The organism is Alteromonas sp. ABH4_454 (genome assembly GCF_056311775.1).
Map to the genome: position 1 here is coordinate 980,416 of NZ_CM149972.1, position 57,671 is coordinate 1,038,086.

Genomic DNA, 57,671 nt, shown 5'->3' on the forward strand with positions numbered 1-57,671 from the left:
CCTGACAAAGGTGGAACACAGCAAGATGCTCAAGCGGTCATTCACGCCTATCAAACTCTTAGCCGCTATTATTCGTTTAAATAGAATGTGTATTGGCGTTTAACTTCGTATTATTCGCATAATGTATACAGGCTTCGGTAATTGACCGACAACATCGGTAACTTCAGCTTCATTGACTTTTCTTGTATGTGATAAATGCGCACAATATGACCTATAAGCGCGTAGATTCGTATCAATGATCGCTTAACTATGCCACGTCTTTTTCGATTGTCCTCACGTCCAAGCTATAGGAGCAGGATGAATCGGCGCATTGGAAGCAAAACTTACGTTTAATTTATCCGTATAGAACGCAAATCGCGTTCTATGTGAAAGTTATTGGGAAATAGAAAATTTATGAGTCGCATTTTTTATGTTACTGCAGCACTAATAACACTATTAGGTGTTACTGGGTGTTCGAATGAAGGCGAGCAAGCACAGCAAGGTGCTCAGCAAGGTATGCCTGCACCATCGGTGTCGGTAGTTACGCTGAAACAGCAACCTGTAGTACATGAAATGGTGTTACCAGGGCGAGTAAGCCCGTCGCGCCAATCGCAAGTGCGACCTCAGGTGGATGGTGTTATCACTGAGCGCTTGTTTGAAGAAGGCGCTCATGTGGAAAAAGGGCAGCAACTGTATCAAATTGATGAGGCACGTTACCTTGCCCAATTAAACAGCGCAAAAGCGGATCTGAAAAGCGTTCAAGCAAATCTAAAGACCTTGGAAGCTAAGGCGCGACGTTACGACGACCTTGTTGCACAAAATGCAGTAAGTAAGCAGGAATACGATGACGTAATTGCGCAAAAAGATCAGGCGCAAGCCGCTATCAGCGTGGCGGAAGCAGCAGTAGATGTAGCAAAGGTAAACATGGGCTATACCAAGGTTTACGCGCCTATAGGCGGACGAATTAGCCGTTCATATGTTACCGAAGGTACATTGGTTACCACGAACCAAGCCCAGCAGTTAGCCACTATTACTCAGTTAGACCCAGTTTATATTGATATGCAGGAGTCTGGTGCGTCTATCATCACGCTGCGCCAGTCTATGCGTAAGCAAGGCTCAATGGATGTTGAGCTGACTGTAGATGAAGTTACTGGCAAGCGTTACGAAAAAACAGGCAGCGTGAAATTTTCAGAAGTGACCGTAGATGAATCTACGGGCTCGGTTACCCTTCGCGCCGAAATGCCAAACCCTGATGGTGTGTTGCTTCCTGGCTTGTTTGTAAAGGGCCATGTCATTACCGGTCGTGAAAATGCGCTTTTGGTTCCTCAGCGCGCGACGACTCGCCAGCCTGACGGTTCGCTCTCGGTTTACGTAGTGAACCAGAACAACGAGGTAGAAGGCCGAACCTTAGAAATCGGTAAGATATATCGTGATCAGTACGTGGTGATAAGCGGCGTAAATGAAGGCGAAAAAGTCATTGTAACTGGTTATCAAAAGGTAAAGCCTGGGGCGAAAGTTAACCCGTCAGAATGGCAACCATCTTCACGCGGCTCACGATAGCAAACAAGGGATTTAAGTAATATGGCTCGTTTTTTCATAGACAGGCCCGTGTTTGCATGGGTGCTGGCAATTATCACAATGATGGCAGGTGTGTTGGCGATAACCTCACTCCCCATTGAACAATACCCTAAAGTTGCGCCACCGTCGGTCACTATCTCGGCAACGTATCCTGGTGCTTCAGCAGAAACCGTTGAAAACTCGGTAACGCAGGTCATTGAGCAAAGCTTAACGGGTATCGATAATCTCCGTTATTTTTCGGCAAGTAGCTCTAACAGCAGCATGTCAATAACCCTGACGTTTGAGCCAGGTGCCGACCCTGATATTGCCCAGGTCCAGACTCAGAATAAGGTGCAGGGCGCGTTACCTTTACTGCCAACGCAGGTTCAGCAGCAAGGGGTTACCGTTACCAAGGCAAATAGTGCATTTGCATTAGCCGTAGGCTTCTATTCTGAAGACGATTCGATAACGCAGTATGACCTGAGTGACATGCTCGTCTCTAACTTTCAAGACCCTATTTCCCGAGTAAACGGTGTAGGTAACGTAAGGGTGTTCGGTGCGCAGCGCTCTATGCGTATTTGGCTAGACCCAGATAAATTGTACAGCTTCAACCTAACGCCAAATGACGTACAGGCCGCAGTTCAGGTACAAAATACCGATGTCTCAGCAGGTCAGTTGGGCGGGTTACCTGCTATCGAAAATCAGCAAATTAACGCCACTATTCAGGCACAAAGTCGCCTTCAAACCGTTGAAGATTTTGAAAATATCGTGCTACGTGTGAACACAGACGGTTCTCAGGTGCGTGTCCGTGATGTGGCCCGAGTAGAGCTGGGTGCGCAAAGTTACGATGTTATTGTTCGCTATGACCGTAAACCCGCGTCTGGTATGGCGATAAGCCTTGCTTCTGGCGCAAACGCGCTAGACACTATCAAAGCAGTGAAAGCTCGCGTTGAAGAGCTACGCTCAAATTTACCTGATACGGTGAAAGTGGTTTACCCCGTAGACAGTTCGCCTTTCATCGAGCTGTCTATAGAGTCAGTAGTACATACACTTATCGAAGCGGTTGTGTTGGTTTTTTTAGTGATGCTGCTGTTTCTTCAAAACTGGCGCGCAACGCTTATTCCCACCATTGCCGTACCTGTTGTACTACTTGGGACTTTCTCGGTGCTACTGGCCTTTGGTTTTAGCATCAACGTATTGACCATGTTTGCCATGGTGCTGGCTATCGGCCTTCTTGTTGATGACGCTATCGTTGTTGTAGAAAACGTTGAGCGTATCATGGAAGAAGAAGGCTTGCCGCCTGCTGAAGCGACAAAGAAGTCTATGTCACAGATTACTGGCGCACTTGTGGGCATTGCCGCTGTGCTATCAACGGTATTTATCCCTATGGCGTTCTTCAGCGGTTCAGCCGGGGCTATTTATCGTCAGTTTTCAGTAACTATTGTTTCAGCGATGGCGTTTTCTGTGTTGGTGGCTATCGTACTCTCGCCTTCTTTATGCGCCACGTTATTGAAGCAGCATTCCGAGGATCACGATAAAAATAAAGGTTTCTTTGGGTGGTTTAACCGCACGTTTAACAAAGGGCGCGACCGCTATCAGAAAACGACCAACCACATGGCGAAGCGTTTTAAGCATTATTTCGTTGTATACGGCTTACTTGTTGGCGGGATGGTGTTTATTTTCAGTCAGCTTCCTGGTGCCTTCCTTCCAGATGAAGACCAAGGTCGAATGATGGTGTTGGTAAGCACGCCACCAGGTGCTACGGCAGGCCGTACCCTTGAATCCATTAAGCAAGTGGAAGACTACATTCTTGAAGAAGAGAGCGAAGCAGTAAACGGTATGTTTGCGGTAGTGGGCTTTAGCTTTGCAGGACAAGCGCAAAATGCCGGTATGGCATTCTTAAACTTCAACGACTGGAGTGTACGTGACGAGAGTAACTCGGCCTTTGCTGTAATGAACCGAGCTTTTGGCGCATTTGGCCAGATTCAAGATGCTTCAGCATTTCCTATTGTGCCACCACCCATTATGGAATTAGGTAACGCAACAGGCTTTGATATGCAGCTGGTGGACCGCGGTGGCAATGGTCATGAAGCCCTTATGAATGCCCGTAATCAGCTGTTAGGTATGGCGGCACAAAACCCGAAATTGGCGGGTGTCCGCCCTAACGGTTTGAGCGATGTTCCCCAATTTAAAATCAATATTGATAGTGAAAAGGCGTCTGCACTTGGCTTAAATCTAAGTGATATTAACAGTGCGCTGCAAATTGCTTGGGGTTCAAGCTATGTGAACGACTTTATCGATAAAGGGCGAATTAAGCGGGTGTACATGCAGGCGGACCTTCCTCATCGTATGACGCCAGAAGACCTTGAGAAATGGTTCGTGCGCAACAGCGACGGAGAAATGGTGGCTTTCAGCACCTTCTCAACAACCGAGTGGGTATATGGCTCGCCCAAGTTAGAGCGCTTTAACGGTATATCGTCGGTAAACATACAAGGTAGTGCAGCACCAGGCATTTCTTCAGGTGAAGCCATGGCTGAAATGCAAAAGCTGGTTGAGCAGTTGCCGGCTGGTTTTGCAATTGAATGGTCAGGCTTATCTTATGAAGAACAGGAGGCAGGGTCTCAAGCACCTATGCTTTATGCGCTTTCAATACTGGTGGTATTCCTTTGCTTAGCCGCACTATACGAAAGCTGGTCGGTACCGTTTGCAGTTATGCTAGTGGTGCCGTTAGGGATATTGGGTTCAGTTACCGCTGCCTTTATCTTTAATTTACCTAATGACGTTTATCTGCAGGTAGCGTTTTTAACGACGGTAGGCTTAGCGGCGAAAAACGCCATTCTTATTGTAGAGTTTGCTAAAGAGCAGTACGAAAACGGTGAAGACCTAATGACGGCTGTATCTAATGCGGCTGCTCAGCGCTTCCGTCCAATATTGATGACGTCTATGGCATTCATCTTAGGGGTTACGCCACTAGCGCTTGCCAGTGGCGCAGGAGCGGCAAGCCAAAATGCAATTGGTATTGCGGTAATGGGCGGTATGTTTGCAGCGACCTTCTTAGCCATATTTTTCGTTCCCATGTTTTACGTTATGGTAGAAAAACTATTCCATAAGGAAGACAAGTAACGAGTAAGTACGCTAGAGTGGGAAAAAATTTTTCATTTTTTACATAGGGATATTGGTAATGACCACGGTTGTTTTTTCTCACGGTAAAGAAAGCGGGCCATGGGGCAGTAAGATAACCACGCTTTCGAATGTAGCAAACGATATGGGCTTTGGTGTTGAGAGTATCGATTATCAAGATCTCGACTGCCCCGAAGCCCGCTTAGAGCGATTGAAAGAAACTATCGCTGAAAAGTGTAATGACGTTGTGTTAGTAGGCTCGAGCATGGGCGGCTATGTATCACTTGCTGCCGCCAGTCAGATCTCTGCCAGAGGCGTATTTTTGATGGCGCCAGCGCTTTATTTACCCAACTATAAAGTTCAACGCTTTCCGTACGACGGCTATGTTAGTCTAGTGCACGGCTGGAATGATGATATCGTGCCAATTGAGAACAGCCTTAAGTATGCCCGCCATCAAAAGGCGCAGCTGTTGCTTCTAAACGATGGGCATCGACTTGCGAACAGTAAGTCCGTTATTTCACCTTTTTTCAGAAATTGGTTGGAAAAATTCCGCTACTAGGGTATTAAGCGTCATGGTAACGGCTGCTTAGCTTCAGTTTTCTAAAGCTAGGCTACCGTGCTTCGTTAAGCATCTATGCTTGGCAGTCTATACTGAGCAATCTAAACAAAAAGCAACGCCTAGCAATTAAAAGCTAAAAACTCTGTTAGAAGCCTACTTATCGATAACCGCCTGGGTAACTATCGATGATGTAGGCTTTTTTGTATCTGCGTATTAGTTTGTAAGGGTAAGACTAATCGCTTATAGCGTTGCATCGGGTTAATACATGAAATTGCCTGTATTTATGGCATGATGGGATATTGCTTAAAACAGGGCAGGTGGAAATGGCATTTAACTTACCTCAAGAGCCGCAATGGTCGTCGTTGATAAAGTCGGGTTGTCGTGTCTTTGTTGGCGGAAACGCAGCAGTACCCCACGCGTTGGTTCAGCACCTTATTGATAACAGCGAAGGGTTCAGTGACATCGAACTGGTGCATATGCTGGCCTTAGGCGATACGAGGTGGGTAAAAGACGAGTATAAAAACCTTTTTAAAGCGAATACGTTTTTTATTGGCGGTGAAGCCATGCGAAAAGCTGTCGATGAAGGTCGCGCCGACTATACCCCCGTATTCCTTTCTGAAATTTCAAGTTTGTTTAGCGATGGCACGCTGGCGCTCGATGCAGCCCTTGTCAATGTAAGCCCTCCTGATGAATTCGGCTACTGCTCACTAGGCCCAGCTGTAGATATTGCTATGTCTGCCATTAGGCAAAGCAAAAAGGTCATTGCTCAAATTAACCCTCAGGTGCCGAGAACCTCTGGGCACTCTTATATTCATATCAGTGAGATAACGGCGTGTATAGAAGCCGAAGAGCCACTAGTAGAAGTGACGCCGCCGCCAATAGACTCAGTCGCAGAACGTATAGGCCAGTACGTATCTATGCTGGTGGATGATGGCGCAACGCTCCAATTTGGTATTGGAAAAATACCCAGCGCCACGCTGAAATACCTGTGTAATCACAAAGATTTAGGTATTCATAGCGAAATGCTTACCGATAGTATTATCGAACTGTTGGAATCTGGTGCGATTACGAACAAAAAGAAAACTTTCCACCCCGGTAAAATTGTTACCAGTTTTGCCATTGGTACACGCAAGCTATACGATTTAATCGACAGCAACCCGCATATTGAATTTTACCCAAGCAGCTATGTCAACAAGCCGACTAATATCGCTAAAAACGACAATATGGTTGCCATAAACAGTGCCCTTGAAGTGGACTTAACCGGGCAGGTGGTAGCCGACTCACTGGGCTATGACTTTTACAGTGGCATAGGCGGGCAGGTTGATTTCGTCACTGGTGCGTCTATTAGTAAAGGCGGTAAAGCCATTATTGCGCTTCCTTCTACCGCAAAAAATGAAACTATTTCACGTATTACGCCGCGTATAAGCGAAGGCGCAGGCGTGGTAACTTCCCGCGGTAATGTGCAGTATGTGGTGACTGAGTACGGTATAGCGTCACTTAAAGGTAAGAGTATTCGAGAGCGTGCGCTAGAGCTTATTCGCGTGGCCCACCCTAAGTTCCGTGCAGCATTGTTAGAAGAAGTGCGTCAGCATTATTGGGTGCCCCATTATCAAGAAAAGTACCCCACAGATATCCCGGAGCTGGGAGCTATTCAGCTTAAAAAGCTTAATATTCAAGGCGAGACGTTCTACATGCGCCCTCTGAATCCGGCAGACGAAAGACGGCTGCAAGAATTCTTTTATTCCCACACAAAAGAAACATTAAGGCTGCGCTACAACTACGACCCGAAACAAATGTCCCGTGAAAAGTCGTGTAACTTGGTGTCGGTAGATCAAAGCTCTGATGCGGCGCTCTGTATTGTGAGGCAAGAGGGCTCGCGCATTACTATCCACGCAGTGGGGCGTTTTTACTACAACCCAAACGACAATACCTGCGAAGCTGCTTTTGTTACTCGAGAAACCCAGCAAGGAAAAGGCATGGCGAGCCGATTGTTAAACGAGCTTATCACGGTAGCAAAAATAAGAGGCATTGCGAAAATGATGGCCTATGTGCGTGGCGATAATAGCCCCATGATCACTATCTTCGAACAAGCTAAATTTAAACGGAAATTTACTGGCGACCCCAGTGATATAGAGTTAGTACTAGACGTGGCATCACTGCATGACAATTAAAATATTTCGAGGCAAACACGGCACCAAACACGATTTAGGCAAGGACCATCCCGAATCGCCAGACCGGTTATTTGCTATTGATGACCAACTGCTTTCGTCAGGATTAGATATGGTGTGTGAGCATGCTGACGCCACTCCCATTGCTGAAGCCTACCTGAAACTAGCGCACGACCCATATTATGTGAAGAGTGTGTTCGAGCATGCAGCTCAATCTATCTTTAACGACCACGAAAAAACGCTGTATTCAGAAAACAAAGACAATGTGGCTTGGTTAGATGAAGACACAGGTTTGATGCGCCACAGCTTAAATGCTGCGCTAGAGTCGGCGGGAGCAGGGTGTAATGCTGTCGATTGGGTAATGGAAGGCAATGACCGCCAAGCCTTCTGTGCCACTAGACCACCCGGGCACCACGCGACATACGATAGTGCTATGGGGTTTTGCATTTTTAATAACATTGTTATAGCTGCTCGCTACGCGCTTCAAAACTATGAGCTAAAACGGGTTGCCATTGTCGACTTTGATGTGCACCACGGAAATGGTACCGAGCAAATTGTCGCCGGCGACCAGCGCATAATGTTGTGCAGTAGTTTTCAGCATCCCTTCTACCCACACAGTGGCTCGCCGGTTTCAGCAAGTAATATTCTCTCGGTACCGCTTGAGGCTGGTGCTACGGGAGGCGTTTTTAGGGAAAAAGTGCAGTATTGGTTCGATGCATTACGTAACTTTCAGCCTGAACTGATTTTTATCTCTGCAGGCTTTGATGCTCATGCTGAAGACCCAATGGCTCATCTACGCCTAGTGGAAGATGACTATTTCTGGGTAAGCCAACAGCTTCGCGCCGTTGCCGATACATGTTGCGAAGGTCGTATCGTAAGTATGCTAGAAGGCGGCTATGACCTAAGTGCCTTGGGACGCAGCGTAGTGTCTCACCTAAAAGGCATGAGTCGTCCTATCGAAGACACTCAATAGGACGACGGGTTATCTAGCCTTAACAATCTTTTAGACTAGGCTAGCCATCTTGCAAGCATATAAAGACCCGCACCTAGCATAGCAAGGTTTTCTGTCAGTGAAATAAAGCCAAGGGGTAGATCTGAATTTCCGCCAACACAGGCACATTTAAGCTCTCGCTTATCGATATAGACTGCCTTGATAACTGAAACGGCACCGATAGCGCCGATAAAAATGGAAACCGGTGAAACCAATAAAGCTGGCAGCCCTGCTAACATGCCAAGCCCTGCAAATGCCTCTGCGAAAGGATAAATATACGCGTATCTAACGTGCTTCATTGCCAATAAATCATAGGTGATAAACTGGTTTGAGAAAGCCACTAAGTCTTGCAGCTTTTGGAGGGCAAGTATGACCATAGCCACTCCAATAAAATTCAATATAAAAGGCTCTAATCCTGCTGGTAGGCCACCCTTTAGCATAAGGGCAAACACCATGAGTGCCGCTAAGGAAAAAATTACGATAATAGGTGTGTAGCGCGATCCAAATTCACTTTCTTGTTTTAAATTGAAGTAATCTCTCAAGTCGTCATAACCGCCAATACGTTTATCGTCTATGAACGTCTGCGGGGTCGTTTTAACACCGTACTTTTCTTTAAAAGCGTCTGTTTCACTTCGATTAGACAAATGGTGATCATCGACCTTATAGCCTTTTCTTTCGAGCAGGTCTTTTGATTTGAGTCCAAAAGGGCAAATATGCTCAGGAGTGACCATGCGATAGAGGGTGGCGTGCTTAGACATAGTGGACTCCTTGTAAAGCTTTCACTAGATAGCTATGAGCGTGCAATATTTGCCCATTTTTTCCGCTATCTAAATTGATATTACGAGATACAAAGAGGGGTACATAATTTATGCCAGTGTTTCAGCAGAAACAACCTGTAGCATCAGTGTTAATAACGGCACCTGCATAGGGATGCAGCGTGGTGTAGCTTACCACCTGTTCGACGAGGTTTTTACCGGTAAAGCATCCATAGCCTGTGGCGTAAGGGCCAAGATAGCGAAGTTGCTTGTGTTTATCTAGCACGATAAGGGCCGGAAGGGCCTCTAGCATAGCTGTTAGCTCAGGTACATCTTCCACGTTTAACCTGACTTGGTGATAGTCATCCCCGAGCTTTGCTAGCAACTGAGACTGGTGTGGTTTTGTTAGCGTGTCGCAATAGCAGCGGGACTGAGTTCCCACATGAATGATAGAACCTGGTTGGATATCCTGTTTTTCTAATATTGCAACGAGGGTGGCGTCAAAGTCTGGCGCAGTCGTGCGGTGCAGCAATTCGCCGTTAGGGTCGAAGTCTGATAGCTGACGCTGGCCATATACCAATAGGGCGCAAAGCAGCCCTATCGCCCATAATATAAGTAGCAGCCAACTCGCCTTTTTATGCATGAGATAAAACGCTTTCGACTGTGCTTTAAGATTTGTGTTTAAAGCTTAAAGCGTTCAATTGCGCTGCGCATACGCTGAGAAATTTGTGACAACACTTCAACTTCACCTGCAAGTGATTCAGCGGTAGCAAGCTCTTCAGAAGTAAGTTCACTCAATCGCGCGGTGCTTTGCGCAATGGAAGCTGACGCGGTTTCTTGTTCCACAGCAGAGGTGGCAATTTCAGTCATACTTTCGCTGGCTTCGCGGATTTGCTGCATGATTTCTGACATGGCCGATGTGGCACTATCACTTGAAACAACAGCTTCATCGACCAGTTGTATACAGGTTTGCATTTGATCAACCGAACTGGCGGTTTGTGCTACTAGCTGTTCAGTAATGCTAGTAATTTGGTCTGCACTTTCTTTTGAGCGAATCGCCAGGGTGCGCACTTCGTCGGCTACCACGGCGAAACCGCGGCCGTGTTCGCCAGCGCGGGCCGATTCTATAGCTGCATTCAGTGCAAGCAAATTAGTTTGTTCAGCTACCGCAGTAATCGAGCGCATGGCATCAGAAATGTGGGAACATTGTTCGTTAAGAGCCGAGTTAGTCTGCGCCGCAGCATTTAGCGTGTTGCGCAACGAGTCTATTGTTTTACTGGATTGAGAAATAGAGTCGCGGGTAGACTGGGAGGCACTTTGCGCTGCTGACGCTTTATCACTAGCAAGGGTAGTTTGCTCTGTTGAAAGCTGCATGGTTTGTGCGATTTCTTCTGACGATGCCGACACCATGGCAAGTTCTTGGTCAGTATTTCTGCTAATTTCAAACATGTTATTAGCCGCTAACTCCATATTTGAAGCCCCTTTTACCACTTCATCAGTCAAGTTAGAAGCAAGCTCGATGAGAGATTTCACTTGATCAATAAGTTCAGCGAAAGGCCTGACTATTTTATTGCCGCGATTTAGCTCAACGGACAAATCAAGCTTGCCATCAGTCTGTTGCATGGTTTCAATGGCCAGGCGTAGCTCGGCGGCGCCTGCACCTTCATGATGGGCTTGCTTAGCCATGTACATCAATACGCCACCTTCAGACAATGCAAAAGCTGCGTGCATAAGCAGGATAGGGAAAGTTACGTGACCTTCCTCAAAAATCATCAGTGGCGCCCCGCCTGCCTGCAGAAAAAAGAACGAAATATGATGAACGGCTACAACCGCCGTTCCTGTTGCCACTACTTTCCAGTCTCGGAAATAAGAAAGAAAGGCAAGAAGTACGAATATTTCAAAGTGTACTTCAATTAACCCAAATGACTGATGTATATGCAATGCAGAAAGCAGACTGTACGCCAATTGCCATAGCATGGCGGCTTATCGCCGAGTAAGGATTTTGAAGGCTGAGTACAAGTGGCAAAGCTGCAATAGGAATACCAAAGATAAACGCAGGTAAAAGTTCACCTGTAAACACACCAATAGCTACAGCAATGAGTAATTGAATAACAATCACAACGCGAAAAATTTTGTGACCTTCAAGGAGCCAAGGGTACTGCATGCCGATCTCCGATGGTTATTTAGATTAAGTGTAGGTTAAAAATAATAGGTGTGCTAATTTCGCTGCAGTCTACGCAGATTGCGGTGTCTACGCTATTTAACTTTGGTATAGATACTTAAATTATTACAAAACTTTAATGCGCCGAAGCCCGTGTAAATTGAGGACTCAGTTATGCCTGCTATCGCTTTTTTATCGACCGATAATCTTGAAGATTTTTTCGTCTATGATGAATTATTAATACCGTTTTTCGAACAACGCGGGTGGACTGTAAAAACGGTCTCTTGGCATAGCGCCTCACCAAATTGGAATAAGTTTGACTATGTTATTGTTCGCAGCACGTGGGATTATCAGCAGCACGCTGAAGAGTTTTTAGCTTGTTTAGAAGGCATTGAGGCGTCGAGTGCGGTGTTATTAAACCCGATATCCTTGATGAAGTGGAATATTGAAAAACACTACCTTAAAGACTTGCAGGGCAAAGGGGTTCCTATTGTTGAAACAATGTGGGGAAGCGAGTTTAATAACAATGTTATAGAGGAGGCGGTTGCGCAATTTGGTTGTGACACTGTGGTGATTAAACCCACGCTGAGTGCTAACGCTGATGATACTTTTAAGCTTTCCGCTGACGACTGGCGTGAGGGGCATGTGAATCAGAAAGTACTTTACGATACATTTCACCAGCGGGATTTTATGATCCAACCGTTCTTAAGTAGTGTTGTTGATGAGGGTGAATACTCGTTATTCTATTTCGGTGGTGAGTTCAGCCATGCCATTAAGAAAGTGCCACAAAAAGGCGACTTTCGCGTGCAAGAAGAGCATGGCGGCAGCTTGCACTCTATAACCGTAGACAGTAAACAATTGGCTATCGCTGAAAAAGCATTGGCAGCTATGCCGTGTGATGCATTGTATGCGCGTGTTGATTTGGTGAAGCAGGGTAATAATTGGGCGATAATGGAGCTTGAGTCTCATTGAACCTTCACTGTACTTCAACCTTGACCCGCAGTCTCCGCTTCGCTTTGTGGAGGCTTTAGTGAGATTTCACGCGTCAGCGCAGTGAACAAAGTAAAAAAAGCGGCGTGCACACTCTGAATCTGCAAGCCGCTATTTAGTTAACTGTCCTTGTCCGAGTTTATTGAAAGGCGCGTGTTTAAAACTAGCGCTTAAGATCAGCGCTTTAAGCTATTTCCTTTCGAAACGCTGCGTTCCATCCGAGATATTTGCCTTTGTGGTCTTTCTCGCTGAGACTGTTTTACCGATCTATGGCTAGATGTTCGTTCTACACGCTTAGGTTTACTACTTTCACGGGCAACTGAACGGTGTTGTGGACTCGTCCTTTCAATCCGTTGACGATTTACGTTTTGCTTCACTGAACCATGTTGCGCACCATTCCTGTTTGCATACTTCCTAGACTGTGGCGATGGCGCTGTTCTAGTTGGCTTGTCACGCTTCAAGGCTTTAAGTGTGTTGTTCCGCGTTGGTTTTTCGTTTTTAGCCACCGATTGATTGCGTTTCAGCGCATGCTCTATCGATTGTTTGCGCTTCACAGAGTTCTGCTTGTTCGACAGACGGGGTTCTCTAAGAGGCGTTACTTGTTTAGGCTCAATCGTCCGCTTTATCGGTTTAGCATTATTGGTACGTGTCACAGAGCTTACTGAGCGCTTATTGTCGTTATGCGCTGGGCGATTGGCCGTTCTAATATGTTTATTGGAAACACGTTTTGCGCGCGTTACACCTGCATGCTCATAGCGCGCAGGAGCACTGTGAACCACGCGATTAGAATAACGTGCCCGGCGATGCACTGTATTGTGCTCCCAACGGCGATAGTCACGACTTACCACGCGTTTACGTGGGCTACCGTGATAATAGCGGCGCACGGGTTCGCGGTGAATGACTACGTGACGGTTATGCCAATGCACGCTGCCAAAGAAGAAGAAGGTAGAAAGGCGAACGCTTGGAGACCAGTATACATTGCTATGGTGATGGTAGCTTACATGGTGTCTCCAGCGAATTGGCGAAATTGGGTGCCACCAGTTACCATATACAACATGTGGGTCGTAATATGGCACATAAACCACCTCTCTCTGGCGCGGCTCTATATAAATAATTTCTCGACTGCTTTCTCGTTCTCTTTCAACTTCAATGTAGTCGTTAGTTACCAAGTTACCTGTGTTATGAGCATGCTGCCTAAGCACCTGAACACGATCTAACACTCGACTTTGATCAATAAGTACATTGTCGCCAAGCTGCTGTAACCACTCAAGATCACTGGCCAAGGTATTAAGTAGCTCGGTGAATGGCGCGAGTGCTTTTACGCTCGGGTCCCAACTTACGCCATCTAACACACCCTCTACTTGTTCAGGCGTTAGATGCTTATTGCTTTGACGCCAGCGGTCGGCTGAAACTACGTCTAAAGGGTAGGTAGAAGCAATTAAAATATGGGTAAGCAGTGTATCGGGGTAAAGGGCAATGGGCGCAAGTGCACTATCTAATTCGGCATCAGAATATTGCTGAGTTGAAGACGAAGCCTGAGCAAGGCTTGTATTCGACTGAGCAAGTACAGGCAGCGCCTGAGCACTGGACAGCGCTATAACTATCGATAAGGCTATGTTTTTCATACATTCTCCTTACATTGCTATGCTGCAGATTTGCTGCTTTTTACGCGCAATGTGGTAAGTCTGTATACATTATGCTCGAACGATAATTAACCGAAGCTGAATAGAAAACGCCCACATTGTTGTAGTGGGCGCTTTTAGAAGATAATGAATGCTAGTTTGTATGGGCTTTGCCAATGTCTCTAGCTATTTGAAAACATGCGGGTCGAAGGCGTGACCGAGCTTCTCTGTCTTCGTTTTAAGGTAGTGTTTGTTGTCTTTAGTAATACCGTGATCTATTGGCTTTCTTGCTACAACGTCTATTCCTAGTGCTTTTAGTGCGGCAAGCTTCTTAGGGTTGTTTGTCATTAGCTCCACGTGTTTAACATTGAGGGTGTCTAACATTAGCTTGCAAATGTCGTAACTTCTAAGGTCTGCGTCGAAACCAAGGTGTTCGTTCGCTTCAACGGTGTCCATGCCGCTATCTTGAAGGTTATAAGCGCGAATCTTGTTTAAAAGACCAATACCTCGGCCTTCTTGGCGCAAGTAAAGCAATACACCGTGACCGTTATCTACAATATTTTGCATGGCTTTTTCTAACTGAAAACCACAGTCGCAGCGGGTACTAAATAAAGAATCACCGGTTAAACATTCTGAATGAATACGAATAGGCACTACGTCATCTTCTTTCCACTCTCCGTAAGAAAGGGCAACGTGCTCCTGACCACTGGCTTCAACAAAGCCGTGTATTTTAAAATCACCCATTCTTGTGGGTAATTTTGCGGTACTGACATATTCGTATTTAGGCTGTTTGCTACTCATGTTACTTCTACACTTTGGACAGTGGGCAATAAGTGGGGACGACTTCTATTTTTGCAAGTCTACCATTTTATTATACGCGAGTTGACGCTTGTGCTATCACTTTTTTCGCAAAGGGTGTATCAGGGGTAGTTATCAGAGGGGCTTAAATTCTCGTAAAGGCGCGGGCTTAGCAACACCGTAGCCCTGGGCGAAATCAACGCCCATTTTGCCTAGCTGTGCCATGGTGCCTTCATCTTCAACAAATTCGCCAACAGTTTGCATACCCATGGCTTTGGCAACATCGTTAATAGAGGCAACCATAGCCGTATCTACACTGTCGTTTAGCATATCTTTAATAAACATACCGTCAATTTTTACCTGGCTCACGGGTAAGCTTTTAAGATAATTATAAGAAGAGAAGCCACTGCCAAAGTCGTCGAGGGCAAAAGAACACCCGAGACGGTTAAAGGTACGCATAAAGGCAAGAGTGACTTCCATTTTAATGATGGCTACTGACTCAATAACCTCAAAACATATTTTGTTGTACGGGATATTAAAGGTTTCGAATGCATTGAGAATAAACAAGGTAAAATCTCTATCTGCCAGTGAGTGGCAGTTAAGGTTGATGCTGCACCGTTTCAATTGTGCAAGGTGCTCAGGGTTTTCAGATAGCCATTTGAAGGTATTTGTTACTACCCATTTATCAACACTGACATTCATCTCGAATCTCTCAGCCGTGGGTAAAAAGTTGGCAGGCTCGACAAGTTGCCCGTCTTTTTCCCTAAGACGCAGCAGAACTTCGTAGTAATGCCCGTCGCTGGTTTTACTTAATGGCCTTAGCGATTGATAAAAAAGCTCGAAGCGACCTTCTTCTAACGCGTTGTTAATAGAGGATACCCAATCAAGTTCGCGCTGGTAGCGCTGCATACTTTCGTCATTTTTGTTGTATCTATGAACCTGATTTCTTCCTTGTTCTTTAGCGAAGTAACATGCGGCATCGGCCATACTTAAATACTGGCCCGGGTCGACATCGGTATCGTCGCATACCACCATACCTATGCTCACGCCTAAGTTGAAAATGCGGTTGTCCCACATAAAGCGATAAGCCTGCACGGCGTTAAGGATTTTTACTGCATTTAAGTAAACGGCGTCGGCATCAATACCTGAATAAATAATGCCAAACTCATCGCCACCAAGGCGGCCCAATTGTGCGTCCGAAAGCAAGGTGTTCTCAATCAAACGGGCAATATCCTTAATAAGTACATCGCCAGCTTTATGGCCACAGGTATCGTTAACTACTTTAAACCTGTCTAGATCTAAAAACAGTAAACATACTGGTGTGTCGTTTGCGTTCACTGCTTTATCTTTAAACATAGATTCAAACTGGCGGCGGTTATAAACGCCAGTTAGCGAGTCATGGGTAGCTAAATATTGCAGGCTTAAGTCTGACTGCTTCTTTTCGGTGATATCCACAATAGAGCCGTAGAGAAAGTCGCCTTCGCCATTTTTTCGGATTTGACAGGATAGGGAGAACCAAAACTCGCTTCCGTCTCGTCGCCGACCTCTAATTTCCTTACCGGTTACATGACCGTTTTGTGATATTTCACCGAGTAAAACCTGTCTGTCTTCCGCACTGGCGTAGAACACTTTTGTGTTCTCTGCTTCGGCAAGCATCTTCTCTTCGTTTTCATAGCCGAATACGTTACACATGGCCGGATTAACGGAAATAAGCTTTCCATCCAATGTTGAGGTGTAGTGCCCTTCCGCTGAGTGCCTAAATAAGTCATAGAAGTGATTTAAGCTTGATATTGTTTCTGCTTGCGTTGAAAGCTGTCGCTGATTTAACACGTCTTCTTTGGCGATGACAGCAAAGCCAAAACACAGAAAGCCGAGAGTGAGAAAGAACAGCATTCCAATAGCAACGTCTACGGTATAAATCAGATTACTAAATAGGTTTTGCGTTACCAGTGCATAAAATGCAAAAAAGGAAAGCCAGGCAAGTGTATAAGTGATACTTACTGCACGACTCCCTTTGTCTTTAAATACGAGTGCTAGTAAAACGTGATAAAGCCCCATGCCCGCGGTTAACAGTAGAAGTGTGATAGACGCTATATAGGTATTCACAATAAAGCAGTAGGCGGTAGCGACGACGGGTACAAGATAACTTAGCGACCGCAGAGCAATGGGGATACGGGTGAAAAGATGGTGTGTAACTTTGGCAATGCACAACAATAACATGCAAAAACATACAGCATAGAAGTGCTCGCTGCCGTTAGTTAAGCTTGGCCAAATTGCCAACCCTCCTGCTGTTATAAACAATAGTGTGATAAGTACAAGCGACGACATGGTAAGCCAAAACCGAGTGGCAATGCGCTGATACAAGTAAGAAAACAAAAAATAGAGCGCAATTAGCGCCATGATACCCGTTATCGCTCCAAGCAAAGTAAGCATATTGGTGTCATGCTGTGCGAGTAAGTCTCTTTCCCACAAGGTGATAGGGAAGTACTTGAGCCCTTCGTCTTTTACCGCAATGAGTAAGCGAGCGTCTTGATAAGGCTGAAGAGTAAATGCAAGCCTAATGTTAGGAAGTGGCTGCTTTAAAGAATAATCACCTTTTCCTGCTTGGTACCGATAGGACTTGATGATTCGCTCGCTACTATCAAGAAGAAATATCTGTAAATCGTCCACATTCAGGCGGTCAACATTGAGTACTAATGGGATAGGGCTATAGCCTGTATGAATTAGTTCGGTGGAATACCATATGCGTTCATCGGTAAAAGAGGCGTTGGCTGAAGTATCCTTAGTGTTGCCATTTAAAACATCAAAATATGTGGCACTAGTGGGGGCGACAGACAAACGCGCATGGAGATTAATAATCTCCCGCTCAAAGGACTCGTTGACAGTAAGCTGACTGTTAGCTGAAACGTTTAGGCTTAGCAACATCCAACTGATGAGCAAAGCTGATACGTACTTAAATAGCCGGGCTATTACCACTCGTTAATTCCTTGAACCACATAGTAAGAGGATGTTTATAAAGGCGAAATATGTGTTATTAAGCCCTCTTATCCTTTGGATGCTTCCCCTAGAATAATACTAGTTTTAACGAAAAGCCAAACTCAACGTACAGTGATAATTTGCGGGTTACGCTTGCAAAAGGTAGTTAAAAATTACCGATGGCGACTGCTGCGTACCAATAGGCTCCAGCCATATCGCTTCGCAAAGCCATTCTATACAAAGCATACACTGCAAATCTGTGTCGCTTGCACTTGCGGTGACAACTGCCTGAAACCGGTCAGCTCCCCAATCTGCTTCTGAAAGTTTGAAATTAAATAATGCACAAAAATGTTCCGCCCACTGTTGAGTTTTAAGTGGGGTAGCGGGTAGCGCAGCGCGAATTTCTACGCTGCCTTCGTTAACAAGGGCGTGTTGTAGAATGTCTTCTTTTGTAAGTTTTTGCATAGAAGTTAACAATTTATTGGCGTTAGTAAACCCGCTTGGTTTAAAAAGTGTATATAGTACAACACAAAAACAATAGCGTTAAACTAAGCGTATTAAGGACGAGGTATGCTAACACTTCACCATTTAAATAACTCTCGCTCACAGCGAATTTTGTGGCTTTTAGAAGAGCTAGGCGTAGAGTACAAAATAGAATTTTATCAACGAGACAGCACTACGAACCTGGCGCCTGACTCGCTGCGGGCTGTGCATCCATTGGGTCGCTCGCCTGTTCTTACTACGCCACACGGTGCAATTGCAGAATCTGGCGCTATTGTGGAATATCTAGTTCGCCATCACGCTACCGACGCATTTGCTGTTCCCCAAGACCCCGAAGCACTTCAACAATATTGGTTCTGGCTTCACTTCGCGGAAGGTTCATTAATGCCGCCATTGGTGGCCAATTTAGTGCTAGAAAAAGCACGGCAGAAAGGTTCTAAACCTTTTTTCATAAAACCTATCACTAATAAGCTAATAGACGGTATTCTCAATGCCTATTATGGTCCTAATTTGGCTCAAAGTTTGCGATACGTAGAGTCTTATTTAGCGAAAAACACTTGGTTTGCAGGTGATAAGCCTAGTGGCGCAGATGTTCAAATGATATTTCCGTTAGAGTCGCTGGTAGCCAGCGGGCGAGCGAAGGACTTTACTGCCATTCAGGGTTACGTGAAGCGTGTTCATGCCAGAGAAGCTTACAAAGCAGCGTTAGAAAAGGGTGGTGAGTACGCTTACGCCTAGTGTGTTCATCCGCAAGGCGCGCCCCTTTACTTTGTGCAAACCCTGCGGCCGACTGGGAAATAAAGACCTAATTGGCCCTGAAGCTTTTAATGGTCGCGATTGATATAGTCGTCAATGAGCTGAATAAAGGCCTCACCGTAGCGTTCCAATTTTGTTTGGCCCACACCGCTTACCTCTAATAACGTGTTGCGTGTAGTAGGCAGTTTACACGCCATATCAACCAAAGTGGCGTCGCTAAATACCACATACGGCGGCACTTCATTTTCTTCGGCCAACACCTTGCGCAAGTGCTTGAGGCGCGTGAACAAGGTTCTGTCGTAGTTAGCAGGCGCTTGCTTTGCCTTTTTCTTATCGGGCTTAAATTCAAGTCGCGGTACGGCTAATTGAACGGCGACTTCGCCTTTTAGTACGGGCCGTGCGGCTTCGGTTAATCTCAGTGCGGCGTGAGCAGTTATATCAACGCGAATAAGCCCTTTATGCACAAGCTGGTTGATAATGTTATGCCAGTAGCTGTCCGATTTATCCTTACCTATGCCATAGGTTGAAAGCTGATGATGGCCGGCCTCTTGGAGGCGCCTTAGCTGCTTGCCTCGCAATACGTCAATTACATACTGACTAGAAGCTTGTTGTGAAAGCCTTAATACGCACGACAGTACTTTTTGCGCTATCACTAAGCCGTCAATCATTTTAGGGGGATCTAGACAGATATCACAGTTGCCACAGGCGCTGTCACTGAACTGCGAAAAGTAGTTCAGAAGCACTTGCCGTCGGCAGGTTTGTGCTTCTGAAAAGGCTTCCATGGCCGCGAACTTTTGCAGCTCTATTTGGTTGCGCTCAGCTATTTCGCCTTGCTCTATCCACTGTTTTACGCGGGCCGCGTCTTTTTCGTCAAACAATAATAGGGCTTCAGACTCTAGGCCATCTCGCCCGGCGCGCCCAGTCTCTTGGTAATAGCTTTCAACACTGCGCGGTACATCATGATGCACCACGTAACGCACGTTTGATTTGTTGATACCCATACCAAAGGCAACAGTGGCCACCACAATATCGATTTTGTCATTAAGGAACTGACGCTGTACTAACTCTCGTTCGTCGTAATCCATACCGGCGTGATACGCCGCGCAGCGAAAGCCTTGCTTGAATAACTTTGCGTGTAGATCATCGACTTTCGCGCGACTGTTACAATAAATAATGCCGCTACCTTCTTGTTGCTTTACGTAAGCGACAACTTGATCGAAAGCCTTGTACTTACTCATTACGCGGTAGCGAATGTTGGGTCTGTCGAAGCTTCCTTTGTAAACGAGCGGGTCGTTTAGGTTTAGCTGCGTTAGTATGTCTGCTTGTGTCGCTGAATCTGCTGTTGCCGTTAGGCCGATGACAGGAATAGTGGGAAAACGAGACTTTATTTGACCCAAGGCGCGATAATCCTGCCTAAAATCGTGACCCCAATGGGAAACGCAGTGCGCTTCATCAATGGCAAATAAAGCGATGTCGGCGTGGGCTAGCGACTGCTGAAAGTAGTACTGCATTAAACGTTCAGGCGAAACGTAAAGCAAATCCAGCTTACCAGCTTGGAGGGCATCGTTAATGCGCGCTTGTTCGTCGGCTTCCAACGTTGAATTAAGATAAGCGGCGTTTACGCCAAGCGCTTTTAGCTGCTCTACCTGATCCTGCATAAGCGATATAAGCGGTGAAACAACAATAGCGGTGCCGCTTCGCACCAGTGCAGGGATTTGATAGCACAGCGATTTCCCGCCACCTGTAGGTAGCAAAACAAGTGCGTCTTTTCCTTCACATACTTGGTGAATAACTTCGCCCTGACCATCGCGAAAAGCATCGTAACCAAATACCTCTTTTAAGACGGTTTCAGGCGTTTTTGCGTGCTGGGTTTTAGGCGTTAATTCTGATGGCGCGATTGCAGTTGTCATGGCGCAGGATTTTACGCGTTTTTAGGCCCGGCTTCACGGGGCAATTTAAAAAACTAGACTAAAATGTAGCGATGACACGGGTAATCACCATTCAAATAAACAGGGCCGTGTGCTTTTTGAACAAATTGTGTGGCGTGAAGGTGCGGAACCGATAAGGGCGTTGTGGTACATAAATGACTCTGATTGGATAATATTGGTTGGATGAATTTCCTTACTCGATATATTCAATAGTAATGTTGTGGGTACTGTCACAGTAAGTGGATAACACAATGCCTATCAATGAAGAGACTAGGGTAAATAAGAAATTAGACCACCAAGCTATGATCGATCATGTCATTGGGCTTTTTCGTGATAACATGCCCTTTAATCAGCTGTTGGGCTTGGAATTTGTCACGCAAGGTGCCGGTCTAGATACACAGATTTCGTTGCACCTCAATTGGCAACCTACGCTTACCGGTAATCCTTTGCAAAAAATTCTACACGGCGGCGTAACAGCGACTATGCTAGACACCATCGGTGGTTTAGTTTCAATTTTAGAGACCATAAAGCAAACCCCAGAAGAGCACCTTGCAGATTTGCAGATTAGATTGCCGACCATGGGCACCGTTGATATGCGTGTTGACTATTTGCGTCCAGGGCGTGGCGAGCGCTTTATCGCGACGGCAGCGATTATACGCAAGGGTAGTAAACTAGTGGTTTGCAGAATGGAGTTACACAACGAAAAAAGCGATCATATCGCCTTCGGTACGGGTACTTATATGCTGGGATAGCCGTGCCTTAATAGGTTTGCATTATCCCGCAATACTTGTTTTTCGTTGTGTGAGGGAAGTGAGCGGTATTACGGGAGGTGTAGCATGGCAGAGCCATTACCAGATTTAATCGAAGAGATTGTTACCGAAAGTATAGGGGATGACCCGGCAACTCTGTTGGCGGCTTTAGCCGGACAAGACGAGGTATACATTGCATCTCTTTTAGAATCACTGCCTGTAGAAAAACGATTGGTGGTGTGGGATGGTATCTCTCGCGACCGCAAGCTCGATGTACTTGTTGAGATGCGTAGCGATCCTCGTGAAATCCTTATCGACAATACGCCTCACAATGAATGGGCGTCTATTTTTGCTGATATTGATGCCGAAGACTTACTTGAACTACTTGATTCACTGCCAAAACGCCTCGTCGATATGGCGTACGAGTCACTTGACTCCAAAGAGCGAAAGTACTTCAGAGAAGCTACGCAATTTCCCGATAATCAAATAGGACACTGGGTAAACCACGAACAGTTAGTATTGCCGTCGAACGCGAAAGTACGCGAGGGCTTGCGCTTACTAAGACGTGATATACCTCAGCACTGCGACAGTATTTTTCTTGTGAATCGATCTGGTCAGTTTTCAGCACTAGTTAAAATTAGCCACCTATTTAACGCACAAGATCACGTGTCGTTATTTGATTTATCTGAAGAAAATGTGACCACTATTCAGGGAGAGGATGACACCATGAATGCGTCGCTCCTAGTACAGCGTTCGGGTCTGGCGTCTTTGCCGGTGGTTGACGAGAACAACAAACTGTTAGGTCGTTTAGATGTGTCCTCGGCGAGCGAGCTAGTCAATGAGTTTTACGAACGCCAGGTGATGGCGTCGGCAGGTATGGATGAGGACGAAGATTTATTCTCGCCTGTAGCAAAAAGTGCGAAAAACCGTGCCCTGTGGCTTGGCATAAACCTGCTAACCGCGTTTATGGCATCTTGGTTTATTGGGCTGTTTGAAGGTACGCTGCAGCAAGTTGTTGCCCTTGCGGTACTTATGCCAGTGGTGGCGAGTATGGGCGGCATTGCTGGTAGCCAAACGCTTACCTTGATTGTACGCGGGCTTGCACTAGGGCAGGTAACCCCAGCCAACTTAAGAGCACTAATGGTGAAAGAGCTGAAGGTAGGCGGGGTGAACGGCGTGATTTGGGCGTTGGTAATCGGCGTGGTTGCTTATTTCTGGTTCACTGACGCTATGCTTGGTTTGGTGATTTGTTTAGCCATACTGTTCAACATTGTCGCCGCTGCCTTAGCTGGCGTATTCGTGCCCGTCATTTTAGACAAGCTTAAAATAGACCCAGCATTGTCTGGGTCGGTCATACTGACTACTGTCACCGATATTGTAGGTTTTGTGGCGTTTTTGGGTTTGGGAACGCTCTTTCTTCTATAAGTCGTCTTCTTTTGAAAGATGGTTCCGGTTTAGGGCCTCGTTCAGCCTAAAAGTGTCGTACACATCTAAAGCCCCACTGAATGAATACATTCGGTGGGGCTTTTTTCGTTGGTTGTGCCGCCTGTTACCTGCCCTTTGCCGCATTGGAAAGCGTTAAGGGTTGTGTATTACGGTAACCTGATAAACAATACGCGCCTTCTTACCCTGAATCTCGTTGGAGCCAGCCTTGTCTAAGCAAGCCAGTGCCGCCCAAGTCGGCGTTATTTGCGCGATTGCCGCATACAGTATGTGGGGTGTTGCACCTGTTTATTTCAAACAGTTAATGGTATTACCCGCCGCTGAAATACTCATGCACAGAGTAATTTGGTCTGTAGTGCTTTTAGTTGGGCTAATCGCTGCATTAAAACAATGGCCAAAAGTGGGGGCTGCTCTTCGTAATAAGCGAGTTATGCAGATTTTGTTCGTAGCTGGGCTGTTGCTGGGGGCAAATTGGCTTTTGTTTATCTGGGCGATCAATAACGACCATATTCTTGATGCAAGCTTGGGCTATTACATTAACCCTCTCATCAACGTGTTCTTGGGTCGGTTATTCTTAGGTGAGAGGTTGCGCAATTTGCAGCGTGTAGCGGTAGGTCTTGCTGTTATTGGTGTAGCAATTCTTATTTTCTCTTACGGCCACGTGCCCTGGATTGCCTTAGTACTTGCTGGAAGCTTCAGCGTATACGGCTTATTACGTAAGCAGGTGGCGGTAGACTCGCTACCAGGTCTGTTCATTGAAACCTTAATGTTGTCGCCATTAGCTATCGTCTACTGGGTATTATTTGGTTCTGAATACAGTAACTTATTTAATAATGATGCCACCCTAAACTCGCTTATTTTAGCGGCAGGCATTGTTACCACTGCCCCGTTGCTTTGCTTTACCGCTGCAGCGCGACGCATTATGTATTCAACCTTAGGCTTTTTTCAGTACATAGGACCAACGCTAATGTTCATACTAGCCGTCTATCTTTATGGAGAACCCCTTGAAGAGTCGCGTTTGGTTACGTTCGGGTTTGTGTGGCTTGCGCTAATTTTATTTAGTGCCGACTCCTTGGTTAATTATCGCAGTCAGCGTAAAGCGCAAAAGCTAGCGGTAGAGTAGAGGCTGGTTCTTGCAGTCTTTTGAGACGTAAAGCCAAAACGAAAACTACAATAAGGAGCCTTGCTCTTGGTGAGGTGCATCGGGCGGCTCGCATTTGACCTGGTTTCGCCCGCTATTTTTGGCGGCGTACAGCTGCTTGTCGGCAAGGCTTAGCAGCTTATCTACACGCTGGGTATGGGCACCACTTGCTCCGATACTGCAGGTAACTTTTATATCGGTTTTGGGAAGCTGGATAACTTCAGCTTCTACCACTTTTCTGAAATCTTCCAAGCGTTCGCAGGCTTCATCAACAGGCGTTGAAGGCATGTAAATGCAAAATTCTTCACCACCAAAGCGCGAAATAATTTCATCTGGGAAGTAAAACTCAATAAGTGCTGCCATGGCCTTTAGCACTATGTCTCCGGCGTCATGGCCATGGGTATCATTAATTGACTTAAAGAAGTCTAGGTCGATAAGAGCCAAGGCATGATCATCAGATAAATTTTGGTGCTGAACCGTAACCATGTAAAAGAAGTGGCGCCTGTTGGGTAGGCCCGTTAAATAATCGGTATTCGCCACACGACGAATTTCTTCAACGCTTTCAATATATTCCACGTTTTGCATTACGCGGCACAAGAACTCTTCATGGCAGTAAGGTACGCGTAAGAAGTCATTCGCGCCGCTTTTGATGAAGTGCGCAGACATTAGCATGCCTTTACCGCCAGCAATGCCCATTATGGCTAGCTGTTCTTTAGAAAACGCTTTTCTCAAGCTTGCCACGAAATGGGTGCCCGTCATATCCGGCAGCGTGTTATCGGTGATAACAAGACGTACATTTTTATGTTCAGAGAGGCACTGCATTGCGTCGGTAGCTGTTAAGCATTCGAAGGCAATAAAGTTATGTCGCTGAAGTAGTGAAACCGTTTTTGAGCGTAAAACACGATTGGTACTTACCACCACAACGCCGGTTGATTTGTTTTTTTCAAGGCGGCCTATAAGTCGGTTTAGGTAGTCGTAGTTTTGTGAATTTTCTTTCGGAATATAGTCGACAACATCCCGCTCAAGCACCTTGTCGCGGATAGCATTGTCTAGGTTTTCTGTTGTCGCAATGGTAGGAATGAAGGATTCAACCGCAAAGTCGATGGCTTCGCCTTTTGGCGCATCGGGTAATGAGTAAGCAACAATGGCGCACAAAAAACTTTCTGGTGTTTCTTGTGCAAAGCGAGCCTTTCCTTCGGTGAGCGACGTTGCGCCCACGGGCGTAAGGCTCGAACGGCGTACTAATTTCGCGATAAGTTCAAGGTTGCCTTCACCATTTTCGATGATCAGCACGTGTTGCTGCATACATTCCAACTTAGAGTTAGGCTACCTTGCCAATTAATAACGTTACGCTTTCTCCAGCTTTGCGTAAGCAAGTACCAGCCATTTGCTGCCAAATTCATCGAAGTTTACTTGAACTCGGCCATGCTCACCACTACCTTCGTAATTTAGCACAATGCCTTCGCCGAATTTACGGTGCACTACGCGCTCACCCAAACTAAAGCCGGTTTCTTCAAAACTGGCGTGTGAGGTTGCTTGGCTAAAGCGGTTATGTACAGGCCGCGAGATGGTGGATTTAAGTCTGACTTCTTCCACACAATCTGCTGGCATCTCGCGAATAAAGCGCGAAGCCGTATGATACTTATCTTGACCATATAATCGACGACTTTCTGCGTAAGTGATATACAACTTTTGCATAGCGCGGGTCATACCAACATAGCAAAGTCTGCGTTCCTCTTCCATTCGGCCTGGTTCGTCGTTGGTCATCTGGCTAGGGAACATACCTTCTTCCACGCCGGCTAAGAACACCAGTGGAAATTCGAGGCCTTTTGCCGTGTGGATAGTCATCATCTGCACAGCGTCTTGGTCTTTATCTGCTTGGGTTTCCCCGGCTTCAAGGGAAGCGTGGGCCAAAAACGCGGCCAGAGGAGACATTTCTTCCGCTTCTTCAGGCACGATAAAAGTTTTACATGCACTGACGAGTTCTTCTAAGTTTTCTAGTCGAGCCTGAGCCTTTTCACCGCGCTCTGCTTGGTACATGGCGTAGAGACCAGATTGACGAATCGCTTTATCGGCCTGCTGGTCAAGCGGCTCGTCTAATGTGGCTTGTTCAAGCTCTGTAATGAGTAATACAAAGCTTTGCATAGCGTTTAACGCGCGGCCTTTAAAGCCACCTTCGTTTATAAGTAGCTGGCTGGCTTGCCACATAGAACAGTTATGCATACGTGCAGTGTCGCGTACTTGAGATAGGGTTTTCTCACCAATACCGCGACTTGGGGTGTTTACCACACGTTCAAAAGCAGCATCATCGTGGGGGTGGCTTACCATACGCATATAGCCAAGGGCATCTTTAATTTCTTGGCGTTCGAAGAAGCGCAAGCCACCGTAAATGCGATAGGCCAACCCTTCGTGTAATAAAGCTTCTTCCAATACACGAGACTGAGCGTTGTTTCTGTAAAGAATAGCGGTGTCGCTAAGGGCGTTGCCTTGATTTAGCCAGTCTTTAATTTTTGAAACAATGAAGCGGGCTTCGTCGAGTTCGTTAAAACCGGCATAGACAGAGATAAGCTCGCCCTGCGCATCTTCTGTCCACAGTTCTTTCCCTAAACGACCCGTGTTGTTGTCGATAACCGTATTCGCTGCTTTCAGAATGTTCCCGGTAGAACGGTAATTCTGCTCAAGGCGAATAGTGGTAGGCTCATTAAAGTCTTTTAGGAAATGCTGAATATTATCTACGTTTGCACCGCGCCAGCCGTAAATAGACTGGTCATCGTCACCAACAATCATAATGTTGTTATTGTCGCCGCTACATAGCATACGAAGCCATGCATACTGGATATTGTTGGTATCTTGAAACTCGTCAACTAACACAGCACGGAAACGGCGTTGATAATGAGCCAACACTTCAGGGTTCTTTGCCCATAACTCATGAGCGCGCAGCAATAGCTCGGCAAAATCAACTAAGCCTGAACGGTCGCAGGCGTCTTGATATGCAGCGTAGACTTCACGCATGGTCTTTTGAATATGATCGCCATGGGTTTCGATATGCTGAGGACGCAGGCCTTCGTCTTTATTGCCGTTTATGTACCACTGGATTTGACGAGGGGCCCAATGTTTTTCGTCCAAATTCATGGCTTTTAGAATGCGGCGAATCAAACGGTACTGATCGTCAGAATCGATAATCTGAAAGTTTTCAGGCAAGTTAGCTTCAGCGTGGTGTGCGCGTAATAGGCGATGTGCAAGCCCGTGGAAGGTACCAATCCACATATTGTGCAGGCTGCGACCCATCAACGACTCAATACGGCCGCGCATTTCTTTCGCTGCCTTATTGGTAAAGGTAACCGCGAGAATAGAAAAAGGTGCGATGTTTTCGACTTCCATCAACCACGCAATGCGATGCACTAATACACGAGTTTTACCACTACCTGCGCCAGCTAATACTAGGGCATTTGATAATGGGGCTGCTACTGCTTCACGCTGTTTGTCGTTAAGCTCGTCTAGCAGTCGAGATACATCCATAGTGTGGTACCTGTTAGTTGATAGTGTTATACATTCAGCAGCGGGCTATTATGCCATCTGACTGTTAATTTATACAGTCCAGTTTTTTAGCGTTTTCGTTAAGTAAAAGCGCGGTTATTTGGGTATTTAAGATGTGCAGTCATACGGGTCTTTTATTGAAAGAAATAGGTGTTTTAACCGTTCTAATTAAATTGTTACAGTGCTTAATGTTGCCAAAGGCAGGCCCAAAGGTGCACAAATCAAAGATACAGTTATTAGCTATAACGAATTAATACGATAAATTGATCGAATTATGCGCTTGGCAGGTATCACATCGGTATTGCATCACGCCAAACTCGGGTAAACTTTCTGCTCTTTTTCTTTGGCAACCTCTGCACTTTCATACAAGGCGAGAGTTGGTCAAAAAGTTAAGCCATTTTAGGCAAGCTGAAAAAGCACTCGGCCCCAATTTTTTAACGACGTACATTGGCACACAAACAGCTCACTAACAGCACATTAACGGGATATGCTTATGACCGCACTCTCTACGCCCATCGATTTCTGGTCGACGCTTAAACAAGAAGCGCAAATTGTTGCTGAAAACGAACCTTTGCTATCTAGCTATGTGCATGCCAGTGTTCTTGCGCATCATAATTTTGAGTCGTCGCTAAGCTTCATTTTGTCAAACAAAATGGCAGATGACGTGATGCCTGCGCTTGCTATACGAGAGGTGTTCGACGAAGCCTACTTGTTAGAGCCAGGTATTAGCGAGGCAGCCATTGCCGATATTATGGCGATTAATGCAAGAGATGCGGCGGTTAATGATTATCTTACTCCCTTACTTCACTTTAAGGGCTTCCATGCTGTGCAGGTGCACCGAATGGCGCACTACCTTTGGCTTCACGGTCGTCATCAGCTAGCCCTGTTTTTGCAAAGCCGTAATTCATCGAGCTTTGGTGTAGACATCCACCCAGCAGCGCGAATTGGTAAAGGCGTTATGTTCGACCACGCTACCGGTATTGTGGTGGGTGAGACTGCGGTAGTAGAAGATAATGTGTCTATTTTGCAGAGCGTTACGTTAGGCGGTACGGGTAATGAGTCGGGCGACCGCCACCCCAAAATTCGCCAAGGCGTATTAATTGGCGCAGGAGCCAAAATCCTAGGAAATATCGAAATCGGTGAAGGCTCGAAAGTCGGCGCAGGTAGCGTTGTATTAAATAGTGTTCCGGCCCACGTTACCGTAGTGGGCGTTCCTGCCAAGGTAGTAGGGAGACCGGTTTGTCAAAGCCCCTGTGAATCCATGCGCCAAAACGTCCTAGAAGATAACTAAAGCTGTGGGGTCAGAGTCCTGACTCTGACCCCATTATTCACAGGAAGTGGGTTAAGTCGTTGAGGTTGTCTAGTGCTACGTGAGGCAATACGCTTACAGGTTCGTTGGCTAGCGTCATGGGTCTGTTACAGGCAAACCATGCTGCTTGATAGCCAGCGTTAATTGCTCCTTGTACATCCTTGATAATATTGTCGCCTACATGAAGAATGTGTTTCGGTGCAATGTGTAAATGTGCTGCGGCTTCATCAAACATGTCTCGGGCCGGTTTCATAGGGCGCGATGTGCTGGCGTGAAAAATGGTTTCAAAATAACCATCAATCCCTATTTTTTCTGCGTTTACATTACCATTAGTAATGCCGATAAGCGGTAATTGACTACTTACTGCCTTTAACGTTTCGTGCACATCGTCAGCCAATTCAAAGTTACTTCTTGCATCGTAAAAACAGTTAAAGCAGGCCTCTACTGCATCATTAAGTCCACCAAAGTTGGTCAGGTCTGTTTTTAACTTTTCAGGAGTCGTATTAGACAGTGCGGCGGTAAGCACTACACGCCTAAGCTGACCCATGTCAGAGGCTAAGCGAAGATCTTTCTTGATTGCAGCTTGCTTAAGTGCTAGCCAGTCGCTAGCCGACAACGCTGCGGCTGACCTGTGGTGCTTAGCAATATGCGCTTGAAGCGCTTCTTCGGCCCGTCGAATAATAGGTTCGTTATTGTAAAGGGTGTCGTCAAGGTCGAAGGTCATCGCCTGGACTTTGTTAATAGACCTAAAAAACTGCATGGTAAACCTTAGGTTAGCTTTATTTTTTGTGCGCCCGCGGATGAGCGGCATCATATACATTGGCGAGATGCTGGAAGTCTAGGTGAGTATAAACTTGTGTTGTCGACAAGTTAGCGTGACCTAACAGCTCTTGAACCGCACGCAAATCGCCACTGGATTCTAATACGTGAGTAGCAAAAGAATGGCGCAGTTTGTGGGGGCTTACTTTTTGCGATAAGGACTGTTCTTGCGCCATTTTATCTAAACGATTGGCAACCTGCCTGTTCGATATTCGGGTTTTACGCTTACTGACAAATACTGCACTTTCGTAAGGTGAAGCGTAAGCAGGGCGTACTTTTAACCATGCGCTTAGCGCTTTTTGCGCGTGCCGCCCCAATGGCAGTATACGTTGCTTACTCCCTTTACCCATGACCTTTACCGTACCGTCTTTTAAACAGTCGGCTAAATTAAGCCCGGTAAGTTCGCTTAAGCGCAGGCCGCAACCATAAAGCAGCTCAAACATGGCTACATCTCTTAACTGCATGCCTTCATCATCGTCACTGCTTCGAGGCGAGGCATTAAGCAACTGCTGCATCTCATCTACGCTAAGCTGCTTAGGTAACGGTTTTCCTTGTTTAGGGGCTTGTATGCCCTCAACAGGGTTGCTGAATAGCTGCTGGTGGTCAATAAGGTATTGGCAGAATGTTCTTAGTGCCGATAGTCTAAGTGCGATACTTCGGGGACTGTGCCCAGACATTTTGGCATCAGCCATAACACGCTTAATATCGCTTGGCGTGAGCCCAGACCATTCGTAAAGCCCAAGTAGCTTTGCCACTTCGGTTAGCTGGCGCTGATAATTTTTGATGGTGTGTAGGGATAAACCGCGTTCTACCTGCAAATGAAGTAGAAATTTATCGAGCCATTGTTGGCAAGGTTCGCTGATTAAGGCGTCTGTAGACACTGCACCTAATATCCCATCATTTCAGGCAAGATAATATTGAGTACTTGCTGAAGCTGTTGTAGCAAAAGCGTATCCATATCCGGCGTAAAATGACTGGCATCGCTGCTGCTAATGCCCAAAATACCCAATTCGCGGTTATCACCAAGCAGCATTAACGCTACAGATTCTGCAGGGCTTTCGCCGAACAGAAGTTGACGTTCGTGCTGTGACAAACGACCAAAGAAGAAGTTGGTATTTTTAAAGCGCTTCTCAGTGAACAGGCGTTGTTGTAGTTCAGGAATAGCGTGAGGGCCTTTAAAGCTTTTTATCACCGCAGAAGACAACTGCAAACGCTCTTGTAGTACATCTTCTAAGGTAAACTGTACTTCAGCTACGCTTTCACAGCGTAGTAGCTGTACGTTTAAATCGGTATAAACGCGATATATTTTTTCGTTTTGCTTAGCGATGGTAACCAGCTGATTCAGCTTAAAATTTAGCTGCCTGACTTTTTGTCTAAGCTGTTCACTTTGAATTTCAACAAGCGAAACACTGCCTTTGTGCTCATGAGGAAGCTTAATTTTTTCAAGAAGGTCGGCATGCTCTGCAAAGAACTCAGGGTTTTGTAATAAGAACGCGCGCACATCAGCACTCGACAATTCCGTTGTGTCGTTAAATGGCTCAATTAATTGCGTGGCGTTAGATTGCCCTGATACTTCGCTCATAAATTTATATGTCCGTCATATACGTGTTCGGCAGGCCCTGTCATTTTTAACACGTTATCTGGGCCAGGCCAGCGTATACGTAAGCTGCCTCCGGGCAAGTCTACCCGTACGTCTTTACTTAATTTACCCTGTATTTGACCAATTGCAACTGCTGCACATGCACCGCTGCCGCAGGCCAAGGTTTCACCCGAACCACGCTCAAATACGCGAAGTTTGATATGCGAATCGTTAATTATCTGCATAAAGCCCACGTTTACGCCTTCTGGAAAGCGTTCGTGTTTTTCAACAAGCGGGCCAATTTCGGCGACATTGGCCGTATTCACATCGTCAACTTCCATAACGCAATGAGGGTTGCCCATTGACGCCGAGCCAATAAACAAGGTGCGCTCGCCCACACGCAAAATATACGTGTTCTCTTGCTTGTTGGCTGTAAGCGGAATGTTCGCAGGTTCAAACTCAGGTTTGCCCATGTTGACCGTTACTTGACCATCTTTTTCTAGGTAGAGCACCATCTTTCCCGCTTTGGTGCTTACCACTATCTTGTTGCGGTTAATAAGGCCTTTTTGCTTAACAAAGCGGGCAAAACAACGGGCGCCATTGCCGCATTGTTCTACTTCGGAGCCATCTGCATTGAAGATGCGATAGTGAAAATCTTGTTCAGGGTCGTATGGCGGTTCTACCATCAACAGCTGGTCGAAGCCAATACCGAAGTTTCGGTTAGCTAATTGCTGAATTTTTTCTTTAGAGAAAAAGACGTTCTGAGTAACGTTATCAATAACCATGAAATCGTTACCCAAGCCGTGCATTTTAGAAAATTGAACCTGCATTAAACGCGCATCTATCTTGTTAGTTTGTCTCTAGTTTACGGAAGTTTATACTCACCTTGCCAGAGATCTTTTTGTTTTTCTCGTTCGCGAACCACAATTGCTTTGTCGCCGTCTACCATAATTTCCGCTGGTCGACAGCGGCTATTGTAGTTCGACGCCATTACAAAACCATAGGCACCAGCACTTCGAACCGCAAGTAAGTCGGTTGGTTCAATAGCTAATTCTCGATCTTTTCCTATAAAATCACCGGTTTCGCACACAGGCCCTACAACGTCATAGGTGCGAGGCGTTGCCGTGGTTTCTTCTTTCACAGGAATAATATTTTGCCATGCAGAGTAAAGCGCAGGGCGCAATAAATCGTTCATAGCAGCATCGACAATGGCGAAACTCTTCTCTTCACCTTCTTTGATAAATTCAACTTCAGTGACCAGAATACCGGCGTTAGCCGCAATAGCTCGGCCAGGTTCAAGGATAAGCTTAAGGTTTTCACGGCCTACCATTTTTTCAGCCATGGCTTGTGCGTAGGCTTTTGGATGAGGCGGTTGCTCGTCGTTATAAGTTACGCCAAGACCACCACCTACATCTAAGTGTTCAATAATAATGTTGCGCTCGGCTAGTTCATCAATAAGCAGAAGTAAGCGCTCTAATGCATCAACAAAAGGTCCAATTTCGGTAAGCTGTGAGCCTATGTGACAGTCCATACCAACCACATTCAGATGAGGTAGCGATGCAGCCAGCTCATAAGTAGCCAACGCGCGTTCACGTGCAATACCAAATTTATTCGCCTTCAAACCCGTAGAAATATAAGGGTGAGTTTTGGCATCAACGTCAGGGTTTATGCGCAGTGAAATAGGGGCTTTTACACCTATTTCGCCGGCTACTTGGTTAATGCGGTGAAGCTCTGGCTCTGACTCTACGTTAAAACACATGATACCTTGCTCTAACGCATAGCGGATCTCGTCGTGTTTTTTGCCTACGCCTGAAAATACCACTTTGCTTGCGTCACCACCGGCTTCAATAACACGGGCTAGTTCACCCGCTGAAACGATGTCAAAGCCTGATCCTAACTTCGCTAAAACATTCAACACACCAATGTTTGAGTTAGCTTTTACTGCATAACACACAAGGTGAGGGTGTTCACCGATAGCATCGTTAAACGCATGCCAATGGCGCTCTAACGTAGCGCGTGAGTAAATATAAACCGGCGTTCCGTGCTGGGCTGCAATATCAGAAACAGCCACTTGTTCAGCGTGAAGCTGACCTTGGCTGTAGGCGAAAAAATCCACTAGTTCAGCTCTCCAGAAGTAGTTGCGGGGGATGGGGTATTGGCGCTAGACGAAGCATCGACTCCTGTATTTTCAGAAGACGTTGGTTCAGTAGAAGTGTTTTGTGCAGGCGCGTCAGGAATATAAAGCGCCCCTTTATAACCACAGCCACACAATGCTGTGAGTGTTAGCAAGAAAACAACTGACTTTTTAAGCACGAAAAATCCCGCAAAGAATACGACAAATGCCGCTATCATCGCATTGCGGTGTTAAATTGCAAGAGCCAATAAACGTTCTTGTGTTTTATCGCCGTATTGAACGTTTTTCCAAAGGGCGTCACACAGGCTCTGTGTATCAGAAAAGTCTTTGTTTTTGAGCCAATCGATTAGAACATTGGGGTTATCAGGAAAAGCGATAGCTTCATTTTCAGGCGCTTCAAGCCACTCTTCTACTATGTCGGTGTCGAGTTGAAATAGCGTTTGACACAAATCCAATTGACTAAGAGTAAGCACATTCGATAACTGCTCAAATTGACCATGCAAGGGCTTAATGAGCAGCTTCTTTCCTAATTGAAGGGCTTCGCTAGACAGCTCAAAGCCTCCGTTAGCAATTACGCCATTGGCATGCTGCAGGGCTTTTTGAAAATGTTTTTTAGAGGTTGGATGCCAGTGGATATGGCCCATCTCTCTCGCTTCGTCGATATTCGGATGGAAACATTCGAATACTTGGTCGCTTAGCGGTTCAAGCATTTGGTGAATATCTTCAATATCTTCGAAAGGTAGGTAAACCAGTACGTGACCATTACCGGAAGACACAACGGGTTTTTCCGAAACGAACGGCGGGATAATAGGCTGATTAAAATGATACCAGTGTACACCTAGTTGAAGTTCGGTAGGTGCGAATAGCTTCATTATCAAACTATCAAAAATGGTATTGCCACTTTTAGGCACGTTGTACGTAAACGCCGCTTGATGGCTGATAGAAATAGAAGGTAGCCCCTGTTTCTTTGCAGCCCAGGCCGTTACGGGCTCAAAGTCGTTTACCAGCAAATCGTAACCACTGGTATCGAATGCATTGATGTCTTTGTTTAACTGACGAAGGTTGGCGTCTTTAACGGTAGACCATTTGTCTACGCGCCCGCTTTTCGTAATAAAGCTTAACCCTTTGTATGTTCGGTATGCCCCGAACACTTCCATATCAAAATATTTCTCAGGGGCGCGACCAGAAAAAACAAAGTCAACGCTAACATCGTCTCGCTCGGCCAATGCTGCCGCCATAATTCGTGCTCGAGCAATATGCCCATTTCCGGTGCCTTGCACACCATACAATAATTTCATGCTACCCCAGAATTGAAATACTTAGTGTCGCGATTGTTACGCCTAGTAGAGAGCCTGCGACCACATCAGAAGGATAATGTACACCTAACAGTACCCGTGACAGCCCTATGAGTGCTGCCCAACTATAAGCAAGTAAGGCAAATGGCGGGTAATAGTGCGCAATGATACACGCCATTAGTGTTGCCGCAGCAGTATGGCCTGAGGGTAGAGAAAACTTATCAGAAGGCGTGACATGTGCTGTTAAATTCATTAGAAAATCGCAAGGGCGAGGGCGCTTGAACATTTTCTTAAGCAGCACATAGATGGGTAATTCCAGCGCATATGCCATCAGCGCTGTGTAAAGGAAAAGCTCACCGTGCTCTGGCTCAAATGCCCAAAGCAGCATACCGATAACAAAGTATAAGTAGCCGTCACCTGTTTTCGACAACCAAACAATACTTCTACAGTCTCTTTTTTGCGTCAGTTTGTAGAGGCGATAAAATAAGTCAGTGTCGTACTTGGTCAAGGATTTCATCAACATCGCCTTGTCCCCTATCGGTTAATTACTGCACAGGCTAATGTGTGTCTGTGACCAGTGGGTGACGGAAAAAAGAAACTTTTTTGACATCTAACGCGGTTCCTATTTTTTGTCATTTACCCATTTCACTCACGGGGAAAGTGGTTATTAAATAAATTCTTTAGCAAAAGAATTTCAGCTAAATGCCTAAAGCAAAATGCGTGCTCAAAAAAGACTGTTCTGCGCTGAATCACTGCTTTTTTAACAAAACATAAAAATTTGATGAAACGCGCTAAATCAACCATTTGCATCATCAGAATAAATGCTATGCTAGGTCTAACGAGCATAGAGCTTCAACGCTTCTCAATTTTAGTAAGGCAAAATAATGGAATACAACACATCTGAATTATGCGACTTGTTTGCTGACAGCGTAGACGTAGTAGATCCGATTTTCGCAAGCTTTGGTGGCCGTTATTCTTTTGGTGGTGAGATTACCACCGTAAAATGCTTTGAAGACCGAGGTCTTATCGACCGTGTGCTTGCCCAGCCTGGTGCAGGTAAAGTACTACTGATAGATGGCGGAGGCTCAAGCCGTCGCGCGTTGTTTGATGCATCATCTGCTCAAGTCGCTATTGATAACGATTGGGAAGGGGTTGTGATTTACGGTAGCGTGCGTGAAGTTGATAGCCTTGCTGAATTGGATATTGGCGTATTAGCCGTAGCAGCCATTCCAGTAAATGCCGAATGTGAAAGCATTGGCGAAGTTGACGTACCGGTTAACTTTGGCGGCGTTACGTTTTTACCTGAAGACCACCTATATGCAGATAGCACAGGCGTTATTCTTTCTCCTGAACCGCTAGATTTAGATTAGAGCTAAACAGTAAACAAAAGCTAACTGCTTTAAGAATACATAAAAAAACGGAGGCGTAAGGCCTCCGTTTGTGTTTTTGATACACGCAGGGTTTCCGATAGCGCCAATAAGACGAGTTGATAAGCCCTGAGATAACGTCGAATTGACGTCGGTGTTACTTAAAACTACTTGTTCGCTTCTTCAAACACTTGGTTTAAATACATGGCAATGCGAATGCCGGCCATCTGCAAACGTTTTTTAGCAGTAGGCAAATGATCGTATAGGTAGTCGTAGCTCATGTTATTGGCGTCATCTGGGTAAATGGTATCGCGAATAGCGGTACTTTCCTCAATCCATACCATAGGGTCGGTCGTAGCCCAACTGCGAATGTCTTCTGAGGTAATGGTTTGTGTAAGCCATTCTGTCCACTCAGAATACGACAATTTGCGCTGCTCTAGCATCTGCGAATCCCATACGCGGTGTAAATTAGAATCTTGCCAGAAGAAGCGTACTTTTACATCGTTTCCACCGCGGTCGGTGCCGTTGCCAGCGTGCAGTGGTTGATGGAGATCGCCTATGATATGCACAATAAACTGAAGAGCTAGACGCTTTTCTTCAATGCTGGTCGTGTCGCTTTTTAAGGTTTCAGTAAATTGCTTTAACGCTGTAACAGCATCACCTTGCTTTGGTGCACCGACTTCTTCGTAGGTTTTTCCTTCAGGTACAGAAACATAGTGCCAAGGGCTAGCGGTTTTTTGCCAAAATTCGCTGGGGTCAGAACGCATTTCATCGGCGTGGGTCGAGGCCTCAGCCAACGAACCATGTGGCAACAGTTCCATAAGTGCAGCCTGCGATAGAGGGCTAAGATACTGCTGGGCAATAGCGCCTGTTACTCTGTGGCCTGTTTGTCCCCAGCCGAAAGCGGGTGATGCAATACACAATGTAAATAGTGTGCTCAGCGCAACAGCGCAAATCCTGTTTGCAAACGCGAACATGGTTAATCCTCAGAATGTTTGGAAGACTTATAGCCCCATCTTGCGACAAGAGACTGCTCAATACCTAGGTGGTCTAGTATGCGCGCCACAACAAAATCGACCAAGTCATCGATAGTCTTTGGATTGTGATAAAAACCTGGCGCAGCGGGCATAATTGTAGCACCCATTTGTGAAAGCTTGAGCATATTTTCTAAGTGTATAGAAGAAAGCGGCATTTCACGGGGCACTAAAATAAGTTGTCCCCGCTCCTTTAACACGACATCGGCGGCGCGCTCAATAAGGTTGTCGCTTGCGCCAATACTAATGGCAGAAAGCGTACCTGTAGAGCATGGGCATACCACCATTTTAGCTGGGGCGGCTGAACCTGAAGCCACTGGGGAAAACCATTCTTCTTTACCAAATACTTTGATTTGGTCAGGTTTAGCATTGCAGTGTTCCGTAAAAAACGCCGCTGCGTCTTCGGGGCGGCCCGGTATTTTTACGTTCTCTTCAGTAGCAAATACCACCTTGGCCGCTGAAGAAATAAGTACGTAAACTTGATAGTCTGCATTAACCAGCGATTTCAGCAGTGTTAGAGCGTAAGGTGCGCCAGATGCCCCTGTAATAGCAAGCGTAACTTGCTTATCGTGTTTCATGATTTAGCCTCTGTTGATAACAAGCCTTGCGGCTTGTCCATCGAATATAACGTTATTCTAATTTTTTACAGTTTGGACTTCATTTTTAAAGCGTCGAGAATACGGCTGTGAATGCCTTCGAAACCGCCGTTACTCATTACAAGAATATGATCGCCCGATTGTGCTACGTTGCAAACACTTTGAACGATCTTCTCTACATCTCTAAAACAGTGGGTAGGCGCATTGCTGTGCGCTACCGAATCGACTAATGACCAGTCCATGCCTTCAGGTTCATAAAGGTAAACCTCATCGGCTTTTTGCCATGAATTAGCCAGTGTATCTTTGTGTACGCCCATTTTCATGGTGTTCGAGCGCGGCTCTAGCACGGCTAATATACGTGCATTACCTACTTTTTTGCGCAGACCATCAAGTGTAGTCGCTATAGCGGTAGGGTGGTGCGCAAAGTCATCGTAAAGCGTGACGCCGTTGACTTCGCCCTTAACTTCCATGCGGCGCTTAACGTTCTTAAAAAAGGATAACGCTTCTATGGCATCAGGTAAGGTAACGCCTGCATGGTGGGCTGCGGCTATAGCCATAAGAGCGTTGTCTACATTGTGCTGACCCACAAGTGACCAAGTTACGGTTCCGGCTATAACCCCGTTATGTAATACATTAAATTCACTGCCGTCTTTCTTTAGTAACTCAGCATGCCATTCTTTACCTAAAGACTGACGTGACGACCAGCACCCTTTTTTGAGCATATCTTCAATAGCGGGCGTACCGTTTGGCGTAAGAATAAGCCCATTTTCCGGCACCATGCGAACCAAATGGTGAAACTGGGTTTGAATAGCTGCAAGGTCTGCGAAAATATCCGCATGATCAAACTCAAGGTTGTTGATGACCAAAGTTTTTGGGCGATAGTGCACAAACTTAGAACGTTTATCAAAAAATGCGCTGTCGTATTCATCGGCTTCTATAACAAAAAAAGGGCTTTCACCCACGCGAGCCGATACGCCAAAGTTCTCAGGAACGCCGCCAATCAAATAACCAGGGTTAAGCCCTGCGTGTTCTAAAATCCACGCCACCATACTGCTGGTGGTCGTTTTACCGTGGGTACCAGATAGACCAATGACCCAACGATCTTTGAGTAGATTATCAAGCAGCCATTGCGGGCCGCTGGTGTAAGGTAAATTGCGATTTAATACGTACTCTACCGCCGGGTTGCCACGCGACATGGCGTTACCAATCACTACCATATCTGGTACTGGATCAAATTGGCTTTCGCTATAGCCTTGTGTAAGCTCGATGCCTAGTGCTTCAAGCTGAGTGCTCATGGGGGGATAAACGTTCTTATCTGAGCCTGTAACCTTGTGGCCTAGTGATTTGGCAATGGCGGCGATGCCACCCATAAAACTTCCACAAATGCCTAAAATATGTACATGCATAGCGCATTCTCGGTGATTTATTATGTTATTGGCGTACTGTATCAGAACCCTACGACCGATAGATAATTCAATTTTCATCGATTCATAGTGGTCGCCAGCCTTTGTTTAGAACAAATATATGAATATTTGCAGCTTTCAAACTGGTATGGTGTGTGAATGACTTTTTGAAGGTGTGTTCCACTTAACTAAGAACACGGTTACAATCTAACCACAGGCTTAAAACCTGTGTGTGCTTCAGATAAACGCCGGTAAGGAAAGCTGAGCGACTGCAAGTACAACACCCTACACATAAAAAAAGGCTTACATTCAATGAAACGTTTAAATTCCCAATTGCAACAAGACGGTGCACCGCTTGAGTTAATACTGCTCATTCGTACACTGCTAGCGGGCTGTAAAGAAATTTCTTTCCGCGTGAGTCAAGGCGCACTTGCTGGCGTGCTTGGTTCGACTCTTTCAGAAAACGTACAGGGCGAAACGCAGAAAAAGCTCGACGTTATCTCAAACCACATTCTAAAGGATACGCTAAGGGAGTCTGGCTACGTTAAAGCCATCTCGTCTGAAGAAGAAGACGATGTTGTTCCGTGCAATCCGGAAGGTAACTATCTAGTAAGCTTCGACCCGCTAGATGGCTCGTCAAACACTGAAATTAATAGCTTAATTGGTACTATTTTCTCTATCACCCATGCACCGCAGTGGATGAAGCCAGATGATCCGTCTGCGTTCTTGCAGCCAGGCACACAAATGGTTGCAGCAGGTTATGTGCTTTATGGCCCGTCTACGATGCTAGCGCTAACCACAGGTCGCGGTACGCACATCTATACCCTTGATAAAACTCACGGTGGCTTCCTACTGACTCACCCGAATATTCAAGTGCCTGAAGAAACCTCTGAGTTCTCGATTAACGCGTCGAATCAGCGTCATTGGGAACCGGCAATGCAGGCGTATGTTGCAGATCTGCTAGCAGGCAAAGAAGGTCCTCGCGGTAAAGACTTCAACATGCGTTGGGTAGCGGCAATGGTGGGTGATATTCATCGTTTACTTTGTCGTGGTGGCATCTTTATGTACCCGTTTGATAACAGAGACCCGTCTAAGCCAGGCAAATTGCGTTTGCTTTACGAAGCAAACCCAATGGCATTTTTGATGGAGCAAACTGGTGGTAAAGCTGAAACGGGCGCAGGCCGAATTCTAGAAGTAATGCCTGAAGAAATTCACCAGCGCGTACCTTGCATTATCGGCTCGAAAGACGAAGTTGATATGTGCTTAAGCTACAACGATAAAGCGTAGTAGCGAAAAAATGGCCCTGAAGGGCCATTTTTTATTAAAAAGCAGCAAAATTTAATGAAAAATAAAGAGATTAGTACGACATGGGTCGTAAAGCGTTTTTATTTTGCTGTTGTCACCGTATACTTACGACCAAAATTTTTAATCCATTATTGAAAGGACCTAAGAATGAGCTTGAGTGCTATTTCTGCTGGTAAAAATGTACCAGATGAAGTGAACGTAATCATTGAGATTCCAGCACACGCTGACCCGGTGAAGTACGAAGTAGACAAAGACACAGGCGCGCTATTTGTTGACCGTTTCATGGCAACTTGCATGCACTATCCAACTAACTACGGTTACGTGAACAACACCTTGTCTGAAGACGGCGACCCAGTTGACGTATTAGTGATGACTCCGTTCCCACTACTTGCAGGTTCTGTCATTAAGTGTCGTCCAGTTGGCGTACTAAACATGACTGACGAGTCTGGTAAAGATGCAAAAGTACTAGCGGTACCAGTAGATAAGCTTTCTACTATCTATCGTGACGTTAAAGAAATTGCAGACGTACCTCCGCTTCTTCTTAAGCAAATCGAGCACTTCTTTGAGCACTATAAAGATCTTGAAGAAGGCAAGTGGGTGAAGATTGACGGTTGGGCAGACGCTGCAGACTGCAAAAGAAGAAATTACCGCAAGCATCGCGCGTTTCGAAGCAGAATAATTCACGCTGCTTTAAATTGATGATACAAAGGGCTGGTGAAATACCGGCCCTTTTTGTATGTGGTCTAAAAGTGAAGATTGAAAACGAAAAGCAAAAGCCTATACAAAAAAGCTAACAAAATACTCAACGATAGAGAGCAGTATGATCCACCATAAATTATCCATGACCTCATTATTCGCTGTAGTAATGATGGTTGTAACCTTCAACGCTCTGGCAGATGAAGCTCCGGTAGAGGTATATTGGGAAGACCTAGTGCCTGAAGGCTTTAATGAGCTCGCGCCACCTTCAGTTCAACACAATGGTGAAATGAGTCAGCTTCAGCCCGATGCACCAGTTGTCGATACCTTTGACGGAAAGCGTGTAAAAATACCTGGGTTCGTTGTGCCGCTAGAAGGTACCGCTGAGCTTACCACCGAGTTCTTACTTGTTCCGTACTTTGGCGCCTGTATTCACGTACCACCACCGCCTTCGAATCAAATTGTGTACGTAAAGTTTGAAGAAGGTATTCGCATAGACAATATTTACGACGCGATTTGGGTAACCGGCGAACTGTCGACAGACGGTTGGAAAGGCGATATTGCGTCTGTAGGTTATCGTTTGACCGGCGAAGCAGTTGAAGGGTTTTAAAGGGTAAAGTTCTGAGGATAGAACTACTCTAGGATAAAGGCTCTACTACCTAAAACGCCCCAGCGTACTTGAAGTAGAGACTTCAAAAAGAAAATGCTCTAACGTTAAGAAACACTAAACGTTTAAAAAGGATATCAGGTGTTTACAGGTTTATCAGCGTTTCCCATTACCCCATTTAAACAAGAGACTATCGACTACAAAGCGTTTCAAGGGCTTGTTGATAATTTAGCCTCAGCTAACGTAGATTCAATTTGCGCGATAGGCTCTACTGGGCTGTATCCTTACCTAACGCGAGAAGAAAAGTACAACGTAGCAAAGCTTGCCGTCGACCACGCAAACGGTATTCCTGTTATGGCCGGCGTTGGGTCCTTGCGCACCTATGATGTGCTAAAAAATGTTGAAGCTGTGCAGCAAGCAGGGGTTAATGCTGTGCTGTTGGCACCGGTTTCCTATCAAGTACTTAACGAAGAAGAAGTGTATGGTCTGTATGAGGCCGTGAGCTGTGAAGTATCTGTCCCCATCTGCGTATACGAAAATCCTCGCGTAACTAATTTTACCTTCAGCGATGATTTGTACCACCGCATAGGAAAACTATCGAATATCGGGGCGATTAAAATACCGGGGGCTCCGTTTGGTACAAGCGCAACTGATGGTAGTACTAATGACGGTGCTCGCCGATTAGCATCATTACGAGAGATAATGCCTGCAAATATTGCAATAGGCGTGAGTGGCGATAGTTTTGGCGCAGCAGGAATGAGTGAAGGTTGTGACCTTTGGCTTTCCGTTATAGGGGGGATATTCCCGCGAACTGTAATGCGCATAATCGACGCCGCTCAGTCTGGTAATGCTGTTGATGCACAAGCCCAGTCACAAGCGTTAAGCGAAATATGGAGCATGTTTACGCGCAATGGCGGCGGCCTTCGCGTGGTAGCAGCCGCAGCAGAAATCTTAGGCTATTGTGAAACGCCTAGCTTGCCTGCTCCCTTCTTACCTATCGACAAGAAAGAGTACAGCGAGCTAGAACAGCTTGTTGCGCAGCTATCGTTAAGCTAGGCTCGCTTAGCCCTGCGTATAAATTTGTTCAGCGCGGTTAAATAGAAGCCACGACGTTAGAATGTACTTGTCGTTACTTTTTGGAATTTGGCCGCGGTGCGTGTGAGTGAAATAGGCAGGCGCAATCACCATTCTGCCTGCTTTGGGTTTAACTGCACGGTTTTGATAGTAAAATTCTGTTTCGCCGCCTTCGTCCACATCATTTAAGTAGTACATAAACAGCAATACGCGGTGCAGCGCATCGTTATGTTGAAGCTGCGGATATACTTCAGAGTGCCAATACGGGTAGCCACCGTTGCCCGCGGTGTATCTCTGTGCATTGACATCGCCTACTCGGAATAGGTAGTTAACCAGGTTGGCTAAATTTGGCTTACCCACTTCTTCAAAGTTTTCCCCAGTAACTTTTACCGGTTCGCCGGTTTTGGGATGGCGTACGGTTAGGCCAATAGGCCCAACAAGCGCAAAATAGTACTTTTCAATATAGGCAACCAGTTGCTTTCCGGTGTGCTGCATCACTTGCTGGAACAAGTCTTTAAATTCCGGGCTTCGGCTTATGGACACATCCATGCTGCGCTTTTTATCTAAATCTACACCACCGCCAGTGCGGCCTTGACTCAAATTAGGGCTGCTTTCAAAGCGCGCCATAAGCTGCGAGCACAGCTCTGGGGGTAACACATCATCAATAACTTCAATTAAATCGCTCATGGATACCTCTTGCTGCGCTTTATTACTTAGTGGGTAGTTCTTTAAAGTGTGACTGTAGCTCTGACTTCACATTATCTGGGATAGGCGCAGAGCGCTGTGTTTTGTAGTCAAAATGCACCATGGTAGTCACGCCAGTTGAGCATAACTTGTCGTCTTGCCAAAGCTCCTGAAACACGTCGAATGCACTGTTTCCCAATCGACTAATGTAAGTTTTAACCGTTACAGGGTTGCCATAAAAAATTTGAGCTAAAAAGTCGACCTTGTAGCTGGCTAAAATTAGCGGCCAGTTTTGTAAGTCTAGCTCAGGCGTAAACATTCTAAAAATGGGCTCTCTGGCTGCTTCAAACCACGCAACTAGTGCCGTATTACTAACATGTTGCAAAGCATCGGTTTCGCAAAAACGCACGTCAAAAGAAGTGATAAGTGGTGCTGTATTACTCATAATTATTTGTAGGCGTTGTTATAAGTTTGACTCCTACTCTAGCATTATGAGAAGGGGTTTTCAGTAAGCCCTTGTGTAAGCGATTGTGTTTAAGGTAAATCGTTGTGTTTTGATTAGCTTACAGGGGGTGTGCCGTTAGGTTCTTTTGCATTACAATCCGCTTCTAACTTTTTGAGCGAACATACTATGACTGCGATTGGGATTGACTACGGTACATCAAATTCTGAGGTTGTGTATTTTGATGGAACGGCCCATCAGCACATCAAACTTGACCCGCTAGATAAAAAGGGCAATAAAATTCGTTCTTCGGTGTTCATCTATTTTGAAGATGAACTGCCACCGCCTCCTGATGCTATGGTTGAGGCGAAAGTTGCGCAGTTACAGCGAGTGATCAGCGAACAGATAGATAAAGCCAAAGACGGCTATTATTCGGCAAAAGACCCGAAAGAGCAGGCGATGTATAGCAGCCGAATTGACTCGCTTCGTGGTGACCTTCATAACAAGCCCGCCCTTCAGAGAAAAGCGATTCAACAGTTGATGCACGCCATGTCGCTAGACGAAATTCCGTTGCTGCGGTTGGTTGAGCACGGCAAGTTTGCATTTGGTGAAGAAGGGTTTAGACGCTTTCTTAAAATGCCGGACAAAGGCCGACTTATCTATTCACCTAAGAACTTTTTAGGCGCATCGCTAGATGGCGACCAAAAACAGGCGTTCATCGGTATTATTGCCAAGCAGCTAGCTTACTTTAAACAGTGTGCCGAGCAGCAGTTAGGCAAGGTGGTAAACAATGCGGTTATCGGCAGACCTGTTAAGTTTCATGGCACCCGCGGTGAAGAGGGCAATGCCCAAGCCATTCAAATTATGACTGAAGCTGCGACTAAAGCAGGGTTTTCAGGGGTTAATTTCCTAGATGAGCCTATAGCAGCGGCGTATAAAATTGAGCAAACCTTACCAAGAGACACTACCACGCTGATTGTAGATATTGGTGGGGGGACCACAGATATTTGCTGTATTAAGCTTTCTCCTGAGCGTTCTAATCAGCTTGACCGTAAAGACGATGTGCTAGCGGTAACAGGCCGACGTTTAGGCGGTATGGACTGTGATAAAAGCTTGGTTCTTAAAGGCATAGCCCCTGAAATGGGTATGGGCCTTAAAATGATGAACGGGCTTCCAGTTCCGCCTACCTATTTTTCTGATATGTGCGCTGTTGATAACATTCCAGCGCTTACGCGCTTTTTCTCTGATGATTACGGGTTAGATATTTCACAAACCATGTCAGTGATTAAAGAGCCCGCTCAGCTAGAACGCTTGCTTATCGTTCAAGAGAACAAGTTGTCTGCTCGAGTCGTAAACTCAGCTCGATTAGCCAAAGAACTACTTTCGAGCAAGCAAAACATTACGCTGCCGCTGCACTATATTGAAGACGACTTTGATGTAGAGATTTCTCAGGATTCACTTAAAAAGGCATTAAAGCCTTGGCTAGACAAAGTGAAAGCGTTAGTCGTGGAATGTTTGGAAAACAGCAGTGAAAAACCAGAGGTGGTAATGATAACGGGTGGTATGAGTTTATCGCCTATTGTCGTTGATGCACTCTATGAAAAACTGCTTACGGGGCTGCCTCGATTAGAAAACGATGCATTCAACTCGGTGTGCGAAGGATTAGCAATTCAAGCGGCTAAGCACGCCTAATATCGTCTATAAATAAACACTAAGCCTTAGCGTAGTTACGCCTACTACGCTAAGGCTTTTGTGATCAGTGCTTAAGAATATTGTGTTCTTTCAAATAAACTGCGATGGCTTCTGGCGACTCGAAAGCATTTAACAGCATTTCTTGTGCGCGCGCTTTCACATCGTTATCTTCAGATGATGAAAGTAAGTGGTACCAAGTCTTAACTAAGGCTAGTGGTGGCGTTTGAGTCATTGGGTTTCGCTCCAGCAATTCTTACTGCAAAATTCACATAAATCATCGTAACGTATGATTTGCCAAAACAAGCTCTGACCAGCGTAAAATACGTGTAAATAAGCATCAACGCGCACTTTTTACAAATTGAAGTGTAAATTTCACAACAACTCGCAAGAAAAAATCGTGCGCTTAATGCCTAAGAATTTACATCATAACTGGCTCAAGCTTGTGTGAGCATGGGTTTCAGAAAACGACCTGTATGTGAAACTTCTTGTTGTGCCACATGCTCAGGAGTTCCTTCTGCAATAATCTGGCCACCTCCGGATCCGCCCTCCGGTCCAAGGTCAACAATCCAGTCTGCGGTTTTAATCACATCCAGGTTGTGCTCAATAACCACAACGGTATTACCGTGATCGCGCAGTCGGTGGAGTACGGCTAGTAATTGCTTAATATCATGGAAGTGCAAACCTGTAGTCGGCTCATCTAGGATATAAAGGGTCTGCCCAGTGTCTCTTTTTGACAACTCTTTCGCCAACTTTACTCGTTGAGCCTCACCACCAGATAAAGTAGTAGCGGCTTGGCCAAGTCGAATATAAGACAAACCCACATCCATCAGCGTCTGTAATTTGCGTGAAATAGCCGGTATAGCATCGAAGAACTGGCGGGCATCTTCCACGGTCATTTCTAACACTTCGTGAATGTTCTTATCTTTGTACTTTATCTCTAAGGTTTCACGGTTATAGCGTTTGCCCTGACATACGTCACAAGGCACGTACACGTCTGGCAAAAAGTGCATTTCCACTTTGATTACGCCGTCACCCTGACATGCCTCACAGCGACCGCCTTTTACGTTAAAGCTAAAGCGGCCAGGCTTGTAACCTCGTGAACGCGACTCTTGTGTTCCGGCAAACATTTCACGAATAGGTGTGAAAATACCAGCGTAAGTCGCCGGGTTAGAGCGCGGTGTTCTGCCGATAGGGCTTTGATCAATATCGACCACTTTGTCGAGTTGATCTAGTCCGGTCATCGACTTATGCGGTGCCGGTTCAGAAGTGGTCGCCTTGTTCAGCTCGCGCTGGGCAATTTTGTAGAAGGTATCGTTAATCAGTGTTGATTTACCCGAGCCAGATACGCCGGTTACACAGGTCATTACGCCGGTAGGTATACGCAAATCAACAGATTTTAAGTTGTTGCCTGTAGCGCCTAAAAGTTCTAACCACTTGTCGTCTTTCACCGGTGTGCGTGTTGCAGGAATTTCAATCTTCTCTCTACCAGATAAGTATTTTCCGGTAAGTGAGTCTTCACTGTTTGTTATATCTTCAAGTGAACCTTCGGCAATAATTTCACCACCGTGTACACCAGCACCCGGGCCAATATCCACAATGTAATCGGCTTCGCGGATTGCATCTTCGTCGTGCTCTACAACCAATACCGTGTTGCCTAAGTCGCGCAAACGCGTAAGTGTGCCGAGTAATCGTTCGTTATCTCGCTGATGAAGACCGATGGACGGTTCATCGAGTACGTACATTACGCCAACGAGGCCTGCGCCAATTTGACTTGCTAGTCGAATACGTTGGGCTTCACCACCGGATAAGGTGTCGGCACTGCGCGACATAGAAAGATAATTTAGGCCCACATTCACCAAAAAGCTTAAGCGGTCCATGATTTCTTTCAAAATCTTTTCGGCTATCTGAGCACGTTGGCCTTCAAGGTTGAGTGTCTCGAAAAAGCCGTAAGCATCAGCAATCGACATCTCGGCAATGGCTGGCAGATTAGTATCTTGGATAAACACATTGCGTGCTTCAACACGTAAACGCGTGCCGTTGCAGCTACTGCAGTGCTGCTGGCTTAAATATTTTGCTAGCTCTTCGCGCACTGAGTTCGACTCGGTTTCACGGTAGCGGCGTTCCATATTAGGGATAATACCCTCAAATGGATGCTTACGCTCCATCACGTCGCCACGCTCGTTTATATATTTAAACGACAGCGACTTGCCTTTTGAACCATACAGCACAATGTCTTGGTGCTTTTTATCGAGTTCTTCAAATGGCACGGTAAGGCTAAACTTATAATGGTCTGCTACTGCCTGCAGCATTTGGAAATAGTAGTAACTACGCTTATCCCATCCGCGAATAGCGCCGCCAGATAAACTCAATTCGGTATTACCGACTACACGTGCAGGGTCAAAAAACTGCCTTGTGCCTAAGCCGTCACAGGTTGGGCAGGCACCCGCTGGGTTGTTAAATGAAAAAAGGCGCGGCTCTAATTCGCTAATGCTGTAACCACAGTGTGGACAGGCAAAGTTAGCAGAAAACACTATTTCTTCTGCGTCTTTGTCGTCCATATCAGCCACTACCGCGTTACCGCCAGCAAGGCTGAGGGCTGTCTCGAATGATTCCGATAAACGCAGTGCCATATCGTCACGCACTTTAAAGCGGTCAACCACAACTTCAATGGTGTGCTTCTTGTGCAAATCCAGTGGCGGAGGATCGGATAAGTCGCAAACCTCACCGTCGATACGCGCGCGAATAAAGCCTTGTGCAGAGAGGTTTTGCAGTGTCTTAACGTGCTCACCTTTGCGCTCTTTAACAATAGGCGCGAGCAGCATCAGCTTACTGCCTTCTGGCATGGCTAACACTCTATCTACCATTTGACTAACCGTTTGTGCATCCAGTGGCACATCGTGCTCTGGGCAACGGGGTGTGCCTACGCGGGCAAACATCAAACGTAGGTAGTCGTAAATCTCAGTGATGGTACCCACGGTGGAGCGCGGATTGTGCGATGTTGATTTCTGCTCAATGGATATTGCTGGTGATAAACCCTCAATATGATCAACATCAGGTTTTTCCATCATGGAAAGAAACTGACGGGCATACGCAGACAAAGATTCAACGTAACGACGCTGACCTTCAGCATATAGCGTGTCAAATGCAAGAGACGATTTACCCGAGCCAGAAAGGCCGGTTATCACCACCAGTTTGTCTCGTGGCAGTGTTAAATCGATGTTTTTCAAGTTGTGGGTGCGAGCACCGCGAATTTCGATTTTATCCATTGAAGCCTAAATGAGAGAAAAAGAATCAGTATGCCATAGGTGTCAAGTAAAGTGATATGACATTCAAGTTATACTGTGAGTGGAGTAAGCAGATCACCTTGCAGGCACAAGCTTACGATTAGAACTAACGAAACTACATTGTAAAATGGTGATTTTATCCCCACTTTTAAACCCCTCAAGAGGTAAAGGGGTTAAATCAACCTTTAAGCTGAGAAAAAGGCCAATTACATTAATCGAATTTAAGTCTCGCTGGGTGGGCAATTATCTATGCGGACTGGTATTATGCTACACTTCGCGACCTTATTCTTGATGCTGCAGAAACAAGTGTTCTCTGCGCGCTTTTATGTTTTTTTGATTTTATTTATTGAGGGAAACAGACGCTTTGAACGCTTTGGAATTACGCGCCGCGCTTGCACTCGCCTCCGTTTACGTATTACGCATGATGGGGTTGTTCATGGTTATGCCTGTATTGGCTGTGGCTGCGATGGACTACCCGGATTACTCACCGCTATTGGTGGGGCTTGCTCTGGGTGGATATGGCCTAACCCAGGCTGCGCTGCAAATTCCTATGGGCATGATGTCTGACAAATGGGGGCGTAAACCCGTTATTTTGCTGGGGCTTGCTGTATTTGCTTTAGGAAGCTTTGTGGCAGCCAATGCTGACAGCATGGCTATGATGATTGTTGGGCGTATTCTTCAAGGCGCTGGGGCTATTGCAGGTGCGATAATGGCGCTTGCTACCGATGTCAGCCGGGAAAGTCAGCGTGCTAAGGTGTTAGCTATTATAGGTATAGCCATTGGGTTTTCTTTCTATTTAGCCGTTATCTTAGGGCCTCTTATTGCTAACAGCTACGGGCTTGCCGGCGTGTTTGGTATTACTGGTATTCTGGCCATTCTTTGCATGCCGCTGGTTAAATGGGTAGTGCCAAACGGTGTGCAACTTAGTAGTGGTGATACCCTTCCGCAAAAAGACCAGCTAAAGCGCTTAATCTTCTCTTCACAGTTGTGGCGTTTAAATGTCAGCGTAATGATTCTGCACATGCTGATTACGCTACTGTTTGTCCAACTGCCCGTTACGCTACTGAACTTTGATATGACGCTAGATAGTCATTGGACGGTGTATCTACCCGTATTAGGTGCGTCAATTGTCGGTCTAATCATAATGATGGGCGCAGCAAGAGGCCGTACCCCAAAATCACTTCTTGTAACCGGTGTAGTACTTATGGGCGGCGCGTTTTTGGCGCTGAGTTTAGAAGACCATAGCTGGTGGTGGGTTACCGCAGCCGTTGTTCTTTTCTTTACCGGCTTTAATTATTTAGAAGCGAATTTTCCTGCATTGGTGTCGAGCATTGCGCCTGCCGGACAAAAAGGAACGGCCATGGGGCTTTACGCTAGTTTTCAGTTTTTTGGCGCGTTTTTAGGTGGTGTAATTTCAGGTTTCGTTACCGATATTTGGTCGCAAGAACTAGCGTATGGCATCGGCGCTGCCAGTACTCTGCTTTGGCTTTTCATTATTTATGGCGTGAAGGAAGTGAGCCGAGTAAAGCGTGTGATGATGAACGCAGAGTTTGATAATTCAAAAGCCTCCGTAATCGAGTCAGAATTAATGTTGGTGCCAGGTGTGCTGGAAGTAACATTAAACGGTCAAAATAATGCGGTATATCTTAAGGTGGACCGTGACTTTGATGCGGTAAAAGCGCGAGACGTACTGTCAGCATAATGGAGGCAGTACGTTAAATACCAAGATAAGTTAGTATCACCCAATCTTTTAAAAAGGAAGTGAGCACCATGATTGACCTAAGCCGTTATAAAGCTATTATTTTTGACATGGATGGCACTTTGGTTGATTCAATGGGCACGCATATTGATGCTTGGGAGTTGACCTGCGACGCGTTCGAATACCCCTTTGACCCTGACTATCAACATAGTTTAGGTGGAGTTCCTACCTTCGAAACAGTGCATCTTATGAATGCCAAGTATGGCAAAAGCCATGATCCTGCGCAGGTTGCTTCATATAAAAAACAGGCCTTTGAAGGGCTAGATCATGTGCCAAGGCTTATTCAAGATACCCTGGATGTGTTTAATCACTATAAGGGAAGTATGCCCATTGCAGTGGGGACAGGCTCAGAAAGGCAACATGCACAATGGGTATTAAACGAACATGGTTTATTAGAACAATTATCTGCGCTGGTAACGGCAGATGATGTGACTAAAGGTAAACCTCACCCTGAAACCTTTGTGCGTGCGGCAGAATTAATGGGTGTAGCACCGCAGCATTGTGTGGTGTTTGAAGATACGGAGATGGGCCGAAAAGCGGCTGTAGATGGTGGCATGACGTGCTTTATGGTAGATAACAGGCGGCTTATCTACTAAATCTTACCTTGATTGAAAGTTCGATCTTAGGGCTTACGCTCACTCAACCGCGTTCACTATACAGTTTCTTAGGCTTATACCGCCTCTAGTTCACTTAGCGTATCGCCACAGTTATGTAAAAGTGACGACTTTATACGTTTGGTGGCATCTTCAATGGCGGTTTTCATAGCATCGATAGCAATTTGATTGCTCTTTTCTTCACTGACATTCACGCTCATGCTTCTGCCTTTAAAAACAGTAACGGGTGAATACTCCTCAGCATAGTCAGGTTTGTATCTAACATTAAGTACAACTGTAGCAACCAAATTACTTCCCAAGCTTTTTACGAAAGCGCGATTAAGCCCAACTTTCACGCTATTACTAGCATCAATGTCAGGGCTTACATTCATTTGCTCTAAGCTTTGCTGCAGCAGCGCATAAAGTGCATCTTCAGTAACGTTATTGCTCCCCACTAACAAATCTTTGCTGGATCGAGTATCGATAAACTCCGCCAAATTAACCGGGCAAGCCTTCGCTTTAGACATTGTCAGTCGATAATCGGCCTTTTGCGACTCGGGTATTAGTGAAGAATCGAATTCGGATTGCGTAGACTCACAAGCAGCGAGCAAAAGTAGCGTGCAGCAGGCAACAAACATGCGTGCTGATGGCACAATGCAGGGTGAGAAAAATGGTCTATTTTTCATTATTTTAATTTTTTCTTATGGAAAGCTTATGGCAGTAATATAGACTCAAGTATAAGAAAGTTTGTAACGTGAATAAACCTAACAACTGTTGCAAACTGTTACAGTTTGTTTAGCGTAGCAGAGTATAAGATTTGTTCAGCTACGCAACTAACGATAACTTATAGGTTTATTATAAATTTCCCTACTTTCAATCAACACGGACAGTTCTTAAATGATGACCTTTAAAAACGCAGTAATCAGTGTACTTGCAAGTGTTTCATTAATAGGGTGTGCAATTAACGTTTCCCCTTCGGCCTTTTTTTATCAAGACACACAGCAAAAGCCTCTTGATACTACAAAGCTGCACGCTGCTATTCAAAAAGATAAAACTTCAGCGGGCATAACCCGTGTTGAAGTTAAAAATGAAGCCGGGTTAACGCTAAGAGGTGTTGCCGTTTCATACCCTGACCCTATCGTTAACATTGTTTTCTTCGCGGACAATCGTATGCCGGTAAGTGAAAATAATAGTGTTATTCATAGGCTGGGTAAGCTGCCTGCTAATATATTGTGGCTTGATTATCAGGGAGTAGGGGCTAGCGATAAGGCAAAAGATTTGAGTATTAACGCTATAAAGCAAGACGCGTTAACTCAATTTGATTATGTAGAAAGTGCATTTGATGCTTCAATTCCAACTATTGTTCATGGGCGAGGCATAGGGAGTTATTTCGCAAGCTATGTTGCTGCTAATAGAAAAATTGATGCTTTGGTACTAGATGGGGCTTTCAATAATATTTCAGACCTTATCGCCAACATGGTGCCAGGTTTTTCTAATTCATTTACCAATATGAAACTTCACGATGAAGTTCATAGCATGCAAATCGCGCCTATTCTTCGTCACTATGAAGGTCCACTGTGGTTAGTCGTCGGAGAGGAAGACAAGATAACGCCTTATCCTATCAGTCAGCAGTTATTAGAAGATGCATCTAGTAGTGACAAATACATTTCCGTCATTCCTGGAACTACACACAACGCAACGTTAAAAAGTGACTATGCCATTGAACAGTACAAACAATTTTTAGCGAGATTCACTCAATAAGCCAATCTTACCTGCTGTGGATAAATAGTGGAAAACCTTGTTGGTAAGTCTGTTAATAGCCATATAAAACAACAGATCACGATCTCGTAAGCGCTTTCTGGTCGGATCACGAAATGTCAGTTAAATCAAGCGCTGTAGAGCCATTGTTGCTGATCCTACTGTTTTTCGATCATAACCTGGTGCAGGATCAGGCAATTTTCTCTATTGGGGATAAAAGTTTGGAGCATAACGATCAAGCGCGTATTTTTGTCAATAGTTTCATGTCATGAAATTTTTAGAACACGGTTGCACGAGGATGCGGCTAATTACGATTAATCACTCATCAAATTGGCTTATTACCGTATAAATAAAATACCCGCCGCAGGCGGGTATTTGTTACTATCGTCAACTACGAGATAAGCGAAGACTACACTCGTACCACGGAATCTCGCTTCACAACCGTGGGTGTATATTTAAAGGTTAAGCCATCTTCTGGTTTACTTCCCGATGCGTACTTCAATGCAAGCTCAGCGGCCTTTGCAGCCATCATTTCTACAGGGTAACGCAGCGTAGTTAACTTAGGGCGACAATATTTAGCTAGCAATACATCGTCATATCCCATTACAGATACTTGCTCAGGCACCGAAATACCATGATCTTGTAACATGGTCATTGCACCTGATGCCATCGCATCGTTATAAGCCAAGACAGCGGTAAATTTAGCGCCTGTGGCAAGCAGGTTCTGCATTGCCAATTCTCCACCTTCTTGATCAGGCGTGGCGTATTCAATCATGCTTTCAGGTAAGCTAAGCTTTGCGCTATCGATGGCGTTTCTAATCCCTTCAAGACGATGATTCGGATCATCAATACGGTATTGGCTGCTTATTACCGCTACATTTTCATGCCCTTGGTTGATTGCATATTCTGCCATAAGGCGCCCACCGGTCACGTTATCAAGCCATACGCAGCGGTTCGCTATTTCTGGGATGTATCGGTTAATTAGAACAAAGCCTGGTACTTGGTTAGCAAAGCCAATCAACGTCTTATCATCAAGAGCTTTGCTGTGAACAACCATGGCTTCAACACGGTGCTCTAACAAGGTTTCGATGGCGCGCAACTCTGTCTCTTTTTCAATTGACCCCGCACTTAATAGTATTTGAACGTTATTTTTGCGCGTTATGGATTCAACACCATGGGCTAACATTGCGAAAAATGGATCGTGGAGTTCAGCAATAACCACACCCAATGAGGAACTGCGTTTAGTTACGAGAGCCCGTGCATTTGCGTTAGGACGGTAGCCCATTTCTTCCATGATTTTTTTAACGCGTTGTCGAGTATCGTTGCCTACTTTTGGGCCGTTATTGATAACCCTAGATACTGTGGCTAACGAAACGCCAGCGGCTTGGGCTATATCTTTTATTGTTGCCATTTTCTCTTTAACTTTGTTTTTTAATGCATTGAAGACCTTGGGGTCTGATTGGCATAGCGTACATTATATTTACATAAAAAGGTAAAATTCTCTCTTTCTGTGCTATGGCGGCACATCTCAAGCAATAGATAAAACTATAAAGTGGTTTTACCATACGCAGTTCCTCGCCAAACCCCTGTCAAAAAGAACGGAAAACGTATAACCTTTTATCAATTCTGAATGCTCTACCGATTCTAAAACTTTGCAGGCGAGCACGAAAAATTGCCCGAGATTAATTACTCGAGCACCCGATAAGGTAAAATAATTGTTATGAAAATCAACGTATCGACATTTGGTGAAGTAAGCGGCAAAGCTGTTAGTGCTTTTACTTTGAGTAATGACAACGGGATGTCAGTTACCTTGCTCAACTATGGTGGAATTATCAAGGAACTCTATTTTCCCAACGCGAAGGGCGAGTTGATTAGCTGTGTTCAAACCTTTGATACGTTGCAGGGCTATATTGATGACCCTAGCTATCGCGGTGCAATTGTAGGGCGCTATGCTAATAGAATAGGGAATGGCACATTTACTTTAAATGGCCAGCAGTACACGTTAGATAAAAACGGCGGAGAGCATAATCTTCACGGAGGGCATTCCGGCTTTCACAAAAAATTGTGGCAAGCTAGTACCCAAGAATCCCCCGAGAGTGCCAGTGTAACATTCACCTTATCAAGCCCAGACGGCGAAGGTGGTTTTCCAGGAAATGTTAGTGTTGAGGCGTGTTATACGCTTAATCAGCAAAATGAGTTAACCCTTGTAGTCAAAGCAACGACAGATAAGGAAACGCCCCTTAGTTTTACACAGCATGCTTACTTTACACTAAGTAACGATGAGAAAGTGGGTAGTACACTGCTACATATCGATGCAAAAAAGGTGACGGATGCAGATAGTACTCTGCTACCAACTGGTGATTTAATTGATGTCGCTGATACACCTTTTGATTTCACTTCATTTCGTGCAATAAAGGAAAGGGCTGAACAAGACAATTCACATCCATTGTTTGACCGAGTAGGTGGCTACGACCATAACTATATACTTCAGCCTGCCCATGAAAATAGTCCGCAAGCAACTGTGAAAGCGCCTGATACTGGCTTGACCATGGAGTTATTTACTAGCTTGCCGGGGCTGCAATTTTATACGGGAAGTTTAAAAGACAGTATTCAGCTAGGAGCTCTATGTTTAGAACCCCAGCATTTCCCCGACGCCCCGAATAAACCGTCGTTTCCGAATTGTTTTGTAAAGCCGGGTGACACCTACGAAGAAACGATTCGTTATAAATTCAGCGCTGAGTGAAGCCACTGAAGTGCTAAAAGAAAATTAATTGTTATTAATTTAACAATTAATTTTCTTTGTTAGTTAATTGATAAACAGTATATCTTGCTATATTATTACTAGGGTAAACGTTTAACCCTATTTGACGTTGCGCTTCTCAGTGTAACTGACTAATGCAGAGAGAGTGATTATGGGAACCCCTTTCGACCCAACTAATGATCCGCATCGCCGTTATAACCCGTTGTTGGGAGAGTGGGTGCTTGTATCACCACACCGTGCTAAGCGTCCTTGGCAGGGGGCTTCTGAAGAGCCGAATAACGAACAAAAGCCATCTTACGACCCTACTTGTTATCTGTGCCCGTCTAACACGCGTGTCAACGGCGAGGTAAATCCAGACTATAAAGGGACGTTTGTTTTTCAAAACGATTTTGCTGCGCTCAAGCAAGACACTGAGCAAGCCAGTGAGAGAAAAGGTCTGTTCCAATTTGAAACAGAGCAAGGCTGTAGTCGCGTTATTTGTTTTTCTCCTGATCACAGTAAAACACTCCCTGAGCTTACTGACGAAGAACGGGTAGATGTGGTTAACACGTGGAAAGAACAAACCGCTGAACTGGGTGAAAGCTATCGTTGGGTACAGGTTTTTGAAAACAAAGGCTCAATGATGGGGTGTTCTAACCCTCACCCGCATGGTCAGGTATGGGCGCAGCAGCACATTCCCACAGACCCAGCAAAAAAATTAGTACAGCTGAAGCAGTACTTTGGTGAAAACAACGCACCTATGTTGTTGGATTACGCTGAGCAAGAAGTTATTAAGCAAGAGCGCGTAGTATGCCAAAACGATGATTGGGTGGTTGTGGTGCCATATTGGGCTGCATGGCCATTTGAAACGCTATTACTGCCACGTTTTGATGTTCAATCTTTGCATAAGCTATCTGATTCGCAATCTCTTTCACTTGCGAAAATCATTGGTGAGATAACAGCTAAATACGACAATTTATTTGAAACGTCTTTCCCATATTCAATGGGTTGGCACAGTGCGCCATTTGATAATGAAGACCACCCTGAGTGGACGCTTCATGCACATTTCTTCCCGCCGCTATTGCGTTCAGCAAGTGTTCGCAAGTTTATGGTTGGATACGAAATGATGGCCGAAGCACAACGAGATTTGACCCCTGAACAGGCGGCAGACAGATTAAAAGCACTGCCTACGGTGCACTACAAGCAACGTGAGAATACCAATGGATAACCAAGTACTTTCTTCTAAATTTGAAGCGCATTATGGCAACGAGCCTACGTTAATAGCACACGCCCCTGGTCGAGTGAACATCATTGGTGAACACACCGATTATAACGAAGGGTTCGTCTTTCCGGCTGCTATCAACTTTGGTACTTGGGTTGCGGCAACGAAGCGCGACGATAATGACATTCTGGTTACTGCTATGGACTACGAAAATCAGCAGAACCAGTTCTCATTGTCAGACATTAATTACGACGAAGAACAAGGTTGGGCAAACTATGTTCGCGGCGTAGTGAAAGTGCTAAAAGAGGCGATGCCAGATTTTGGCGGCGCAAATTTGTTGGTAACGGGTAATGTTCCACAAGGCGCCGGTTTAAGCTCTTCAGCGTCTTTTGAAGTGGCAATACTGAAAGCCTTAAGCGCATTGTATGAATTACCTCTAGATGGTGTGCAAGCTGCGCTATTAGGTCAAAAAGCAGAAAACACTTTCGTAGGCTGTTCGTGCGGCATCATGGATCAGTTAATCTCAGCCATGGGCAACGAAGGAATGG

The 57,671-nt window shown here is 45.5% G+C and carries 50 protein-coding genes and 2 pseudogenes (2 of these 52 only partly in view); 24 read left to right on the forward strand and 28 right to left on the reverse strand.

Going from position 1 to position 57,671, the window contains the following annotated elements:
- The 6 genes from ACYX4W_RS04325 to ACYX4W_RS04350 all read left to right on the forward strand — a co-directional run.
- Positions 1-84 carry the end of a DNA-J related domain-containing protein gene (locus tag ACYX4W_RS04325; RefSeq protein WP_476074787.1) on the forward strand. It extends 588 nt beyond the left edge of the window, so 84 of the gene's 672 nt are visible here — the last part of the coding sequence; its start codon lies beyond the left edge, outside the window; it ends in the stop codon at positions 82-84.
- A 309-nt stretch (positions 85-393) separates the two neighbouring features.
- Entirely contained in the window at positions 394-1,539 is a 1,146-nt protein-coding gene (locus ACYX4W_RS04330) for an efflux RND transporter periplasmic adaptor subunit (RefSeq protein ID WP_476074788.1), read from the forward strand.
- 21 nt (positions 1,540-1,560) lie between these two features.
- Complete coding sequence (locus tag ACYX4W_RS04335; RefSeq protein WP_476074789.1) at positions 1,561-4,659, forward strand: efflux RND transporter permease subunit; 3,099 nt, start codon at positions 1,561-1,563, stop codon at positions 4,657-4,659.
- 58 nt (positions 4,660-4,717) lie between these two features.
- Positions 4,718-5,215: an alpha/beta hydrolase gene (locus ACYX4W_RS04340; RefSeq protein WP_118490741.1), complete on the forward strand. Its 498-nt coding sequence runs from the start codon at positions 4,718-4,720 to the stop codon at positions 5,213-5,215.
- Between the two features lie 323 nt (positions 5,216-5,538).
- Positions 5,539-7,386 carry a GNAT family N-acetyltransferase gene (locus ACYX4W_RS04345; RefSeq protein ID WP_476074790.1) on the forward strand — a complete coding sequence of 616 codons (1,848 nt, stop codon included), beginning with the start codon at positions 5,539-5,541 and terminating at the stop codon, positions 7,384-7,386.
- Complete coding sequence (locus tag ACYX4W_RS04350) at positions 7,376-8,356, forward strand: histone deacetylase family protein (protein ID WP_476055280.1); 981 nt, start codon at positions 7,376-7,378, stop codon at positions 8,354-8,356. Before ACYX4W_RS04345 ends, ACYX4W_RS04350 begins: the two co-directional genes overlap by 11 nt.
- Positions 8,357-8,391: 35 nt before the next feature.
- Here the strand turns inward: ACYX4W_RS04350 and ACYX4W_RS04355 are convergent, their stop codons facing one another.
- The 4 genes from ACYX4W_RS04355 to ACYX4W_RS04370 all read right to left on the reverse strand — a co-directional run bounded on the left by ACYX4W_RS04355 (position 8,392) and on the right by ACYX4W_RS04370 (position 11,293).
- A complete protein-coding gene (locus ACYX4W_RS04355; protein ID WP_476055279.1) occupies positions 8,392-9,132 on the reverse strand; it encodes a MauE/DoxX family redox-associated membrane protein in 741 nt (246 codons plus the stop codon).
- A 121-nt stretch (positions 9,133-9,253) separates the two neighbouring features.
- Entirely contained in the window at positions 9,254-9,772 is a 519-nt protein-coding gene (locus tag ACYX4W_RS04360; RefSeq protein WP_476055278.1) for a DUF6436 domain-containing protein, read from the reverse strand.
- Between the two features lie 38 nt (positions 9,773-9,810).
- Complete coding sequence (locus ACYX4W_RS04365; protein WP_476074791.1) at positions 9,811-10,977, reverse strand: methyl-accepting chemotaxis protein; 1,167 nt, start codon at positions 10,975-10,977, stop codon at positions 9,811-9,813.
- A 61-nt stretch (positions 10,978-11,038) separates the two neighbouring features.
- A complete protein-coding gene (locus ACYX4W_RS04370; protein ID WP_476074792.1) occupies positions 11,039-11,293 on the reverse strand; it encodes a hypothetical protein in 255 nt (84 codons plus the stop codon).
- Between the two features lie 171 nt (positions 11,294-11,464).
- Between ACYX4W_RS04370 and ACYX4W_RS04375 the strand changes: the two are divergent.
- Positions 11,465-12,347: pseudogene (locus ACYX4W_RS04375) on the forward strand (ATP-grasp domain-containing protein).
- 109 nt (positions 12,348-12,456) lie between these two features.
- On the opposite strand, the gene ACYX4W_RS04380 reads toward ACYX4W_RS04375, so the two are convergent.
- From ACYX4W_RS04380 to ACYX4W_RS04395, 4 genes are all read right to left on the reverse strand, one after another.
- Positions 12,457-13,905: a DUF3300 domain-containing protein gene (locus ACYX4W_RS04380; protein WP_476074793.1), complete on the reverse strand. Its 1,449-nt coding sequence runs from the start codon at positions 13,903-13,905 to the stop codon at positions 12,457-12,459.
- Positions 13,906-14,088: 183 nt separating this feature from the next.
- Positions 14,089-14,703 carry a GTP cyclohydrolase II gene (ribA, locus tag ACYX4W_RS04385; RefSeq protein WP_014947836.1) on the reverse strand — a complete coding sequence of 205 codons (615 nt, stop codon included), beginning with the start codon at positions 14,701-14,703 and terminating at the stop codon, positions 14,089-14,091.
- 132 nt (positions 14,704-14,835) lie between these two features.
- Positions 14,836-17,676 carry an EAL domain-containing protein gene (locus ACYX4W_RS04390; RefSeq protein ID WP_476074794.1) on the reverse strand — a complete coding sequence of 947 codons (2,841 nt, stop codon included), beginning with the start codon at positions 17,674-17,676 and terminating at the stop codon, positions 14,836-14,838.
- Between the two features lie 147 nt (positions 17,677-17,823).
- Positions 17,824-18,141: a hypothetical protein gene (locus ACYX4W_RS04395; protein WP_476055274.1), complete on the reverse strand. Its 318-nt coding sequence runs from the start codon at positions 18,139-18,141 to the stop codon at positions 17,824-17,826.
- A 105-nt stretch (positions 18,142-18,246) separates the two neighbouring features.
- On the opposite strand from ACYX4W_RS04395, the gene ACYX4W_RS04400 reads away from it, so the two are divergent.
- A complete protein-coding gene (locus tag ACYX4W_RS04400) occupies positions 18,247-18,915 on the forward strand; it encodes a glutathione S-transferase (protein ID WP_476074795.1) in 669 nt (222 codons plus the stop codon).
- Positions 18,916-19,001: 86 nt separating this feature from the next.
- On the opposite strand, the gene recQ is transcribed toward ACYX4W_RS04400, so the two are convergent.
- On the reverse strand, positions 19,002-20,843 hold the full coding sequence (gene recQ / locus ACYX4W_RS04405; RefSeq protein WP_476074796.1) for a DNA helicase RecQ: 1,842 nt from the start codon (positions 20,841-20,843) through the stop codon (positions 19,002-19,004).
- A gap of 269 nt (positions 20,844-21,112) precedes the next feature.
- Here recQ and ACYX4W_RS04410 point away from each other — a divergent pair, with 269 nt between their 5' ends.
- The 3 genes from ACYX4W_RS04410 (at position 21,113) to rarD (ending at position 24,176) form a co-directional block, all read left to right on the forward strand.
- A complete protein-coding gene (locus ACYX4W_RS04410; RefSeq protein WP_476074797.1) occupies positions 21,113-21,613 on the forward strand; it encodes a thioesterase family protein in 501 nt (166 codons plus the stop codon).
- 84 nt (positions 21,614-21,697) lie between these two features.
- On the forward strand, positions 21,698-23,035 hold the full coding sequence (locus ACYX4W_RS04415) for a magnesium transporter (protein ID WP_474802912.1): 1,338 nt from the start codon (positions 21,698-21,700) through the stop codon (positions 23,033-23,035).
- Between the two features lie 226 nt (positions 23,036-23,261).
- Positions 23,262-24,176, forward strand: a complete 915-nt coding sequence (gene rarD, locus ACYX4W_RS04420) for an EamA family transporter RarD (protein WP_476074798.1) — start codon at positions 23,262-23,264, stop codon at positions 24,174-24,176.
- 45 nt (positions 24,177-24,221) lie between these two features.
- On the opposite strand, the gene ACYX4W_RS04425 is transcribed toward rarD, so the two are convergent.
- Together ACYX4W_RS04425 and uvrD are read right to left on the reverse strand one after the other, a co-directional pair.
- Entirely contained in the window at positions 24,222-25,499 is a 1,278-nt protein-coding gene (locus tag ACYX4W_RS04425; RefSeq protein ID WP_476074799.1) for a GGDEF domain-containing response regulator, read from the reverse strand.
- 42 nt (positions 25,500-25,541) lie between these two features.
- Positions 25,542-27,713, reverse strand: coding sequence for a DNA helicase II (uvrD, locus tag ACYX4W_RS04430; RefSeq protein ID WP_118490711.1), 2,172 nt, complete (start codon positions 27,711-27,713; stop codon positions 25,542-25,544).
- 511 nt (positions 27,714-28,224) lie between these two features.
- On the opposite strand from uvrD, the gene cysE reads away from it, so the two are divergent.
- The gene (gene cysE, locus ACYX4W_RS04435) at positions 28,225-29,022 is read left to right on the forward strand and encodes a serine O-acetyltransferase (protein ID WP_179982004.1); all 798 of its coding nucleotides are present in this window, start codon (positions 28,225-28,227) and stop codon (positions 29,020-29,022) included.
- Between the two features lie 37 nt (positions 29,023-29,059).
- Here the strand turns inward: cysE and ACYX4W_RS04440 are convergent, their stop codons facing one another.
- From ACYX4W_RS04440 to ACYX4W_RS04475, 8 genes are read right to left on the reverse strand one after another with little or no spacing between them, the layout of a single operon-like run.
- The gene (locus tag ACYX4W_RS04440) at positions 29,060-29,800 is read right to left on the reverse strand and encodes an HAD-IA family hydrolase (RefSeq protein WP_476074800.1); all 741 of its coding nucleotides are present in this window, start codon (positions 29,798-29,800) and stop codon (positions 29,060-29,062) included.
- Between the two features lie 19 nt (positions 29,801-29,819).
- Positions 29,820-30,740 carry a tyrosine recombinase XerC gene (gene xerC / locus ACYX4W_RS04445; RefSeq protein ID WP_476074801.1) on the reverse strand — a complete coding sequence of 307 codons (921 nt, stop codon included), beginning with the start codon at positions 30,738-30,740 and terminating at the stop codon, positions 29,820-29,822.
- Between the two features lie 5 nt (positions 30,741-30,745).
- A complete protein-coding gene (locus tag ACYX4W_RS04450; RefSeq protein WP_474857297.1) occupies positions 30,746-31,441 on the reverse strand; it encodes a DUF484 family protein in 696 nt (231 codons plus the stop codon).
- Positions 31,438-32,268 (reverse strand): diaminopimelate epimerase, encoded by an 831-nt coding sequence (dapF, locus tag ACYX4W_RS04455; RefSeq protein WP_118490701.1) that lies wholly within the window; start codon positions 32,266-32,268, stop codon positions 31,438-31,440. The genes ACYX4W_RS04450 and dapF overlap by 4 nt, the downstream gene beginning before the upstream one ends.
- Before the next feature lie 35 nt (positions 32,269-32,303).
- Positions 32,304-33,554 (reverse strand): diaminopimelate decarboxylase, encoded by a 1,251-nt coding sequence (gene lysA / locus ACYX4W_RS04460; protein WP_476074802.1) that lies wholly within the window; start codon positions 33,552-33,554, stop codon positions 32,304-32,306.
- Positions 33,554-33,751, reverse strand: coding sequence for an LPS translocon maturation chaperone LptM (lptM, locus tag ACYX4W_RS04465; RefSeq protein ID WP_474802905.1), 198 nt, complete (start codon positions 33,749-33,751; stop codon positions 33,554-33,556). The genes lysA and lptM overlap by 1 nt, the downstream gene beginning before the upstream one ends.
- A gap of 51 nt (positions 33,752-33,802) precedes the next feature.
- On the reverse strand, positions 33,803-34,870 hold the full coding sequence (locus ACYX4W_RS04470; protein WP_476074803.1) for an MJ1255/VC2487 family glycosyltransferase: 1,068 nt from the start codon (positions 34,868-34,870) through the stop codon (positions 33,803-33,805).
- Position 34,871: 1 nt separating this feature from the next.
- Positions 34,872-35,384, reverse strand: coding sequence for a phosphatase PAP2 family protein (locus ACYX4W_RS04475; protein ID WP_474802902.1), 513 nt, complete (start codon positions 35,382-35,384; stop codon positions 34,872-34,874).
- 367 nt (positions 35,385-35,751) lie between these two features.
- Between ACYX4W_RS04475 and rraA the strand changes: the two genes are divergently transcribed.
- On the forward strand, positions 35,752-36,237 hold the full coding sequence (gene rraA / locus ACYX4W_RS04480; RefSeq protein WP_179982013.1) for a ribonuclease E activity regulator RraA: 486 nt from the start codon (positions 35,752-35,754) through the stop codon (positions 36,235-36,237).
- Positions 36,238-36,401: 164 nt separating this feature from the next.
- Here rraA and ACYX4W_RS04485 read toward each other — a convergent pair whose 3' ends face one another.
- The 3 genes from ACYX4W_RS04485 to mpl form a co-directional block, all read right to left on the reverse strand.
- Complete coding sequence (locus ACYX4W_RS04485) at positions 36,402-37,211, reverse strand: S1/P1 nuclease (protein WP_476074804.1); 810 nt, start codon at positions 37,209-37,211, stop codon at positions 36,402-36,404.
- A gap of 2 nt (positions 37,212-37,213) precedes the next feature.
- Positions 37,214-37,846 carry a flavin prenyltransferase UbiX gene (locus ACYX4W_RS04490; protein WP_476074805.1) on the reverse strand — a complete coding sequence of 211 codons (633 nt, stop codon included), beginning with the start codon at positions 37,844-37,846 and terminating at the stop codon, positions 37,214-37,216.
- Positions 37,847-37,911: 65 nt separating this feature from the next.
- A complete protein-coding gene (gene mpl, locus ACYX4W_RS04495) occupies positions 37,912-39,270 on the reverse strand; it encodes a UDP-N-acetylmuramate:L-alanyl-gamma-D-glutamyl-meso-diaminopimelate ligase (RefSeq protein WP_476074806.1) in 1,359 nt (452 codons plus the stop codon).
- 309 nt (positions 39,271-39,579) lie between these two features.
- Here mpl and ACYX4W_RS04500 point away from each other — a divergent pair, with 309 nt between their 5' ends.
- The 4 genes and pseudogenes from ACYX4W_RS04500 to ACYX4W_RS04515 all read left to right on the forward strand — a co-directional run bounded on the left by ACYX4W_RS04500 (position 39,580) and on the right by ACYX4W_RS04515 (position 42,931).
- Complete coding sequence (locus ACYX4W_RS04500) at positions 39,580-40,554, forward strand: class 1 fructose-bisphosphatase (protein ID WP_476074807.1); 975 nt, start codon at positions 39,580-39,582, stop codon at positions 40,552-40,554.
- Positions 40,555-40,719: 165 nt separating this feature from the next.
- A pseudogene (gene ppa / locus ACYX4W_RS04505) lies at positions 40,720-41,251 on the forward strand (inorganic diphosphatase).
- 141 nt (positions 41,252-41,392) lie between these two features.
- Complete coding sequence (locus ACYX4W_RS04510; protein ID WP_476074808.1) at positions 41,393-41,878, forward strand: DUF3299 domain-containing protein; 486 nt, start codon at positions 41,393-41,395, stop codon at positions 41,876-41,878.
- Between the two features lie 138 nt (positions 41,879-42,016).
- Positions 42,017-42,931 (forward strand): dihydrodipicolinate synthase family protein, encoded by a 915-nt coding sequence (locus tag ACYX4W_RS04515; RefSeq protein WP_476074809.1) that lies wholly within the window; start codon positions 42,017-42,019, stop codon positions 42,929-42,931.
- Positions 42,932-42,937: 6 nt separating this feature from the next.
- Here ACYX4W_RS04515 and ACYX4W_RS04520 read toward each other — a convergent pair whose 3' ends face one another.
- Complete coding sequence (locus ACYX4W_RS04520) at positions 42,938-43,636, reverse strand: 2OG-Fe(II) oxygenase (protein ID WP_476055265.1); 699 nt, start codon at positions 43,634-43,636, stop codon at positions 42,938-42,940.
- A 22-nt stretch (positions 43,637-43,658) separates the two neighbouring features.
- Positions 43,659-44,078: an acyl-CoA thioesterase gene (locus ACYX4W_RS04525; protein WP_476074810.1), complete on the reverse strand. Its 420-nt coding sequence runs from the start codon at positions 44,076-44,078 to the stop codon at positions 43,659-43,661.
- Positions 44,079-44,264: 186 nt separating this feature from the next.
- Between ACYX4W_RS04525 and ACYX4W_RS04530 the strand changes: the two genes are divergently transcribed.
- The gene (locus ACYX4W_RS04530; RefSeq protein WP_476074811.1) at positions 44,265-45,767 is read left to right on the forward strand and encodes an Hsp70 family protein; all 1,503 of its coding nucleotides are present in this window, start codon (positions 44,265-44,267) and stop codon (positions 45,765-45,767) included.
- A 64-nt stretch (positions 45,768-45,831) separates the two neighbouring features.
- Here ACYX4W_RS04530 and ACYX4W_RS04535 read toward each other — a convergent pair whose 3' ends face one another.
- Positions 45,832-45,999, reverse strand: a complete 168-nt coding sequence (locus ACYX4W_RS04535; protein WP_025256952.1) for a hypothetical protein — start codon at positions 45,997-45,999, stop codon at positions 45,832-45,834.
- 202 nt (positions 46,000-46,201) lie between these two features.
- Complete coding sequence (gene uvrA / locus ACYX4W_RS04540; RefSeq protein WP_476074812.1) at positions 46,202-49,033, reverse strand: excinuclease ABC subunit UvrA; 2,832 nt, start codon at positions 49,031-49,033, stop codon at positions 46,202-46,204.
- A gap of 382 nt (positions 49,034-49,415) precedes the next feature.
- Between uvrA and ACYX4W_RS04545 the strand changes: the two genes are divergently transcribed.
- Together ACYX4W_RS04545 and ACYX4W_RS04550 are read left to right on the forward strand one after the other, a co-directional pair.
- Positions 49,416-50,753, forward strand: a complete 1,338-nt coding sequence (locus tag ACYX4W_RS04545) for an MFS transporter (RefSeq protein WP_476074813.1) — start codon at positions 49,416-49,418, stop codon at positions 50,751-50,753.
- A 68-nt stretch (positions 50,754-50,821) separates the two neighbouring features.
- On the forward strand, positions 50,822-51,406 hold the full coding sequence (locus tag ACYX4W_RS04550) for an HAD family hydrolase (RefSeq protein ID WP_476074814.1): 585 nt from the start codon (positions 50,822-50,824) through the stop codon (positions 51,404-51,406).
- Positions 51,407-51,480: 74 nt separating this feature from the next.
- Here the strand turns inward: ACYX4W_RS04550 and ACYX4W_RS04555 are convergent, their stop codons facing one another.
- The gene (locus ACYX4W_RS04555) at positions 51,481-52,089 is read right to left on the reverse strand and encodes a hypothetical protein (protein WP_476074815.1); all 609 of its coding nucleotides are present in this window, start codon (positions 52,087-52,089) and stop codon (positions 51,481-51,483) included.
- A 211-nt stretch (positions 52,090-52,300) separates the two neighbouring features.
- Here ACYX4W_RS04555 and ACYX4W_RS04560 point away from each other — a divergent pair, with 211 nt between their 5' ends.
- A complete protein-coding gene (locus ACYX4W_RS04560; RefSeq protein WP_476074816.1) occupies positions 52,301-53,164 on the forward strand; it encodes an alpha/beta hydrolase family protein in 864 nt (287 codons plus the stop codon).
- 406 nt (positions 53,165-53,570) lie between these two features.
- On the opposite strand, the gene ACYX4W_RS04565 is transcribed toward ACYX4W_RS04560, so the two are convergent.
- Positions 53,571-54,572 carry a LacI family DNA-binding transcriptional regulator gene (locus ACYX4W_RS04565; protein ID WP_476055257.1) on the reverse strand — a complete coding sequence of 334 codons (1,002 nt, stop codon included), beginning with the start codon at positions 54,570-54,572 and terminating at the stop codon, positions 53,571-53,573.
- Between the two features lie 309 nt (positions 54,573-54,881).
- Here ACYX4W_RS04565 and ACYX4W_RS04570 point away from each other — a divergent pair, with 309 nt between their 5' ends.
- The 3 genes from ACYX4W_RS04570 to galK all read left to right on the forward strand — a co-directional run.
- Positions 54,882-55,904: an aldose epimerase family protein gene (locus tag ACYX4W_RS04570; RefSeq protein ID WP_476074817.1), complete on the forward strand. Its 1,023-nt coding sequence runs from the start codon at positions 54,882-54,884 to the stop codon at positions 55,902-55,904.
- Positions 55,905-56,073: 169 nt separating this feature from the next.
- The gene (locus ACYX4W_RS04575; RefSeq protein WP_476074818.1) at positions 56,074-57,129 is read left to right on the forward strand and encodes a UDP-glucose--hexose-1-phosphate uridylyltransferase; all 1,056 of its coding nucleotides are present in this window, start codon (positions 56,074-56,076) and stop codon (positions 57,127-57,129) included.
- Positions 57,122-57,671, forward strand: the 5' portion of a protein-coding gene (gene galK, locus ACYX4W_RS04580; protein WP_476074819.1) for a galactokinase. Its footprint extends 590 nt past the window's final position; 550 of the gene's 1,140 nt are visible here — the first part of the coding sequence; it begins with the start codon at positions 57,122-57,124; its stop codon lies off the right edge, out of view. The genes ACYX4W_RS04575 and galK overlap by 8 nt, the downstream gene beginning before the upstream one ends.

Bases quoted from the DNA above. Each gene is read 5' to 3' on its own strand.
- ACYX4W_RS04330 (WP_476074788.1), top strand. From the start codon at position 394: ATGAGTCGCATTTTTTATGTTACTGCAGCACTAATAACACTATTAGGT.
- ACYX4W_RS04335 (WP_476074789.1), top strand. From the start codon at position 1,561: ATGGCTCGTTTTTTCATAGACAGGCCCGTGTTTGCATGGGTGCTGGCA.
- ACYX4W_RS04340 (WP_118490741.1), top strand. From the start codon at position 4,718: ATGACCACGGTTGTTTTTTCTCACGGTAAAGAAAGCGGGCCATGGGGC.
- ACYX4W_RS04345 (WP_476074790.1), top strand. From the start codon at position 5,539: ATGGCATTTAACTTACCTCAAGAGCCGCAATGGTCGTCGTTGATAAAG.
- ACYX4W_RS04350 (WP_476055280.1), top strand. From the start codon at position 7,376: ATGACAATTAAAATATTTCGAGGCAAACACGGCACCAAACACGATTTA.
- ACYX4W_RS04355 (WP_476055279.1), bottom strand. From the start codon at position 9,132: ATGTCTAAGCACGCCACCCTCTATCGCATGGTCACTCCTGAGCATATT.
- ACYX4W_RS04360 (WP_476055278.1), bottom strand. From the start codon at position 9,772: ATGCATAAAAAGGCGAGTTGGCTGCTACTTATATTATGGGCGATAGGG.
- ACYX4W_RS04370 (WP_476074792.1), bottom strand. From the start codon at position 11,293: ATGCAGTACCCTTGGCTCCTTGAAGGTCACAAAATTTTTCGCGTTGTG.
- ACYX4W_RS04380 (WP_476074793.1), bottom strand. From the start codon at position 13,905: ATGAAAAACATAGCCTTATCGATAGTTATAGCGCTGTCCAGTGCTCAG.
- ribA (WP_014947836.1), bottom strand. From the start codon at position 14,703: ATGAGTAGCAAACAGCCTAAATACGAATATGTCAGTACCGCAAAATTA.
- ACYX4W_RS04395 (WP_476055274.1), bottom strand. From the start codon at position 18,141: ATGCAAAAACTTACAAAAGAAGACATTCTACAACACGCCCTTGTTAAC.
- ACYX4W_RS04400 (WP_476074795.1), top strand. From the start codon at position 18,247: ATGCTAACACTTCACCATTTAAATAACTCTCGCTCACAGCGAATTTTG.
- recQ (WP_476074796.1), bottom strand. From the start codon at position 20,843: ATGACAACTGCAATCGCGCCATCAGAATTAACGCCTAAAACCCAGCAC.
- ACYX4W_RS04410 (WP_476074797.1), top strand. From the start codon at position 21,113: ATGCCTATCAATGAAGAGACTAGGGTAAATAAGAAATTAGACCACCAA.
- ACYX4W_RS04415 (WP_474802912.1), top strand. From the start codon at position 21,698: ATGGCAGAGCCATTACCAGATTTAATCGAAGAGATTGTTACCGAAAGT.
- ACYX4W_RS04425 (WP_476074799.1), bottom strand. From the start codon at position 25,499: ATGCAGCAACACGTGCTGATCATCGAAAATGGTGAAGGCAACCTTGAA.
- uvrD (WP_118490711.1), bottom strand. From the start codon at position 27,713: ATGGATGTATCTCGACTGCTAGACGAGCTTAACGACAAACAGCGTGAA.
- cysE (WP_179982004.1), top strand. From the start codon at position 28,225: ATGACCGCACTCTCTACGCCCATCGATTTCTGGTCGACGCTTAAACAA.
- ACYX4W_RS04440 (WP_476074800.1), bottom strand. From the start codon at position 29,800: ATGCAGTTTTTTAGGTCTATTAACAAAGTCCAGGCGATGACCTTCGAC.
- ACYX4W_RS04450 (WP_474857297.1), bottom strand. From the start codon at position 31,441: ATGAGCGAAGTATCAGGGCAATCTAACGCCACGCAATTAATTGAGCCA.
- dapF (WP_118490701.1), bottom strand. From the start codon at position 32,268: ATGCAGGTTCAATTTTCTAAAATGCACGGCTTGGGTAACGATTTCATG.
- ACYX4W_RS04470 (WP_476074803.1), bottom strand. From the start codon at position 34,870: ATGAAATTATTGTATGGTGTGCAAGGCACCGGAAATGGGCATATTGCT.
- ACYX4W_RS04475 (WP_474802902.1), bottom strand. From the start codon at position 35,384: ATGAAATCCTTGACCAAGTACGACACTGACTTATTTTATCGCCTCTAC.
- rraA (WP_179982013.1), top strand. From the start codon at position 35,752: ATGGAATACAACACATCTGAATTATGCGACTTGTTTGCTGACAGCGTA.
- ACYX4W_RS04485 (WP_476074804.1), bottom strand. From the start codon at position 37,211: ATGTTCGCGTTTGCAAACAGGATTTGCGCTGTTGCGCTGAGCACACTA.
- ACYX4W_RS04490 (WP_476074805.1), bottom strand. From the start codon at position 37,846: ATGAAACACGATAAGCAAGTTACGCTTGCTATTACAGGGGCATCTGGC.
- mpl (WP_476074806.1), bottom strand. From the start codon at position 39,270: ATGCATGTACATATTTTAGGCATTTGTGGAAGTTTTATGGGTGGCATC.
- ACYX4W_RS04500 (WP_476074807.1), top strand. From the start codon at position 39,580: ATGAAACGTTTAAATTCCCAATTGCAACAAGACGGTGCACCGCTTGAG.
- ACYX4W_RS04510 (WP_476074808.1), top strand. From the start codon at position 41,393: ATGATCCACCATAAATTATCCATGACCTCATTATTCGCTGTAGTAATG.
- ACYX4W_RS04520 (WP_476055265.1), bottom strand. From the start codon at position 43,636: ATGAGCGATTTAATTGAAGTTATTGATGATGTGTTACCCCCAGAGCTG.
- ACYX4W_RS04525 (WP_476074810.1), bottom strand. From the start codon at position 44,078: ATGAGTAATACAGCACCACTTATCACTTCTTTTGACGTGCGTTTTTGC.
- ACYX4W_RS04530 (WP_476074811.1), top strand. From the start codon at position 44,265: ATGACTGCGATTGGGATTGACTACGGTACATCAAATTCTGAGGTTGTG.
- ACYX4W_RS04535 (WP_025256952.1), bottom strand. From the start codon at position 45,999: ATGACTCAAACGCCACCACTAGCCTTAGTTAAGACTTGGTACCACTTA.
- uvrA (WP_476074812.1), bottom strand. From the start codon at position 49,033: ATGGATAAAATCGAAATTCGCGGTGCTCGCACCCACAACTTGAAAAAC.
- ACYX4W_RS04550 (WP_476074814.1), top strand. From the start codon at position 50,822: ATGATTGACCTAAGCCGTTATAAAGCTATTATTTTTGACATGGATGGC.
- ACYX4W_RS04555 (WP_476074815.1), bottom strand. From the start codon at position 52,089: ATGAAAAATAGACCATTTTTCTCACCCTGCATTGTGCCATCAGCACGC.
- ACYX4W_RS04560 (WP_476074816.1), top strand. From the start codon at position 52,301: ATGATGACCTTTAAAAACGCAGTAATCAGTGTACTTGCAAGTGTTTCA.
- ACYX4W_RS04565 (WP_476055257.1), bottom strand. From the start codon at position 54,572: ATGGCAACAATAAAAGATATAGCCCAAGCCGCTGGCGTTTCGTTAGCC.
- ACYX4W_RS04570 (WP_476074817.1), top strand. From the start codon at position 54,882: ATGAAAATCAACGTATCGACATTTGGTGAAGTAAGCGGCAAAGCTGTT.
- ACYX4W_RS04575 (WP_476074818.1), top strand. From the start codon at position 56,074: ATGGGAACCCCTTTCGACCCAACTAATGATCCGCATCGCCGTTATAAC.